At 70.1% G+C, this 56,856-nt stretch carries 47 protein-coding genes and 1 riboswitch (2 of these 48 running past the window's edge); of the genes, 27 read left to right on the forward strand and 20 right to left on the reverse strand.

Annotated features, from left to right (window positions below; translation table 11 throughout):
- A protein-coding gene (locus tag DEIMA_RS01565) for a family 1 glycosylhydrolase (protein WP_013555476.1) crosses the window boundary here: on the reverse strand, positions 1–877 show its start. 1,289 nt of this gene lie to the left of the window's left edge; only the first 877 of its 2,166 coding nucleotides appear in the window; its start codon is at positions 875–877; its stop codon lies off the left edge, out of view.
- Between the two features lie 333 nt (positions 878–1,210).
- Between DEIMA_RS01565 and DEIMA_RS01570 the strand changes: the two genes are divergently transcribed.
- The 8 genes from DEIMA_RS01570 to DEIMA_RS01605 all read left to right on the forward strand — a co-directional run bounded on the left by DEIMA_RS01570 (position 1,211) and on the right by DEIMA_RS01605 (position 6,786).
- Entirely contained in the window at positions 1,211–1,774 is a 564-nt protein-coding gene (locus tag DEIMA_RS01570) for a DUF305 domain-containing protein (RefSeq protein ID WP_013555477.1), read from the forward strand.
- 36 nt (positions 1,775–1,810) lie between these two features.
- The gene (locus DEIMA_RS01575; RefSeq protein WP_013555478.1) at positions 1,811–2,479 is read left to right on the forward strand and encodes a winged helix-turn-helix domain-containing protein; all 669 of its coding nucleotides are present in this window, start codon (positions 1,811–1,813) and stop codon (positions 2,477–2,479) included.
- Positions 2,476–3,570: a sensor histidine kinase gene (locus DEIMA_RS01580; protein WP_013555479.1), complete on the forward strand. Its 1,095-nt coding sequence runs from the start codon at positions 2,476–2,478 to the stop codon at positions 3,568–3,570. Before DEIMA_RS01575 ends, DEIMA_RS01580 begins: the two co-directional genes overlap by 4 nt.
- A gap of 51 nt (positions 3,571–3,621) precedes the next feature.
- The gene (locus DEIMA_RS01585) at positions 3,622–4,218 is read left to right on the forward strand and encodes a hypothetical protein (RefSeq protein ID WP_013555480.1); all 597 of its coding nucleotides are present in this window, start codon (positions 3,622–3,624) and stop codon (positions 4,216–4,218) included.
- 359 nt (positions 4,219–4,577) lie between these two features.
- A complete protein-coding gene (locus DEIMA_RS01590) occupies positions 4,578–5,231 on the forward strand; it encodes a hypothetical protein (RefSeq protein ID WP_013555481.1) in 654 nt (217 codons plus the stop codon).
- Positions 5,228–5,752 (forward strand): GTP-binding protein, encoded by a 525-nt coding sequence (locus DEIMA_RS01595; protein ID WP_013555482.1) that lies wholly within the window; start codon positions 5,228–5,230, stop codon positions 5,750–5,752. Before DEIMA_RS01590 ends, DEIMA_RS01595 begins: the two co-directional genes overlap by 4 nt.
- A 67-nt stretch (positions 5,753–5,819) precedes the next feature.
- Positions 5,820–6,200: a roadblock/LC7 domain-containing protein gene (locus DEIMA_RS01600; protein WP_013555483.1), complete on the forward strand. Its 381-nt coding sequence runs from the start codon at positions 5,820–5,822 to the stop codon at positions 6,198–6,200.
- Positions 6,201–6,309: 109 nt separating this feature from the next.
- Complete coding sequence (locus tag DEIMA_RS01605; RefSeq protein ID WP_043816969.1) at positions 6,310–6,786, forward strand: hypothetical protein; 477 nt, start codon at positions 6,310–6,312, stop codon at positions 6,784–6,786.
- A 75-nt stretch (positions 6,787–6,861) separates the two neighbouring features.
- Here the strand turns inward: DEIMA_RS01605 and DEIMA_RS16630 are convergent, their stop codons facing one another.
- Positions 6,862–8,259, reverse strand: a complete 1,398-nt coding sequence (locus tag DEIMA_RS16630) for a GAF domain-containing protein (protein ID WP_013555485.1) — start codon at positions 8,257–8,259, stop codon at positions 6,862–6,864.
- Positions 8,260–8,352: 93 nt separating this feature from the next.
- Positions 8,353–9,582, reverse strand: coding sequence for an alpha/beta fold hydrolase (locus tag DEIMA_RS01615; protein WP_013555486.1), 1,230 nt, complete (start codon positions 9,580–9,582; stop codon positions 8,353–8,355).
- Positions 9,583–9,799: 217 nt separating this feature from the next.
- Here DEIMA_RS01615 and DEIMA_RS01620 point away from each other — a divergent pair, with 217 nt between their 5' ends.
- From DEIMA_RS01620 to DEIMA_RS01630, 3 genes are all read left to right on the forward strand, one after another.
- Complete coding sequence (locus DEIMA_RS01620; protein WP_013555487.1) at positions 9,800–10,243, forward strand: MarR family winged helix-turn-helix transcriptional regulator; 444 nt, start codon at positions 9,800–9,802, stop codon at positions 10,241–10,243.
- Positions 10,244–10,304: 61 nt separating this feature from the next.
- The gene (locus DEIMA_RS01625; RefSeq protein WP_013555488.1) at positions 10,305–10,742 is read left to right on the forward strand and encodes a DoxX family protein; all 438 of its coding nucleotides are present in this window, start codon (positions 10,305–10,307) and stop codon (positions 10,740–10,742) included.
- Positions 10,743–10,763: 21 nt separating this feature from the next.
- The gene (locus DEIMA_RS01630) at positions 10,764–11,624 is read left to right on the forward strand and encodes a VOC family protein (RefSeq protein ID WP_013555489.1); all 861 of its coding nucleotides are present in this window, start codon (positions 10,764–10,766) and stop codon (positions 11,622–11,624) included.
- A 46-nt stretch (positions 11,625–11,670) separates the two neighbouring features.
- On the opposite strand, the gene DEIMA_RS01635 is transcribed toward DEIMA_RS01630, so the two are convergent.
- The 4 genes from DEIMA_RS01635 to DEIMA_RS01650 all read right to left on the reverse strand — a co-directional run bounded on the left by DEIMA_RS01635 (position 11,671) and on the right by DEIMA_RS01650 (position 16,347).
- Positions 11,671–12,642, reverse strand: a complete 972-nt coding sequence (locus DEIMA_RS01635) for a quinone oxidoreductase family protein (protein ID WP_013555490.1) — start codon at positions 12,640–12,642, stop codon at positions 11,671–11,673.
- Positions 12,643–12,751: 109 nt separating this feature from the next.
- Complete coding sequence (locus DEIMA_RS01640) at positions 12,752–13,687, reverse strand: NAD(P)-dependent oxidoreductase (protein ID WP_148234866.1); 936 nt, start codon at positions 13,685–13,687, stop codon at positions 12,752–12,754.
- A 203-nt stretch (positions 13,688–13,890) separates the two neighbouring features.
- Complete coding sequence (locus DEIMA_RS01645) at positions 13,891–14,781, reverse strand: cation diffusion facilitator family transporter (protein WP_013555492.1); 891 nt, start codon at positions 14,779–14,781, stop codon at positions 13,891–13,893.
- A 606-nt stretch (positions 14,782–15,387) separates the two neighbouring features.
- On the reverse strand, positions 15,388–16,347 hold the full coding sequence (locus DEIMA_RS01650) for an alpha/beta fold hydrolase (RefSeq protein WP_013555493.1): 960 nt from the start codon (positions 16,345–16,347) through the stop codon (positions 15,388–15,390).
- Between the two features lie 98 nt (positions 16,348–16,445).
- Here DEIMA_RS01650 and DEIMA_RS01655 point away from each other — a divergent pair, with 98 nt between their 5' ends.
- Complete coding sequence (locus DEIMA_RS01655) at positions 16,446–17,003, forward strand: PadR family transcriptional regulator (RefSeq protein WP_043816362.1); 558 nt, start codon at positions 16,446–16,448, stop codon at positions 17,001–17,003.
- 87 nt (positions 17,004–17,090) lie between these two features.
- Here the strand turns inward: DEIMA_RS01655 and DEIMA_RS01660 are convergent, their stop codons facing one another.
- Positions 17,091–17,546: a MarR family winged helix-turn-helix transcriptional regulator gene (locus tag DEIMA_RS01660; protein WP_013555495.1), complete on the reverse strand. Its 456-nt coding sequence runs from the start codon at positions 17,544–17,546 to the stop codon at positions 17,091–17,093.
- Between the two features lie 98 nt (positions 17,547–17,644).
- Between DEIMA_RS01660 and DEIMA_RS16635 the strand changes: the two genes are divergently transcribed.
- On the forward strand, positions 17,645–20,995 hold the full coding sequence (locus DEIMA_RS16635) for a DHA2 family efflux MFS transporter permease subunit (RefSeq protein WP_013555496.1): 3,351 nt from the start codon (positions 17,645–17,647) through the stop codon (positions 20,993–20,995).
- 52 nt (positions 20,996–21,047) lie between these two features.
- Here the strand turns inward: DEIMA_RS16635 and DEIMA_RS01670 are convergent, their stop codons facing one another.
- Positions 21,048–21,998 carry an ABC transporter substrate-binding protein gene (locus tag DEIMA_RS01670; protein WP_013555497.1) on the reverse strand — a complete coding sequence of 317 codons (951 nt, stop codon included), beginning with the start codon at positions 21,996–21,998 and terminating at the stop codon, positions 21,048–21,050.
- A gap of 171 nt (positions 21,999–22,169) precedes the next feature.
- Here DEIMA_RS01670 and DEIMA_RS01675 point away from each other — a divergent pair, with 171 nt between their 5' ends.
- From DEIMA_RS01675 to DEIMA_RS01690, 4 genes are all read left to right on the forward strand, one after another.
- On the forward strand, positions 22,170–23,573 hold the full coding sequence (locus DEIMA_RS01675) for a selenium-binding family protein (protein ID WP_013555498.1): 1,404 nt from the start codon (positions 22,170–22,172) through the stop codon (positions 23,571–23,573).
- Positions 23,570–24,226, forward strand: coding sequence for a hypothetical protein (locus tag DEIMA_RS01680; RefSeq protein ID WP_013555499.1), 657 nt, complete (start codon positions 23,570–23,572; stop codon positions 24,224–24,226). Before DEIMA_RS01675 ends, DEIMA_RS01680 begins: the two co-directional genes overlap by 4 nt.
- 425 nt (positions 24,227–24,651) lie before the next feature.
- Entirely contained in the window at positions 24,652–26,580 is a 1,929-nt protein-coding gene (locus DEIMA_RS18130; RefSeq protein WP_013555500.1) for an RCC1 domain-containing protein, read from the forward strand.
- A 171-nt stretch (positions 26,581–26,751) separates the two neighbouring features.
- Positions 26,752–27,606 carry a pyruvate, water dikinase regulatory protein gene (locus DEIMA_RS01690; RefSeq protein WP_013555501.1) on the forward strand — a complete coding sequence of 285 codons (855 nt, stop codon included), beginning with the start codon at positions 26,752–26,754 and terminating at the stop codon, positions 27,604–27,606.
- 30 nt (positions 27,607–27,636) lie between these two features.
- On the opposite strand, the gene ppdK is transcribed toward DEIMA_RS01690, so the two are convergent.
- The 3 genes from ppdK to DEIMA_RS01705 form a co-directional block, all read right to left on the reverse strand.
- Positions 27,637–30,282: a pyruvate, phosphate dikinase gene (gene ppdK / locus DEIMA_RS01695; protein ID WP_013555502.1), complete on the reverse strand. Its 2,646-nt coding sequence runs from the start codon at positions 30,280–30,282 to the stop codon at positions 27,637–27,639.
- 1,022 nt (positions 30,283–31,304) lie between these two features.
- A complete protein-coding gene (locus DEIMA_RS01700; RefSeq protein WP_013555503.1) occupies positions 31,305–32,507 on the reverse strand; it encodes a Gfo/Idh/MocA family protein in 1,203 nt (400 codons plus the stop codon).
- 152 nt (positions 32,508–32,659) lie between these two features.
- On the reverse strand, positions 32,660–34,546 hold the full coding sequence (locus DEIMA_RS01705; RefSeq protein ID WP_013555504.1) for a PAS domain S-box protein: 1,887 nt from the start codon (positions 34,544–34,546) through the stop codon (positions 32,660–32,662).
- 110 nt (positions 34,547–34,656) lie between these two features.
- Here DEIMA_RS01705 and DEIMA_RS01710 point away from each other — a divergent pair, with 110 nt between their 5' ends.
- Positions 34,657–36,171, forward strand: coding sequence for a sensor domain-containing diguanylate cyclase (locus tag DEIMA_RS01710; protein WP_013555505.1), 1,515 nt, complete (start codon positions 34,657–34,659; stop codon positions 36,169–36,171).
- A 169-nt stretch (positions 36,172–36,340) separates the two neighbouring features.
- On the opposite strand, the gene DEIMA_RS01715 is transcribed toward DEIMA_RS01710, so the two are convergent.
- Positions 36,341–37,522, reverse strand: a complete 1,182-nt coding sequence (locus DEIMA_RS01715) for an MFS transporter (protein WP_013555506.1) — start codon at positions 37,520–37,522, stop codon at positions 36,341–36,343.
- Between the two features lie 152 nt (positions 37,523–37,674).
- On the opposite strand from DEIMA_RS01715, the gene DEIMA_RS01720 reads away from it, so the two are divergent.
- The 7 genes from DEIMA_RS01720 to DEIMA_RS01750 all read left to right on the forward strand — a co-directional run bounded on the left by DEIMA_RS01720 (position 37,675) and on the right by DEIMA_RS01750 (position 44,483).
- Positions 37,675–38,076, forward strand: coding sequence for a MarR family winged helix-turn-helix transcriptional regulator (locus DEIMA_RS01720; RefSeq protein ID WP_013555507.1), 402 nt, complete (start codon positions 37,675–37,677; stop codon positions 38,074–38,076).
- 217 nt (positions 38,077–38,293) lie between these two features.
- Complete coding sequence (locus DEIMA_RS01725) at positions 38,294–39,199, forward strand: cation diffusion facilitator family transporter (protein WP_013555508.1); 906 nt, start codon at positions 38,294–38,296, stop codon at positions 39,197–39,199.
- Positions 39,200–39,309: 110 nt separating this feature from the next.
- Complete coding sequence (locus DEIMA_RS01730) at positions 39,310–39,921, forward strand: hypothetical protein (protein ID WP_013555509.1); 612 nt, start codon at positions 39,310–39,312, stop codon at positions 39,919–39,921.
- A gap of 305 nt (positions 39,922–40,226) precedes the next feature.
- The gene (locus tag DEIMA_RS01735) at positions 40,227–41,009 is read left to right on the forward strand and encodes an APH(3') family aminoglycoside O-phosphotransferase (RefSeq protein ID WP_043816370.1); all 783 of its coding nucleotides are present in this window, start codon (positions 40,227–40,229) and stop codon (positions 41,007–41,009) included.
- 435 nt (positions 41,010–41,444) lie between these two features.
- Positions 41,445–42,068 (forward strand): TetR/AcrR family transcriptional regulator, encoded by a 624-nt coding sequence (locus DEIMA_RS16645; protein WP_013555511.1) that lies wholly within the window; start codon positions 41,445–41,447, stop codon positions 42,066–42,068.
- Positions 42,065–43,585 (forward strand): FAD-dependent monooxygenase, encoded by a 1,521-nt coding sequence (locus tag DEIMA_RS01745; RefSeq protein ID WP_013555512.1) that lies wholly within the window; start codon positions 42,065–42,067, stop codon positions 43,583–43,585. The genes DEIMA_RS16645 and DEIMA_RS01745 overlap by 4 nt, the downstream gene beginning before the upstream one ends.
- Positions 43,586–43,658: 73 nt before the next feature.
- Positions 43,659–44,483: a hypothetical protein gene (locus DEIMA_RS01750; protein WP_013555513.1), complete on the forward strand. Its 825-nt coding sequence runs from the start codon at positions 43,659–43,661 to the stop codon at positions 44,481–44,483.
- A gap of 69 nt (positions 44,484–44,552) precedes the next feature.
- Here DEIMA_RS01750 and DEIMA_RS01755 read toward each other — a convergent pair whose 3' ends face one another.
- A complete protein-coding gene (locus DEIMA_RS01755) occupies positions 44,553–47,789 on the reverse strand; it encodes a YhgE/Pip domain-containing protein (protein ID WP_013555514.1) in 3,237 nt (1,078 codons plus the stop codon).
- Positions 47,790–47,896: 107 nt separating this feature from the next.
- Here DEIMA_RS01755 and DEIMA_RS01760 point away from each other — a divergent pair, with 107 nt between their 5' ends.
- Together DEIMA_RS01760 and DEIMA_RS01765 are read left to right on the forward strand one after the other, a co-directional pair.
- Entirely contained in the window at positions 47,897–48,475 is a 579-nt protein-coding gene (locus DEIMA_RS01760; protein ID WP_013555515.1) for a TetR/AcrR family transcriptional regulator, read from the forward strand.
- Between the two features lie 22 nt (positions 48,476–48,497).
- On the forward strand, positions 48,498–49,508 hold the full coding sequence (locus DEIMA_RS01765; RefSeq protein WP_013555516.1) for a serine hydrolase domain-containing protein: 1,011 nt from the start codon (positions 48,498–48,500) through the stop codon (positions 49,506–49,508).
- Positions 49,509–49,537: 29 nt separating this feature from the next.
- Here the strand turns inward: DEIMA_RS01765 and DEIMA_RS01770 are convergent, their stop codons facing one another.
- The 6 genes from DEIMA_RS01770 to DEIMA_RS01795 all read right to left on the reverse strand — a co-directional run bounded on the left by DEIMA_RS01770 (position 49,538) and on the right by DEIMA_RS01795 (position 56,782).
- Entirely contained in the window at positions 49,538–50,167 is a 630-nt protein-coding gene (locus DEIMA_RS01770) for an RNA ligase family protein (RefSeq protein WP_013555517.1), read from the reverse strand.
- A 148-nt stretch (positions 50,168–50,315) separates the two neighbouring features.
- Complete coding sequence (locus DEIMA_RS01775; RefSeq protein ID WP_013555518.1) at positions 50,316–52,220, reverse strand: PAS domain S-box protein; 1,905 nt, start codon at positions 52,218–52,220, stop codon at positions 50,316–50,318.
- Entirely contained in the window at positions 52,217–53,608 is a 1,392-nt protein-coding gene (locus DEIMA_RS16650) for a GGDEF domain-containing response regulator (RefSeq protein WP_013555519.1), read from the reverse strand. The genes DEIMA_RS01775 and DEIMA_RS16650 overlap by 4 nt, the downstream gene beginning before the upstream one ends.
- 203 nt (positions 53,609–53,811) lie before the next feature.
- Positions 53,812–54,708: a glycoside hydrolase family 26 protein gene (locus DEIMA_RS01785; RefSeq protein WP_013555520.1), complete on the reverse strand. Its 897-nt coding sequence runs from the start codon at positions 54,706–54,708 to the stop codon at positions 53,812–53,814.
- Positions 54,705–55,892 (reverse strand): glycosyltransferase family 2 protein, encoded by a 1,188-nt coding sequence (locus DEIMA_RS01790; RefSeq protein WP_013555521.1) that lies wholly within the window; start codon positions 55,890–55,892, stop codon positions 54,705–54,707. The genes DEIMA_RS01785 and DEIMA_RS01790 overlap by 4 nt, the downstream gene beginning before the upstream one ends.
- Positions 55,893–56,032: 140 nt before the next feature.
- Positions 56,033–56,782 carry a glycoside hydrolase family 16 protein gene (locus DEIMA_RS01795; RefSeq protein ID WP_013555522.1) on the reverse strand — a complete coding sequence of 250 codons (750 nt, stop codon included), beginning with the start codon at positions 56,780–56,782 and terminating at the stop codon, positions 56,033–56,035.
- Between the two features lie 13 nt (positions 56,783–56,795).
- A riboswitch (cyclic di-GMP riboswitch) is annotated at positions 56,796–56,856 on the reverse strand (it continues 15 nt past the right edge of the window).

The following is a 56,856-nucleotide window of genomic DNA, read 5'->3' on the forward strand; positions in this document are numbered from 1 at the left end:
CTTCCACGTCCGCGTGGGTCGGGCCGACCTGATGGTACCCGCGGTAGCGGTCGGTGCGCTCGTCCAGAAAGCGTTCGCTCGTCACGTAGTAGTCCACGCCGACGATGTCCGGCGGGCACGGGTTCGCCCGGAACCACTGCAGTTCCTGCGGCGTCGCGCCAGAGTTCAGGAGGTACGGCCACAGAGGGTGCGTCTGGTCCACGCGGCCACACAGCAGGTCGTACGCGAGCCAGCGCCGCTCGTTCTGGAAGTCCGCTTCGTGCTGCATGGCGGGCGTGGCGTGCGCCTTGCCGAGGTCGTCGGTCTGGACGAGTTCCGCGTTCGGCTGGACCTCGCGGATGGCGCGCATGGCGAGGACGGTGCCGCGGCATTCGTTGAGCAGCATGCGAATGAAGCTCTCGTCGCTGGTGTGGTGCGGGTACCACACGCCGTACAGGCCGCTGAAGCGCGCGGTGGTGAGCGGCTCGTTCACGGGCGTGTACGCGGTCAGCCACGGGTAGCGCTCGGCGACCTTGCGGGCGTACGCGGCGAGTTTCTCCGGGAATGCCGGGTCGAGCATGTCGGTGTACTGGGGGCCGCTGCCGTGGTGCAGCAGCGTGGCGATCGGCTCAAGCTGGCGTGCGCGGAGCGTGGCGAGGCGCTGGTCGGTCCAGTCCCAGTGGAGGTCGTCGGGGTGGTCCGGGGCGACCTGCTCCCACAGGACGGGGTAGCGGATGCGGCGCGCGCCGAGCTGCGCGAGCAGGTCGAGGTCGTCATGGCGTTCGTCGTGACCGCAGACGGTCAGCTGGTTGAGGTAGCGGTCGTGGACGCGGTTGAAGGTGCATTCCACGCCGATCCACAGTTCGAGCGGTCGGTCGCTCGGCGGGGTGCGGCTCATCGGCGCACCCTGGAGGCCGCGCTCCGTCGCGTTCGCATCAGGTTGTTCATGGTCGGCATTGTGCTGTGGGGGACACGTCCGGAGGTATCAGCGGCGTGAAGTGACCCGCCCGGCAGTTAAGAGCCGGCCCTTCAAACACATGAAGACGACCGGGGTGTACGTTCACGTGCCGGCGTGCGCCTGAACCCCGAGCGCCCCAATGAAAAAGGCGGCCCGCAGGCCGCTGATAACCTAAGGATACCGCGATATTCAGGGCTGGTCAAGAACATGCAGGCGGCACCGCGCCCCGCTGGCCTTTACAGAAGCTGAACACCGCGCCATTACCTTCAGCGCATGAACGTCCGCCTTTTCCTGGTCGGCCTCACGGCCCTGGCCCTCGTCGGCGCGCCCGCGCGCGCACAGATGGACCACAGCATGCACACCGCCACGCCGGACACCGCGCCGCTCTCCCGCTTGAGTGGCAAGGCCTTCGACCGCGCGTACCTCTCCATGATGGTCGCCCACCACCAGGGCGCCCTCGCCATGACGCGCGCGGTTCAGGCCCGCCTGACGGACCCGCAGGTCAAGAGCTGGGCGGCCGCCATCCTGCGCGAGCAGACGCGCGAGATCGACAGCATGAACGCCTGGCTCCGGACGCTGGGCGGCGCGGACACGAACGCGCAGCGCCTCATGGCGGGCAGCATGCAGGGCATGACGGCCCGCCTGAGCGCCGCCGGGAACGCCGACCAGGCGTTCGTGACGCAGATGCTGCCGCACCACGCGTCCGCGGTGGACATGGCGAACCTCGCCCTGCAGAAGAGCAGCGACGCGCGCGTCCTGAAGCTCTCGCGCAGCATCATCCGGGCGCAGGCGGACGAAATGTACGCCTTCAGGCTGTGGCGGGCGCCGCGCCGCTGACCCGCGCGCCGCACCACATTACCCTGAAGGTCACGCATGGCGCGCATTCTGATCGTTGACGACGACCCGGCCATTCTGGAGATCCTCGGCGCCTACCTCCGCGCCGACGGGCACGCCGTCCTGGAAGCGCAGGACGGGCACGCCGGGCAGGCGCGTCTGCCCGAAGCGGACCTCGCGCTGCTCGACTGGATGCTGCCGGGCGTGAGTGGCCTGGAGCTCGCGCGGGCGCAGCGGCGTCTCCACCCGGACTTTCCGCTGCTGCTGCTGACGGCGCGCGGCGAGGAGGAGGACCGCCTGCTGGGTCTGGAGGTCGGCGCGGACGATTACGTCACGAAGCCGTTCTCGCCGCGCGAGGTGGTGGCGCGCGTGCGGGCACTCCTGCGCCGCGCCCGCATTCATGACCGCGTGTCGTCCGGAGGGCTGGAACTCGATGAGCGGCAGCGCACGGCGCACCTCGACGGTCAGGCGCTCGCATTGTCGAAACTGGAGTTCGACCTGCTGCTGACGCTCGCGCGCCACCCCGGGTTCGTCTGGTCGCGTGATCGCCTGCTGGAACGCGTGTGGGGCGGGGACTTCCCCGGCGTGGAGCGCGTCGTGGACGTGCACATGGCGGGCCTGCGCCGCAAACTCGGGGAGGCGCCGGAGCAGCCGCGCTTCATCCGGACGGTCCGCGGCGTTGGCTACTGCTTTCAGGAGGACGCGTGAAGCTGTTCCCGCGGCTGTTCCTCGGGCACCTGCTGGTGATCCTCGTCGCGCTCGCCGCGCTGTTCGGGCTGGCGGAACTGACGGCGCCCGGCTTCTACCGGCACCACGTGGAGCAGATGGTGCAGCTGCTCGGCCCCGAAGGTCGCGCGCTGCGCCCCGACCTGGAACGCGGGATGCGCCGCACCCTGACCGGCGCGCTCGTGGCCGCCGTGCCGTTCGCGGTGCTGATCGCCGCCGTGACGGCCTCCGTGACCTCGCGGCGCATCGTGCGTTCCGTTCAGCTGCTCTCGGACGGCAGTCAGGCGCTCGCCGCCGGGCAGTACGGGCGGCGCCTGCCCGACGCGGGCCGTGACGAGCTGGGCGTGCTGGCGCGCAACTTCAACGTCCTGGCGCGCTCGCTGGAGCGCGTGGAGCAGGACCGGGTGGCGCTGCTCGGCAACGTCGGGCATGAGCTGCGCACGCCGCTCGCGGCGCTGCGCGGCTACACCGAGGGCCTCGCGGACGGGGTGATGACCGCGCCGCAGGTGGCGCCCGCCATCCTGCGGGAGGTCCGCGCCATCGAACGCCTGGCCAGTGACCTGAGCCTCGTGTCCAGGGTGGAGGCGGGGCAGGTGGCGCTGCACGCCAGCACCTTCAGCGCCCACGACCTGCTCCTGGCGGCCGCGGACCGTTTCGAGGACGCCTACCGGGAGCGCGGCGTGGCGCTGCACCGACCGGCGCACGCCACCCCGCTGCCGGTCCACGCGGACTTCGACCGGGCCCTTCAGGTCCTCTCGAACCTGCTGGCGAACGCCCTGCGGCACACGCCGAGCGGTGGGCGCGTCACGCTGAACGCGGACGCCACTGCCGGGCAGGTGACCTTCGCGGTGCAGGACACGGGTAGCGGCATCCCCCCCGAGCACCTGACGCGCATCTTCGAGCGGTTCTACCGCGTGGATGCCGCCCGGACGCGCAGCGACGGCAGCGGCGTGGGCCTCACGATCGCGCGCAGCCTCGTGCTTCAGATGGGCGGGCAGCTGAGCGTCACGTCCAGCCCGGCGGGCAGCACGTTCACCTTCACGCTGCCGCGCCCGTCCCCCGCTCACCCCTGACCCGCGCCAGGTGCCGGAACCGTCCGAGAGGGTGACGCGTATGCAAAGGGCATGAAACGTGTGATGCTCGCGGCGCTCCTGACCGGCTCGGCCCTCGCTCAGTCCTCGCAGACGGTCTTTATCAACGGGGTGGGGTTGCCTGCCACGACGGTGCAGAAGAACGGCCAGACGTACTACCAGCTCAGCGCCGCGGACCTGAAACGCGTGGGCGCCCTCACCGCCGGCGGGGTTGCGCCGAAAATCGACGCGTTGCGCGGCTGCGTCGGCGACACGCTGTTCAACGGCGTGTACACCGTGCAACTCGTGCGCCGCGCCGATGAGGACGGCCAGCACGGCGTGGTCCTGAAAGTCTCGAACGCCAGCAAGCAGAAGCTCTACAACTTCATGCTGTTCAACCCCTCCGACGTGAGCCTGGCCACGACGAACGCGCAGGCCGTCGAAACGTCCAATTACGACAACGGCTGGTTCACCGAGCTGCTGCCCGGCACGAACGTGACGGTGCAGCCGTACGCCAACACCACCGTGAGTAACTGGACGCGCCTGTTAATCCGCCCGGACGCGCAGAGCCTCAAGGAGTTGCAGGAGGCCAAGCTGCCCCTCGCGAAGGTCTACAACATGGAGTTCGACCTCACCTGCACCAAAAAGTAACCCAGGCGGCGCGCTGTGGTGGCGCGCCCTCTTGAGGAAGCGCCCCCAGGACTGGGGGCGCTTCCTCAGCCTTCGGGCTGGCCCTGACGCGGCCCCGCACCGGGCATCCCTACGCCCTGAGGCCATGAATTGCGCATGGTCTGAGGGCTTCGTGGTGCCCGCGCTGCCGGTGCTCGGTCAGCCGTTCTTGCGGCGGGTCAGCCCGTCCTGGGCTCGCGGCGCTGAATGTAAAGATTTTTCGTGACGGCCATGTAAGGCGCCGGTTCTTACAGTGGCGTTCGTTCGGGCCGCCCTGAGGGGTGGCCTTCCCAACCCACCCCCCGTTCATCCATGCCCCCTCGGGGAGATTGGAGTGTCCGTTGTCCATTTTCGGAGAACTCGAGCATCACGCCTTCACGGACCTGATGCGGGTCCTGCACGCGCAGAGCGGCACGCTGTACCTGCAACGCAGCTACCATGGCCGCAGCGTCGACCTTGACCTGGAGCGCGGCGTGCTGCTGCACCTGCACATCGACGGCGTGCCGGTCCCGGACGCCGCGTCCGCAGGGGACGTCATCCATCACCTCATTCACTCCGGGCGCGGACCGTTCGAGTTTCAGGCGCGCCCCTTCACGCCCGGCGCCACCGCGCTCGCGCTGCCGCTGGAACCGCTGGTGCAGGACATCCTCGAAGGGGTCCATACGCCCGAACGGCACCTGCCGCACATGGAGACGCGGTTCACGTGCGTCAGTGCCGCGCAGGCCACGCCGCCCGCGCACCTGACGACCGTGTGGGCGCTGGTGCAGCCGCACTTCGTGCAGGGCTGCAGCGCCGCGACGCTCGCGCAGGTGCTGGGCATCGGCGCGCTGGAAGCCCGGAACCTCACGTACCGGCTGCGGAGCGCGCAACTCATCGTTCCGTTGCGCGCCGCGGACGTGCCGGTCACGGCAGGCGACCCGGAGCGGGCGCCGCTCACGCCGGTCCGGCGGTTCCTGAACGCGCTGCGGCGCCTGACGGGAGCGGTGAACGCATGACGCCCCTGAAGCTCGTGGTGAGCGGCCCGGTGGGCGCCGGGAAGACCACGTTCGTGCAGACCCTCAGCGAAACGGCTGTCGTCGCCACGGAGGCGGAGGCCAGCGAGGACATCGGGAAGGTCCACACGACCGTGGCGATGGATTTCGGCACGCTCACGCTGGAAGGGCAGACGCTGCACCTGTACGGCACGCCCGGCCAGGACCGCTTTGACTTCATGTGGGACGTGCTGTGCGAGGGCGCGCTCGGCCTCGCACTGCTGCTGGCCGGTGACCGACCGCAGGACTTCGCGCCGGCGCGGCACATCCTCGATCACATCACCAGCCGGTACGCGCTGCCGTTCGTGGTGGGCGTCACCCGTCAGGACCAGCCGCGTGTCTGGCTACCGGAGGGTGTCGCGTTGTACTTCGGGGTGCCGTCCGCGCAGGTGCTCGGCATCAACGCCACCGATCCGGACAGCGCGCGCACGCTGCTGATCGCCCTGCTGGAACGCACCCTCGCGGCACCAACCGCCAGACCCTGATGGCCCTTCCGGGAATTCCGCGACCTGTCGCGCTCCAATCCCCCCTTCCCTCTTTTTAGGAGTTCTTATGACCACCGCCGTACTCAGCAAACAGGATCAACTTCGCACCGCCCTGCATCAGCTTCGTAGCGCCCTGCCGGAACTGCGCGGCACGCTGATCGCCACGGCCGACGGGCTGCCCATCGCGCAGATGATGGGCGAAGGCACCGACGCCACGCGCGTCGCGGCGATGGCGGCCACGGCGGTTGGCCTGGGCAAACGCATCAACGACACGCTCGGTTCCGGCGACCTCACAGAAATGAGCGTCAGCGGCACGGACGGTCAGGTGTACATCTACGCGGCGGGCCGCAAGGGCGTGCTCGCGGTCGTCGCGCCGACCGGCATGAACCTCGGCCTGCTGCACATGGAAGCGCGCGACGCGGCGCAGGCCGTCGCCAGCATCCTCTGACGCGCGCGCCGGCGCCGCCACACCCATGTCCTCCCTGCACGCCCTGCTGCAAGCGCTGTACCCGCAGGCCGACCCGCCCAGCCCCGCCCCTCACAGGAGTACGCCCGACATGACCCCTTCTGAATTCACCATTCGCCCGCGCCTGGGCGACTTCAACTCCGTCGTCTGCTTCAAAGCCGTGATTACCGGCGTCGAGGACACCCTCGGCCCGGACGGCGCCGCCGTGGTCTTCACCCGCGCCGGGAAGGTCCGCGGGCACGCGCTCGTCGCTGAGCTCGGCCTCACGGGCGCCAACGTGCCCGTCGAGCAGATCGCTGCGGCGCTCGACGCCGCGATCGGCGAGGCCGGGACGCGCCTGTGCGCCGTCACGAACTCCTATCAGGACGGCGACACCATCGTGATCGAAACGCAGGACACCGTGTGCAGCGCGGGCGAACCGCAGGGCAGCGACCGCCGCTGCACGTTCACGCTTGGCGCCGTGTGGGGCGCCCTGGAGGCGGTCACCGGGCGGACGTACCTCGGTGAGCACACCGAGAGCGTGCTGCGCGGCGCGCAGAGCGACAAGTTCGTCTTCAGCCCCCTGTAACCCTGCCGGGCGCGGGCGGGCAGGAGGGCTGACCCTCCTGCCCGCCCGTCTGGCCGTGCTTTCCGCCCGGGCTGGTCAGGCGGGCGGCGCCATCGTCGCTTCGAGGTGCAGCACGAACCCGACCCCGCGCACCGTCAGGATGGACACGTCTGGTGTGAGTTCCTCGAGTTTCCGGCGGAGGCTGGCGAGGTGCACGTTCAGGGTGTTGCGGCTGTCCGGGCGCGCGTCCGGCCACGCGAGGCGCTCCAGTTCCGCGCGCGTGAACAGCCGCTCCGGCGCGCGCGCGAACACCAGCAGGACCTGCAACTCCAGCGGCGTGAGCTTCACGCCGCGCGCCCCCAGCGACAGGCGCCGCTGCTGGAGGTGCACCCTGAGCGGGCCGACCCGCACCTCCACCTGGAGTGCCGCCGCGTCGGAGGGCGGCTGCGCGGGGCGCGTGGGGGCGCGCCGCAGGCGTTCCGCGACGCTGCGTCCGTACATGCTGAGCAGCGCGCGGTCCGCGGGCGTCCAGCCCTGGTGCGCGCGGCGGACCGCGCACACGCTGTACGTGACGTCCGCGAAGCTGCCCAGCGGCAGGAGCGCGGAGCCGCGCACGCCGTGCGCCTGGAGGGCGGCGTGCATGGCGGGTAGGGCGGCCGCGTCGTCGGCGTAGGCGGCGCGGGCGCGGGCGTGCAGGACGCTCAGGTCCTGCAGCGTCACCCGGGGTGGCAGCGCGAGGTGCGCGGCGAGTTCGGGCGTGAGGTCCGCGGCGGCGTAGAGGGGCAGCACGGTCATGAGGGTGTCGTCGTGCATGACGAGGCCGACCCAGTCGAGTCGGCCTTCGCGGGCGACGAGGGCGGCGCTCTGCACGGCGAGTTCGCGGGGCGTCAGGTCGAGGTCGGTCAGTTCGCTGAGCGCCACGAGGGCGTCCGCGTGCCTGGCGGTGCGGCGCACGTGCGCGAGCAGCGTGGCGTTCGCGTGCGTTTCGCGTTCGAGCGCGAGCGTTTTGCGGCGGAGTTCCAGTTCGTCGACGGCCATGGCCGCGAGGCTCGCGAGCAGGGCCTGTTCTTCGGCGCTGAGGGGCGCGCGCGGGACGGTGTCGATGAGGCAGACCGTGCCGAGCTTGAAGCCGTCCGGGGTGGTCATGGGCGCGCCCGCGTAGAAGCGGATGCCGGGGTAGCCGGTCACGAGGGCGTTGTCGGCGAAGCGGGCGTCGAGCGTGGCGTCGGGCACGCACATCACCTCGTCGGCCTCGATGGCGTACGCGCAGAACGACAGGGAGCGGTCGGTCTGGCGCATGTCGAGGCCCAGGCAGGCCTTGAAGAACTGGCTGTCTTCGCTTACGAAGGAGATCAGCGCGATGGGCACCTCGAAGATGTGCGAGGCGAGGTTCGCGAGCCGGTCGAAGGCTTCTTCGGGGAGGGTGTCGAGAATGGCGTAGCGCGCAAGCGCTTTCAGTCGCTCCAGTTCTCGGTCCCGTCCGCTTTCCGTCACCTGCCGACGCTAGCGTGCGCGGCGCTCCGGGTAGGTATCCGGAGCCACAGGTTCCGGATCCCTACCCGCCGCCGAAGCCGGGGACTGGACGCGTCAGAGGCGCCCGCGCACCAGGTCGATCAGGCGGCCGATCACGCGGTCCCCGGACGCGCGCAGGCCGTCATGCTCGTACTCGTTGGTCAGCCAGACCTGCGCGCCCCGGATCATGCCCGCGGTCGCTTCGGAGAACGCGCGCTCCACGTACATGTCGTCCGCGTAGATGGCCGCCGCGACGGGCACGGTGTTCGCCTGCAGTCGCGCGGGGTCGTACAGGGGGCCCCAGGGTTGCGCGGCGAGTTGTTCGGCGGCGGCCTGCAGGGGCTGGAGGGCCGCGTACTCGTCGAACATCCACGGGAACACCATCTCCCCCGTGAACAGTTCGAGGGTGTCGAACGCTTCGGGCTGTACGCGAGCGGCGGACCAGCCGGTGACGCTGCTGTCCGCCCAGCACGCCTCGTGCAGGACGGCGTACAGGGGGTTGCGTCCGAAGGTGAGCGTCGCGGCGGCGTCGTGCAGGAAGGCGGGCGAGTCGACGGGCAGGTCGAGGAGGTAGTGGAGTCGTTCCGCGCCGCTGCTCATGCCGAGCACCTGCCCGAGTTGCAGGAAGCGCCGCGCGGTGAGGCGGTCGCCATTCGGCAGGCGGAGGTCCTCGCGTTGGAGGCGGGCGGTGATGGCGCGCACGCGGTCCAGGTCCTGCGGGTACCGGTCGTAGAAGCGGCGGTTGCGGTCGAGCACGCGGGCGTACGTGGCGCGGTACACGTCGTCAGGGTGGTGGCCCGGGGCGGGGAGGCCGCCGGTGATGAACGCTTCCGTGAGGGCGTCCGGGGCGAGCGACAGGTACGTGGTGACGCAGAAGCCGCCGAAACTCTGTCCGAGGACACTCCAGGCGTCCACGCCGAGGTGCTGGCGGAGGCATTCGGCGTCGCGGACGATGGAGTCCGCGCGGAAGCACCGGAGGTACGCGGCCTGCGCGTCGGGCGTCCGGTCCGGCAGGTGGCCGACGGGGGTGGAGCGGCCGGTGCCGCGCTGATCGAGGAGCAGGACGCGGTAGTCCTGCAGGGCGCGGTGCAGCCAGCCGGGCTGGCCGGCGGTGACGGGGCGGGGCGCTTCGGAACCGGGGCCGCCCTGGAAGAAGACGAGGTACGGGCGGTTCTGCCCTTCGGGCAAGGCGACTTCGCGCGCGAAGACTGTGATGGTCGGGCCGTGTGGGTTCGTGTGGTCGAGGGGCACCGGCAGTTCGTGGTCGGTGATGACGAGGCCGGGGGTGCGGTAGGTGAACGGCATGACCCAGTAGACCTTATGGCGTGGCTCGCCTGCCGACATGTTGCGCGGCTGGAGTCCTGAGGCGCCGCGTGGGCTGGAGCTGAGCTTGAGCGGTCAGCGGGTGGGGCTGTACGGCCTTGGCGTGGGGTGTGGCGGCAGCCCACAGGCGCCCCTTCGAGTCGTTTGACAGTAGTCGTTATAACGACTATTTTGGAGGGGACCTACAGGTCATGCCCTTATGCCAGAGAACGCCGCCCTCGAACACGCGACCTACCTCGCCCTGCAGACGCTTGCGGTGCGTCTCCACGACGACACCGAGGAGCTGTTCAAGCGGGAGGGGCTGAGCGCCACGCAGTTCAACGTCCTGCGGATCCTGCGCGGAGCCGGGGAACACCCCCTGACCTGCGGCGAGATCGCCGCGCGGCTGATCAACCGCGATCCGGACGTGACCCGCCTGCTCGACCGCCTGGAAAAGCAGGGGCTGGTGGAGCGCGCGCGCAGCACGCAGGACCGGCGCGTGCTGCTCACACGCCTGTCCCCGCAGGGGCGCGCACTCGTGGACCGTTTCGACGCGCCCCTGGCGGACCTGCATCACCGTCAGTTCCAGCACCTCTCGACCGAACGCCTGCACCTGCTGCTCACGTTGCTGCGAGCAGCGAGCGCCCAGGGTCAACACCCCTGAAGTCTTTTTTCGCCTCTGTACTTGTTATCACGCCTATCGTCAGAACGACCAGGAGCCTGCCATGACCACGACCCGCACCACCCCCACGCCCACCACCCTCGCCCGCACTGACCTCGCCCTCGCGGTCCTCCGCATCCTGATCGGCCTGATCTTCGTCGCCCACGGCGCCCAGAAGATCTTCAGCTACACCCTCAGCGGCACCGTCGGCGCCTTCACCGAGATGGGCGTCCCCCTCCCACCCCTCACTGCCCCCTCCATCGCCTTCATCGAACTGATCGGCGGCGCCGCCCTCGTCAGCGGCTTCTTCACGCGCGCCGCCGCCGTCCTCCTCGCCCTCGACATGCTCGGCGCGATCATCTTCGTGCACCTCAAGGCTGGCTTCTTCAACCCTGCCGGCATCGAATTCCCCCTCGCGCTCCTCGCCGCCAACGCCGCCCTCGCCCTCACCGGCGCCGGCCGCTACGCCTTCGACGCCCTGCGCACCCGCACCGCCGCCTGACCCCCACCACCCGAGGTGCACATGACCCAGCCCACCACCCCCACCCTGACCGACCTGACGCTCGGCCCCGTCGAACTGAGCGTCGCGGACCTCGGACGCAGCGTCGCCTTCTACGCGCACGTGCTCGGCATGGCCGTCCTCGACCGCGCGCCCACCACCGCCACGCTCGGCCACCCGGCCCAACCCCTGCTGCTCCTCACCGAACAGCCAGGCGCGCAGCCCGCGCGGCCCACCGCCCCGGGCCTCTACCACTTCGCGGTGCTGCTCCCCACCCGCGCCGACCTCGCCCGCTGGGTGCAGCACGCCGCCAGCACCGGCCTCCGCATCGGCCAGAGCGACCACCTCGTCAGCGAAGCCTTCTACCTCCAGGACCCCGACGGGCACGGCATCGAAGTGTACCGGGACCGCCCGCGCGACACCTGGCGCTGGCAGGACGGCCACGTGCAGATGGCCGGCGACCCCATCGACCTGCAGGGCCTGCTCGCCGAACCCGGCGCGGACGCCCCGTTCACCGGCCTGCCCGCAGGCACCGTCATGGGGCACGTCCACCTGCGCGTCAGCGACCTCAACGCCACCGAAACCTTCTACCGGGACGTGCTGGGCTTCGACGTCGTCGCGCGCTGGCCGGGCGCGCTGTTCATCTCCGTCCACGGCTACCACCACCACTTCGGCCTGAACACCTGGGGGGGCGCGCGGCGCGCCCCGGCCGGCGAGACCGCCAGCGCGCTCATGCGCGTAAACGTGAACCTGCCGCACGCCACGGACCTCGACGCCCTGGGCGCCCGCCTGCACCGCGCCGACGTGCCCTTCCACCGCGAACGCGACACCCTTGACGTCCACGACCCGGCGGGCAACCCCCTGCGCTTCCGGCACGGCCCCTGAACAGCGCCCACGGCGAGCGGAGGGTGGACGCTCCCCGCCGCCCACATCAGGGCACCTGCAACAGCACCTTCCCCTTCGTCCCCCGCGCCTCGATGTACCGGTGCGCTTCGGCCGCCTGCGCCAGCGGGAACGTCCGATCAATCCGCAGGTGCAGCGTCCCGTCCGCGAGCCACGCGAACAGATCCGCGGCCCGCTCGCGCAGCTCCTCCGGGGTCGCCACGTAATGCCCGAGGGTCGGCCGGGTCAGGAACAGGCTGCCCTTCTGGTTGAGCACCTGCGGATCCAGCGGCTCCACGGGCCCGCTCGCCGCGCCGTACAGCACCATCGTGCCGCGTGGCCGCAGTACGTTCAGGCCCTTCGCGAAGGTGTCCCGCCCGACGGCGTCGTACACGACGTCCACCCCCGCGCCGGCCGTCAGGCGCTGCACCTCCGTTTCGAAGTCCACGTCGCGGTACAGCATCACCTCGTCCGCGCCCGCATTCCGGGCGAGCGCGGCCTTCTCGGCGCTCCCGACCGTGGCGAGCACGCGCGCACCCTGCCGCCGCGCAATCTGCGTCAGCAGCAACCCCACCCCGCCGGACGCCGCGTGGACGAGGCAGGTGTTACCGGACTTCAGGGGAACAGTGCTGAGCGCCAGGGCGTGCGCGGTCAGACCCTGGAGCAGCAGCGCGGCCGCCTGCGCGTCACTCACGCCGTCCGGAACGGGCAGCAACTTCCAGGTGGGCACGACGGCGTACTCGGCGTACGTGCCGCGGTGCAGCGCGAACGCCACCCGCTCACCCACGCGAACGTCCGTCACGCCCGCCCCCACCGCGTCGACGGTGCCGGCCCCCTCGCTGCCCAGAATGGCCGGCAGCGGCAACGGGTACAGGCCCGTGCGGTGGTACACGTCAATGAAGTTCAGGCCGGCGTACGTCAGCTTCACGCGCGCCTCCCCGGGGCCGGGCACGGGCATCGGCAGATCATCAAGGACGAGGGCGCTGGCTTCTCCGGGCTGATGCACTCGAACGGCACGCATGCGTGGAGCGTACCCGCCCCGAAGCCCCCGCAAGCGTGACGGCGAGCGCAAACGGGCCACGCCCCTACCGCGCTGCCCTCACCGCGCCTTCGGGGTGGGGGCCGTCCCTCTACCCGGACCTGTCCTCAGCCAGTTGCTGGAGCGGCGCCCCTTCACCCCCGGCGGTGGTGCGCGCCTCAAGGGCGCGCACCACCGCGATCATGTCCTCGCGCGGCGCGCCCAGCGCCACCGTCTCCGCCAGCAGGGCGCGCGTCAGGTCGATCAGCGGCGCCGCCGTCCCCGACGCGCGCGCAGTCTCACTGATCATGCGCGCACTGTTGAGCGCGTCACTGACCGCCGCCTGCACCGAAAAGTCCCGCTCAACCAGCTTCGCGACCTTCAGGCGCGAAACGCCACTCGCCATGGGCCCCGCGTCCAGCACCGCCTGGAACTGTCGCAGGTCCAGCCCCTGCTGCCCCGCAAAGTGCGCCGCTTCCGCGAGACCCGCGACCATGACGTTCAGGAACAGGTTCACGGCGAACTTCATCAGCAGGGCGTGCCCCACCGGCCCGCAGTACACCACCGCGCGGCACACAGGCTGCAAGATCGGCCGCAGCGCCTCCACCACGGCCTCGTCCCCCGCGAGCATGCCGACCAGCGCGCCCTGTTCAGCGGGAATGCGCGACCCGGACACGGGCGCTTCCACGTACGTGCCGCCGTGCGCGCCCACCTCGGCTGCGAGGGCGCGCGAGTACTCCGGCGTGATGGAACTGGTCACGACGAGCGTCCGCCCCGCCACGAACGCCGGGAACTCGGCCGTGCCCCGTCGGAGAACAGCGTCAATGGCCGCTTCGTCCACGAGCATCACGATCACGGTGCGGGCACGCGCGAACACCTCGGCGGGCGTCTCCGCGACGTCCGCGCCGAGGTCACGCAGCGGCGCACACCGCGCGGCCGTCCGGTTCCACACCACGAGGGGTGTGCCCGTACGAGCAAGATTCAGGGCCATGGGCTGGCCCATCACGCCCAGCCCGAGAAAACCAACAGGAGAAACGGAACCGTTCATGGTCATGGGCGTCCTCAGCGCAGGTGGTGCCGCAGTGTACCCGAAGTCAGCGCGCAACCCCACAACCAGCCGCGACCCCGAAGCCACGGTTGGGTACAGCAGCGGACCCTGCCACGCGCGCAGCCCCACCTTCACTTCAGAGGCCGAACCGGAGGCGCCGGGCTGCTGCGCCCGGCGCCTTCACACCCCAAGGGGCGCTGGTCTCAGAGGACGAGCACGCCCGTGTGCTTCGCCTGCCCTTCAGGCTCAACGTGAATGGTCACCACCGCCCCCTCGATCTGCGCCTGCAGGGTCTCCTCGAGGCGGTCACAGATGCCGTGCGCTTCCGCCACGCGCATGTCGCCCGGCACCACCAGGTGGAACTCGATGAACGTCGCGTGGCCCGCGTGCCGCGCCCGCACGTCATGCGCCTCCAGCGCCCCCACAGCGGTTCGGGCGATGATGTCGCGGATCTGCGCGACCACTTCCGGCGCGGGCGCCGCGTCCATCAGGCCGCCCACGGACTCCCGCACGAGCTGCCACCCGGACCACAGGACGTTCACGGCCACGACCGCCGCCAGCAGGGGGTCGAGGACGCGCCAGCCGGTGAGGGCCGCCAGACCGACGCCCACCAGCACCCCCACGGACGTCACGACGTCCGTGATCAGGTGGCGCCCGTCGGCCGTGAGGGCGGCCGAACGCCAGCGCTGCCCGAACCGCAGCAGCAGGGTCGCCCACACGCCGTTCAGGACGGACGCGCCGCCGCTGATGAGCAGGCCGGTGCTGTTCGCGTCGAACGCTCGTGGGTGCATGAAGCCCAGTACCGCTTCGCGCAGGATCGCGAACGCGGCCAGCAGAATCAGTGTGCCCTCCAGCACAGCGGAGAAGTACTCCGCCTTGGTGTGCCCGTACGGGTGGTTCGCGTCCGCGGGGCGCGCGCTGATGCGCAGAGCGATCAGCGCCGCGATCGACGCCACCACATTGATGATGCTTTCCAGAGCGTCGGAATACAGCGCGACGCTCCCGGTCAGCTGGTACGCGACGAACTTGAGGGCGAGGACGAGCAGGCCGATCAGGACACTGCCAAGGGCAAGTCGGGTGGGGGTGAGCAACATGAACCTCGTGGGGCCTGGCGCGCAGGCGTGAACCGCCTCAGCCTACTGGACGCGGTTTCAGCCTCCTGCCAGGCGGGATGCCGTGCTGAACGCGAAATTCCGGGAAAGTTTAGGGAGCATGAAGGGTACTCTTTGGGCGCACACGCTTCGTCACTGACCGAGTGACGGGCGCACTGAACGGCAACCGGGCACGCACCGCTGATCGAGATGGCTCGGAGGAGCCGAAGTACGCCGGTCCTTGTGCTTCGGCTCTTGCCTATCTTGAACGACCACATGCCGCGGAACCCTGCTGTTGCTCAGGTTCGCGTGGCTCACGCTCGGCCAGGCGGATTCAGGCTGGTCTGCCACACGTTGAGGACCTACAGCCGACGACCGGTGCGCGGCGCTGCTGTGCACCGCTCTGGCTGGACCGCTCAACGGACCTCACAGGTGGGATGGGGGCTGCGTGGCCTGGCCGCTGTCCGCAGTTCCCTGCTGTTGGACGCCATGAACCCCGTCGTGGTGACGAGCTGGTCGGCGTGTTTTGCACCTGCGCGTAGCCGCCTGAGCAGGCGAAGACGAGGGGGCTTCCCGGTGAGTGGGAAGCCCCCTCGTTTAGAGGTGGTGTCAGTGTGCGGCCCAGAAGTCGTCGAGCGCGCGGCGCACTTCGAGGGGTTTCTCGAAGTGCGGGAGGCCGTCGGTGTCGGGGATGCGCACGGCGCGGCGGTCCGGGCCGTCCAGGAAGTCCGGGAGGCGGTCGAAGTTCACGAAGGCGTCCTGGTCGAACAGGACGAGCGTGGGGGTGCGGAGCGGGCGGTAGAGCTGTTCGAGGGCGTTGGTGGTGAAGAGGCGGCCGCTGATGAAGTACAGGGGGGCGTACTTGCCGCCGGGCTGGGCGCTGCTCTGCAGGGCGTAGTTGATCAGGTCGGTGTTGACGGGGCCGCGGAACGAACGGCTGAGGAAGTACTGGATGCTGGGGCGGGTGCGGAGCGCCCAGAAGAGCGGGTCACCGACGGCGTTCAGGCGGGCGTACAGTTGCGCGCCGCCGTCGGTGGACGCGGCGGTTTGCGTGCCGTTGCGTTCGCGGCCCAGGCCGGTGGGGCTGATCAGGGCGAGGGTGTGAATGCGGGGTTCGCGCAGGGCGGCGCGGGCGGCGAATTCACTGCCGAGGCTGAGGGCGATGACGTCCACGTCGGTGCCGAGCGTGTCGATGAGGGCGTTGAGGGCGGCGGTCATGAGGTCGGGGGTGTAGGGGGTGTCGGGGCGGTCGCTGCTGCCGAAGCCGGGCCATTCGAGGGCGTAGACGGGGCGGGTGCCGGCGTAGGCGTCCCAGAGGGGTTTCATTTCGTAGGCGCTGGCGGCGGCGTTGACGGCGTGGGTGAGGATGAGGGGGCGGCCGGGGCCGCGCGGGTCGGCGTAGTAGGCGACGTTCCCGAAGCCGGGGAGGTTGAGGGTGCGGCGTTCGCCGTTGAGGGCGGGCTGCAGGGTGGGTGTGGTGGTGCGGGCCTGCGCGGTGGCGGTGATGGCGGTGCCAGCGAGCGCGAGCGTGGCGAGCAGGAGCAGGGCGCGGCGGGTGTGGGTGTGCATGGTGGGTCCTCTCGGGGGTGTGGGGCGAAGTGGAGCTTCAGCATGCCGGAGGGGTGACCTGAATTTGGTCATAAATGACTAAATTAGACTGAAGCTCCATGCCGAGAACCTCTGCTGTGCCGCACGATGACCGCACCCTGCTCCTGCTGGGCCTGCTCGTCGCGCAGGACCGTCACGGGTACGAACTGCACGACTTCATTCAGCACAACCTGCAGCATGTCCTGCCGCTGAAGAAGGCCACGGCGTACCAGCTGCTGGACCGGCTGGAGCAGCTGGGGCTGGTGGGGAGCCGCCCTGAGCTGTACGGCGAGCGCACGCCCCGCAAGGTCTATTCGCTCACGGGTGCGGGCCGCGCGCACTTCGAGACGTTGCTGCTGCAGCTGCTGGGAGACGAGGAGCCGCTGTTCCCGCCGGGCAACGTGCCGGTGATGTTCAGTGACCACCTTCCGGACGCGGCCCTCGTGCCGGCGTTGCGCGCGCGACTGGCGAAGTTGGACGCGCGGCTGGCGTTGTATGCGGGGTTCACGTTTCCCTTTCCGAAGGGGGTGCGCCGGGCCATTGAGCGGCTTCAGGTGCTCACGCAGGCGGACCGGAGCTGGGTGGCGCGGACCCTGGAGCAGCTGGAGCAGCCTGACGACGCGCAGAGCGACCCTTGAGGCCGAGGCGCGCGGATGGTGGGGTGGGCCGCGCGGCGTGCCGGTCGGAGGGGTGATCGTCCTGGCGGATCAGCGGGGCCTGTTCGTTCAGGGGTGCGGGGTGTCGAGGCGGGCGAAGGCTTCGAGGCTCCTGAGCAGCTGTTCGGTCTGCTGCGGGCCGAGGTCGTGGAGGAACTGGCCGAGGAGGGCGGCGACGTGCGCTTCGATGGCCTGCGTGACGGCGCGGCCTTCGGGGGTGAGGTGCAGGCGGTAGCGGCGGGCGTCGGTGTCGTCGACTTGGCGTTGCACGAGGCCGCGTTTGATGAAGGGGTCGAGGAGGCGGCTGGTGGCGTAGCTGGGGACGTGGAGGAGTTCGGCGAGGCTGCCGGGGGTGAGGTGCTGCTGCTGAATCCAGCGGAGGATGAGGTAGTCGCGGACATCGAGGTCGTACTGCGCGCGGAGGGTGGGGCCGATGGCGCGGCCGAAAGCTTCGCGGGCGCGGTAGAACGCGTCGAGGTAGCGCGCGGCGAGGGCGGTGGGGTCGGGGGCGGGGGTGTCCGGCATGGCGTTGATGGTACTGCCTGCCCAGCACACGTAGTTGCAAATTTGCAAATATTGGTCCGGGTGTAGGAAAATCTGATGCTTATGCCTCAGGAGCGCCCATGACCACCCCCAACGAACTCACCCCGCGACAACGCACCATCTCGTTCGTCGCCATCCTGCTCGCCGTGCTGCTCGCCAGCATCAACCAGACCATCGTCAGCACCGCCGGCCCGGCCATCCAGAAGGCCCTCAACATCGAAAACAGCCTGTACTCGTGGATCACCACCGCGTACCTGCTGGCCAGCACCACCCTCGTGCCCATCTACGGCAAACTCAGCGACATCCTCGGGCGCAAGATCATCCTGATCTTCGGGACGCTCGTGTTCGTCGCCGGGTCCATGGTGTGCGGCCTCGCCAGCGGCGTCAGCATGCTCATCATGGGCCGCGCCGTCCAGGGCCTCGGCGGCGCCGCCCTGATCGGCCTGATGTACGCCGTCATCGCGGACCTGTACCCGCCCGAGCAGCGCAGCCGCTACACCGCCCTGATCGGCGCGGTGTTCAGCCTCGCGTCGGTGCTTGGCAGCATCGTCGGCGGGTACGTCACCGACCACTTCGGCTGGCACAACGTCTTCTTCATCAGTGTGCCGCTGGGCGTCCTCGCGCTCGCCGCCATGCTGTTCATGCCGGCCCTGCGGCAGCAGCGGGAACGCGCGCCGCTCGACCTGCCCGGCGCGGCGCTGCTGGTGGTGTTCAGCGTCACGCTGCTGCTCGCACTGTCGCTCGGCAAGACCAGCGTCGCGCCCGGCGAGAGCGGGTACCTGTGGGGCTCCTGGCCGATCCTCACGCTGCTCGGTGTGGCCGCGGCGTCCCTGAGCTCGTTCATCGCCGTGGAGCTGCGCGCCGCCGACCCGATTATCGACGTGCGCCTGTTCCGCAACCAGACGTTCGCCGTCGCGAACGTCGCCACGTTCTTTCTCGGCATCGTGTTCTTCGCCGCGACGGTGTTCCTGCCGCTGTACATGGTGAACGTCATCGGCCTGAGCGCCACCAGCGCGGGCCTCACGACGTTCCCGCTCACCATCGGGCTGGTGTTCGGCAGCGTCGTTGCCGGTCAGGTGTTCGCGCGCGTCGGCAAGCTCAAGCCCATCATCATCGTGGGCGGCCTGCTGCTGATGCTCGGCTTCATCCTGATGGGCTACACCCTGCGCGTAAACAGCACCCAGCTGGAACTGACTTGGAAGATGATCATCGTCGGCCTGGGCCTCGGGCCGGTCCTGCCGATGCTCACGCTCGCCATTCAGGGTGCCGTCAGCCCGCGCGACATCGGCGCGGCGACCGGCACGAACAACTTCCTGCGCTCGCTGGGCAGCACCATCGGCGTGGCGTTCCTCGGGACGTTGTTCGCGTCCACCCTCAAGAGCGAAATTCAGGACACCGTGACCGCCGCCAGGCAGGGCCTGCCCACCGAGATGCGCGCGCAATTCGACCTGAACGGCACGTCCGGCACGAAAACCGCCAGCAGCAACCAGAGCTTCGATGCGCCCAGCATCAAACGCCAGGCCGTGCAGAAACTCGACGAGACCCGCGCCCGCTACGTCGCCGCGCTCCGCGACCATGACCCCAGGGCCGTCCGCGCGCTCCTCGACGACCCCAAGACCCCGGGTGCCCTGCGGGACGTCCTGCGCAAGGGCGGCTTCGAGGGCGCCATCCGCGCCGGGTTCGCGGAGCAGCGCACGCTGCTCACCCGCGCCGTCCTCAACCGCGACCCGGCGGCCATCCGGGAAGTCACCAGCAACCCGCAACTCCCGCAGGACCTCAAGGACGTCGTGCGCGGCGGCGTCGCCACGCAGGTGAAGGCGAGCATCGCGCAGCAGCGTGACCTGCTGACGCGCGCCCTGCTATGGAACGACCCGGCGGCCGTGCGTGAACTGCTCGCCAGCCCGCAGACGCCCGCGGAACTGCGCGCGGTCCTGTCCGGCGGCGGCGTGGACGCGCAGGTGCAGCGGGGCCTCGACGAGCAGCGCACGCTGCTGCGCCGCGCGGTCCTGAACGCCGACCCGGCCGCCATCCAGAAGGTCCTCGGCAACCCGCAGACGCCCGCCGCGTTCCGCGCCGCCCTGCAGGGCGGCGGCATTCAGGGGCACATCCGCGCGGAGTTCGCGCAGCAACGCGCGCTCCTCACGGCGGCGCTCCGCGACGGCGACCCGGCCGCCACCCGGAAGATCCTCGGGAACCCGCAGACGCCCGCCGAGCTCCGCGCCCTCTTCGAGCGGGGCGGCGTGCGTGCCCGCGTGCAGGCCGCGTTCGACGAGCAGCGTGCGCTCCTCACGGCGGCGCTCCGCGACAGCGACCCGGTCGCCACCCGGAAGATTCTCGGGAACCCGCAGACGCCCGCCGAGCTCCGCGCCCTCTTCGAGCGGGGCGGGCTGGACGCGAAGGTCCGCGCGGGGCTGGCGCAGCAGCGGGACCTGCTGACGCGCGCCCTGCGGGACAACGACGCCCAGGCCGTACAGGCGCTCCTGAAAGCCCCCAGCACGCCCGCCGCGCTGCGGCAGACCCTGACGGCCGGTGGGGTTCGCGCCGCTGTGCAGCGCGGCCAGGCCGCGCAGAAGGCGGCGGTGGCGGCGGCCGTGACCGCTGGCGACGTCCGCCCGCTGACGCAGAACCCCCAGCTGCCCCAGGCGCTGCGTGATGCGCTCGCGGCCCTGCCCGCCGAGGCGCTCGCCACCCCGGACGCGCGCGCCGCGACGGTGCAGGCGCTGAGCGCGCAACTCGACGCCGCCGAACCCGCGGCGGAAACTGCGGCTGTGCAGGCCGCGCTGACGAGCGCGCAGGCGCAGCTGGACGCGGCCCTGCCGGGCGCACTGAAGGCCGCGCGTCAGGCGGCCCTGACCCAGGTGCTCGCGGGCCTGCGCGTGAAGGAGCAGCAGGCGCTGGCGAGCGCGCCGCAGCAGGCCTTGGCTCAGGTGCTCGCGGGCCTGAACGCGAAGGAGGCCGCGTTGCTGCGCAGCGCGCCGCAGCAGGCGTTCACGCAGGCGGTCGCGCAGCTGGACGCGCAGGCGCCAGCCCTGCTGGCGAGCGCGCCGCAGCAGGCGCTGCACGCCGCCCTCGTGAAGCTGGACGCCGCGGAGCAGCAGGCCCTGCGGACCGCGCCGCGCGCGGCGCTCGCGAAGATCCTGTCGGGTCTCGACGCAAAGGAGCGCGAGACGCTCGCCACGCAGCCCAAGACGGCGCTCAATCAGTTGCTCTCGCGTCTGGACGACGCGAAGGTGAAGGTGCTGCCGGTGATCGACCGGATCGGCGCGGGCGTGAAGCAGGCGTTCACGGACGCGGTGTCGCTGCTGTACCGCGTGGGCCTGGGCGTGACGGTGCTGGCGCTCCTGATCAGTCTGTTCCTGCCGGAAGCGCGCCCCCGCGCGGTGACGCGTGAGCAGGTCACGGAGGATGGACTGCGGTCTATCGAGGTGTAACCACCAATAAGGAAGGCCAGGGCGTGCGCCCTGGCCTTCCTTGTTGGTGGGGTTACTTGAGGTGCTGGAGGATCAGGTTGGTGACTTCGCTACTGTTGCGGATGGACACCAGCGGGCCGGACCAGGGGCTGTTGGCTTCGGGGGTGTACACGACGGTCTGCGCTTTGAGGCGCTGGCCGACGGGGCTGTTCAGGAAGGCGGCGGCGCCGTTGTACTGACCGCCGGGGGGGAACAGGACGACGAGGGTGCGTTTGTCGAGGCTGAGGAGCGCCTCGTCGCTGATGACGGCGCCGACGCCGAGCGTGGCAGTGTTGACGCTGAGGCCGTCCTTGAAGCCGAGGGCGCGCATGTCCTCGATCAGGCGGGTTTTGGTGTAGATGTAGTTGCTGCCGCCCTGGAACGGGGAGATGACGACGACCTTGGGGTATTTGGTGAATGCGCCGGCGCTGAGGAGTTTGCGCGCGTTGGTGCGGTGCGTTTCGGCGACCTGGCGGATGATGTTTTCGGCCTGTTCCTGACGGTTGAAGACGCGGGCGAGGTCGCGCAGGCCGGTCTTCCAGAAGCCGGTGGCGTCCTCGCGGTAGCCGACGGTGGGGGCGATGCGGCTGAGTTTGTCGTAGTTCTGGTTGCCGGCCCAGGTGAGGCGGACGATCATGTCGGGTTTGAGGGCGAGGATGGTTTCGAGGTTGGGTGCGGTCCAGCTGCCGACGAAGCGGGCGTTGTTGATGTTGCCGCGTGCGAGGAAGGTGCCCTTGATGCGTTCGGGTTTGATTTTGCCGCTGGCGGTGAGGTCGGTGGGGCTGAGCATGGAGCTGCCGAGGCCGACGACGCGGTCGCCGAGGCCGAGGGCGTAGATCCAGCCGAGGGCTTCTTCGTCGAGGACGACGAGGCGTTTGGGGTCCTTTTTGACGGTGGTGGTGCCTTCGTCGTGTTTGATGGTCAGCGTTTGGGCGCTGGCGGCGCTGAGGAGCGCGGTGGTGGCGAGCAGCAGGGGGAGTCGCATACGCCTAACAACCTAGGTAATCCGATGAACTTAGTCAAGTTTTTCGTCCTGTGCACCTCCGGGTCCAGCCGACTTCGCAAGATGTGAAACCTCCCGCAGCGCAATGCACAATTAATAGATGACAAAGATTGTCAACATAGCCTCACTTCACAATCCCACAGGAGTGCCGCCATGACCACCTCCAGAACCTTCCGACCCGACCCCACCTTCTACCCCTCCCCCAGCCTCGCCCAGAGCGCCCCCCGCGAAACCCTCGCGTACGTCGCCGTCATCGACCCCACCGGCCACACCCCCGACGCCCTCGTCGTCCTCGACCTCGACCACGACTCCCCCACCTACACCCAGGAAGTCGGGCGACTCGACCTGCCCCACACCGGCGACGAACTTCACCACTTCGGCTGGAACGCCTGCAGCGCCGCCCTCTGCCCCACCATGCCGCACCCGCACGTCGAACGCCGCTACCTCCTCGTGCCCGGCCTGCGCTCCTCCCGCATCTACGTCATCGACACCAAACCCGACCCGCGCCAGCCCACCATCCACAAAACCATCGAACCCGAAGAACTCCACGCCAAAAGCGGGTACAGCCGCCCCCACACCGTCCACTGCGGTCCCGACGCCGTCTACATGAACGCCCTCGGCGCCCCCGACGGCAACGGCCCCGGCGGCGTCTTCCTGCTCGACCACAACACCTTCGACATCAAAGGCCCCTGGGAGAAGCACCGAGGCCCCCAGCACCTCGCCTACGACTTCTGGTGGCACCTCGGCCACGACACCATGCTCACCTCCGAATGGGGCACCCCGAACATGGTCGAGGACGGCCTCAACCCCGAAATCCTCCTCGCCGGCGGGTACGGCCACGCCCTGCACGTCTGGAACCTCCGCACGCGCGAACACCTCAGCACTATCGACCTCGGCGCCGAGCACCAGATGGTCCTCGAACTCCGCCCCGCCCACGACCCCCGCAAAACCTACGGGTTCGTCGGCGTCGTCACCAGCCTCAAGGACCTCTCCGCGTCCGTCTGGGTGTGGTACCTCGACGGTCACGACTGGAAGGCCCAAAAAGTCATCGAGGTGCCCGCCGAACCCGCCGACCCGTCCCTGCTCCCCCCGCTCCTGCAGGGCTTCGGCGCCGTCCCGCCCCTCATCACCGACATCAACCTCTCCCTCGACGACCGCTTCCTGTACGTCTCCTGCTGGGGCACCGGCGAACTCCGACAGTACGACGTGACTGACCCGTTCAACCCGAAACTCGTCGGGTCCGTGCACCTCGGCGGCATCGTCCGCCAGGCCCCCCACCCGCGCGACGGTACCCCCCTCACCGGCGGCCCCCAGATGGTCGAAATCAGCCGCGACGGCCAGCGCGTGTACGTCACCAACTCCCTGTACGCCGCCTGGGACGCGCAGTTCTACCCCGCCGGCATCCGCGGATGGGCCGCGAAACTCGACGTTGACCCGCAGGGCGGCCTCACCGTCGACCCCGACTTCTACGTGGACTTCGGCGAACGCCGCGCCCACCAGGTGCGCCTCCAGGGCGGCGACGCCTCCTCCGACTCCTTCTGCTACCCCAACCCATGAACGACCCCGTCGCCTGGTCCGCACTGGCCCTGCTCGGCGCGCTGCACGGCCTGAACCCCGCCATGGGCTGGCTGTTCGCCGTCGCGCTCGGCCTGCAGGACCGCTCCCGCGCCGCCGTCCTCCGCGCCCTCGGCCCCATCGCGCTCGGGCACGCCGCGTCCATCGCGCTGGTCGTCGCGGTCGTCCTCGCGGCGGGCAGCGTCCTCGATGAGCGCCTGCTGCGCTGGCTCGGCGCGGGCGCCCTCCTCGCGTTCGGCGCGTACAAGCTCGCGCGCCCCAACACGCACCCGCGCTGGGTGGGCATGCGCGTCGGCTTCCGCGACCTGACCCTTTGGTCGTTCCTGATGTCCACCGCGCACGGCGCCGGCCTGATGCTCGTGCCGCTCGCCCTGCGCTTCTCTGCGGGCGCGCCGCCCACGCACGCCCTGCACGGCGCGCACACCGCGCACGTGCACGGGAGCCCGTCCACCCTGGCAGGTCTCGCCGCGGTCGGCGTGCACAGCCTCAGCATGCTGGCGTGCATGACCGCGGTGGCCCTGATCGTGTATCAGGTGGTGGGCCTCGCGGTGCTGCGCCGCGCGTGGGTGAACCTCGATCAGGTGTGGGCGCTCACGCTCATCGCCGCGGGCGCCGTCGCCCTCGTCTGGCGCTGACCGGCGACGCGGGGCAGACCGCCTGGCCTCAAGGCACCAGCACGCCGGGCTCTTCCCCATCTACAGCTCAGAGCGTCCCTGCACATCGCAGGACCGCTCTGAGCTGTAGATGGGTTCCATGAGCGACGACCCAACGCCCTGGGACATCAGGGCACACTGACACTCAGCCGCTCGGGCATGACACCTGAAAAAGATGAGTGTAAGATCAATGTAAGATTCACAGGATCAAGCTCTGAATCACAGGCTCCCCCACCCCGCCTGAACCAGCGACGCGACGACTCCCGTTCTCCATCCGGGCACCTGGAACGGGCCGAGCCAGTGGTGCGCCCACCGCTTCGCCTCCCACTCCCGCCGGCGCTGCCCTCCCCCCATGGTTCCCAGGGCGCCCACCCCCCACACCAGCTCCCGTCTGGTCAGGAGTCCCCATGCGTCGCCTTCCCCCCCTGCTCTTCACCACCCTCGCGCTGACCCTCGCGGCCTGCAGCCAGCCCACCACCGCCCCCGCCCCGAGCGGCACCACCGCCCTGACCCTCACGGCCCCCTTCGCCACCCTCGGCAAACAGGCCCTCCCCACCGACCCCAGCGGCGCCAGCACCGTCACCGCCATCATCGTCAAGGTCCGGGACGCCCACGGTCAGCTCGTCCACTTCAACGGCCAGAACGTCTACCAGCCGGACGGCGCCCAGGACACCCTCACCCTCACCACCGCCACCCCCACCGCCCAGGTCCTGCTGCCGCGCGGCACGTACACCTTCGAGAACGTCGGCAGAACCAACGTGGAAGGCACCTTCCTCGCGTACGGCACCAACGCCAGCGTGGACATCACCACCACCCCCACCCTCAAACTCGACATCCACGCGCTCGCTGACGCCGCCCAGACGACCTTCGTCGACAAGCTCGGCTGGACCAGCGTCGTCACCCAGGACGTCCTCGACCTCCGCCTCAAGGTCATGAACGCCGAAGGCACCCTGGTGCCCACCACCGACTTCGACGCGCCCACCTACGAAATCGTCGACGCCGACGGCCAACCGCTCAGCGGCGTCGCCAACGTCCTGCCCGGCAGCAGCAAACTCGGCGCGCGCGTGCAGGCCATCGGCACCACCAGCACCAGCGAACTGTTCGTGAAAGCCAGCGTGCAGGCCTGGCAGGCCAACGGCCCGGACACCGCCACGAAATTCACGCTCAGCAAAACCTTCCGCATTCCGTTCGCCAAACTCGGCCTGAGCGCCGACATGCACGCCCCCAAAGTGACGTCCAACAACCTGGGCGACGTCACCGCGAACCAGACGTACACCCTCACCGGCACCGCCACGGACGACAGCGGCAACGTGGCGAGCGTCCGCGTGTACGACGGCGTGGCCCTGATCGGCAGCACCGACAGCACCGAATTCGGCCAGAACGGCGTCGGCGAAATCACCTTCACGGACGGCACCTGGACGCTCCCCTGGACGGCCACGTACACCGGCACGCCCGACATCACCGTCATCGCCGCCGACAAGGCCGGCAACGAAGGCCGCCAGCAGGCGCTGCAGTTCGTCAAGAGCTTCCCCGCCACGAGCTTCTGGCATAACGTGGCCCTGAAAGCGGACGGCACCGTCGCCGCTTGGGGTCACAACGGTTACGGTCAGACAAACGTTCCTGAAGGCCTGACCGATGTCGTGATGACCGCGGCCGGCTGGTACCACAGCCTCGCGCTCAAGCGTGATGGCACAGTCGTTCAGTGGGGGTCCGAAGGCACTCAAAGCGTGCCGGCAAACCTGACGGACGTGGTGTCCATTGCGGGTGGCTATAACTTCAGCCTGGCGCTGAAAGCGGACGGAACCGTTGTCCAGTGGGGCTCCAACCAATACGGCACCCCTCCCGAGGGGCTCACGGACGTCGTGGCGATCGCCGCAGGGGGATACCACGCTCTGGCGCTGAAGAAGGACGGCACGGTCGTTGGCTGGGGGGCCGACTGGAACGGTCAGGTAAGCCCTTCTGCAGGCCTCACGGACGTCGTGGCGATCGCTGCAGGTTATGAGCATAGCGTAGCGATCAAGAAGGACGGCACGGTCGTCGCCTGGGGTAACAACTCTTACGGTCTGGTCGATGGTGCGGCAGGCCTTACAGACGTTGTGGGAATCTCGGCAGGGATCTGGCACACCCTGGCCCTCAAGAAGGACGGCACGGTCGTCGCCTGGGGTAACAACTCTTACGGTCTGGTCGATGGTGCGGCAGGCCTCACGGACGTCGTGGCGATCTCCGCAGGCTACTGGCACAACCTGGCCCTCAAGAAGGACGGCACGATCGTCGCCTGGGGCGATAATCGTTACAGGCAGACCAACGTGCCTGCTGGCCCCTACCTCATTCCCTGAATGGCCCCGAGGAAGCTCGGGCAGACCAGCCTGAAGTAAACCTGCGCCTTCCATACGGAAGGCGCACTTCTCTTGGTGTAGTCACGCGGTTGGCGCCCCGCACGGTTCCAGAGGCCAGCGGAGCAGCAGCCGGTACCGCCAGCCCACCTGATGCGCCCCGTACACTGCGGCATGACGGAGCGTTTTCACGTGTATATCGTGTCGGATGCGACGGGCGTCAGCGCGGAAATGGCGGCGCGGGCGGCGCTGGCGCAGTTCAACCTGGAGCCGAGGCAGGTGAAGTTGCACCGGTACGTGGGCGTCACGGACGCGCAGCACCTGCCGGGCATCGTGCGGGACGCGCAGGCGCGCCGCAGCGTGCTGGTGTACACGCTCGCCACTGCGGACTGGGCCGCGCAGTTCGAGCGGCTCGCGGCGCAGGCAGACGTGCCGGCACTGGACCTGCTGGGCCTCACGACGCGCGCGATCTCGAGGGCGTTCGGGCTCGCGCCGCGCGCGACGCCGGCGGTGCATCACCGGCTGGACGCGGCGTATTTCGCGCGGGTGGAGGCGATGGAGTGGACGGTGCGGCATGATGATGGGCGCGCGCAGGACCACCTGGCGGAGGCGGATATCGTGCTGCTGGGCGTGTCGCGGGTCAGCAAGACGCCGCTGAGCATCTACCTCGCGAACCGGGGGTGCAAGACCGCGAACGTGCCGCTGATTCTGGGCGTGCCAGTGAACGAGGCGGTGTTTCAGATGCCGCGCGGGCGGGTGTTCGGGCTGACGATTGATGCGGGCACCCTGATTGAGATTCGCCGGAACCGCGTGCGGCAGCTGGGAACGACTGACGGAGGGGAGTACGCGGACCCGGAGACGGTGCAGGCGGAGTTGGCGTTCGCGGATGAGGTGTTCCGGCGCGGGCGGTTCCCGGTGATTGACGTGACGGGCCGCGCGGTGGAGGAAACGGCGGCGGAGATCGAGCGGATCATGGAGCGCCGCGCGGCGCGGCGGGAGGCGGCGCAGCAGGGGCGCGCCGACCCCTGAAGTGGGGTCGGCGCGCCTGATGAGCGTGGGTTAGCGGGTGGTGTGTTGCACGGCGTCGACGTTGGCCTGCGCGGCGGCGAGGCGCGCGATGGGCACGCGGAACGGGCTGCACGAGACGTAGTCGAGGCCGACATCGTGGAAGAAGCGGACGCTGGCGGGGTCGCCGCCGTGTTCGCCGCAGATGCCGAGCTTGAGGTTCGGGTTGGTGCGGCGTCCGGCCTGCACGGCCATGCGGACGAGCGCGCCGACGCCTTCGGTGTCGAGCGTGGCGAACGGGTCGTGCTTGAGGATGCCGGCCTGCAGGTACTGCGGGATGAATTTGCCTTGCGCGTCGTCGCGGGAGTACCCGAAGGTCAGCTGGGTGAGGTCGTTGGTGCCGAAGCTGAAGAAGTCGGCGTACTGCGCGATTTCGCCGGCGGTGACGCACGCGCGGGGAATTTCGATCATGGTGCCGATGGGGATGTCGAGCGTGGCGTGTTGTTCGGCGCGGACTTCCTCGAGGACGACTTCGACCTGCGCGCGCGCCTGGGCGAGTTCGTCGGCGGTGCCGACGAGGGGAATCATGATTTCGGGTTTGGGTGCGCGGCCTTCGCGTTCGAGGGTGGCGGTCGCTTCGGCGATGGCGCGGACCTGCATGCGGGTGATGGCGGGGCGGGTGAGGCCGAGGCGGATGCCGCGCAGGCCCATCATGGGGTTCGTTTCGTGCATGGCGCGGACGCGGCTGAGCAGCGCGCGGTCCGCGTGGGCGGCGTCGGTGTGTTCGCCGCGCGCTTCGGCGACGGCGACGCGCACGGCGAGTTCTTCCAGGCTGGGGAGGAATTCGTGCAGGGGCGGGTCGAGGAGGCGGATGGTGACGGGCAGGCCGTCCATGGCGTCGAGGATGCCGCGGAAGTCCTCGCGTTGGGCGTGCAGGAGGTGCGTGAGGGCTTCCTGCTCTTCGTGTTCGTCGTGCGCGAGGATCATCTGGCGCACCCAGCGGATGCGGTCCTCGCCGAAGAACATGTGTTCGGTGCGGCACAGGCCGATGCCGACCGCGCCGAATTCGCGGGCGCGGCGGGCGTCTTCGGGCGTGTCGGCGTTGGCGCGCACGCCGGCGCGGGCGGTTTCGGCAGCCCACGCGAGTAGGTCTTCGAGCTGGCCGCTGACTTCCGGCTGTTCGGTGGGGATGGCGCCGGCGTAGATTTCGCCGAGGGCGCCGTCGAGCGTGAGGGTGTCGCCGCGGCGGACGATGGTGTCGCCGATGGCCATGGTGCCGGCCTTGCGGTCGATGCGGAGGGCTTCGGCGCCGACGACGGCGGGTTTGCCCATGCCGCGGGCGACGACGGCGGCGTGGCTGGTCATGCCGCCGCGGGCGGTGAGGATGCCGCGCGCGGCGGCGAGGCCGTGAATGTCTTCCGGGCTGGTTTCGGGTGTGACGAGGATGACGTCCTGCGTTTCGCCGAGTTCGGCGGCTTCGTCGGCGGTGAAGACGACGATGCCGGTGGCGGCGCCGGGGCTGGCGGGCAGGCCCTTGGTGAGGGGGGCGGTGCCGTGGCCGGGTTTCAGGCGCGGGTGCAGGAGCTGGTTGAGGGCTTCGGGGTCGACGCGCGTGACGGCTTCCTGGCGGGTGATGAGGCCTTCGTTGGCGAGGTCCACCGCCACTTTCACGGCGGCCTGTGCGGTGCGTTTGCCGTTGCGCGTCTGCAGCATGTAGAGCTTGCCGCGTTCGACGGTGAACTCGAAGTCCTGCAGGTCACGGAGGTGCCGCTCGAGGCCCTGGGTGGTGTCGATCAGCTGGCGGTGCGCTTCCGGGAGGAGGCGTTCGAGGGCGCTGAGCGGCTGGGGGGTGCGGATGCCGGCGACGACGTCCTCGCCCTGGGCGTTGATCAGGAACTCCCCGAAGGGTTCTTTGTCGCCGGTGGAGGGGTTGCGGGTGAAGCCGACGCCGGTGCCGGAGTCGTCGCCGAGGTTGCCGAACACCATGGCCTGGACGTTCACGGCCGTGCCGAGGCTGTCGGGGATGTTGTTGAGGCGGCGGTACGTGACGGCGCGGCGGTTGCCCCACGACTGGAAGACGGCGAGGACGGCGCCCTGGAGTTGCGCCCAGGGGTCCTGCGGGAAGTCGTGGCCGGTGCCGTCGCGGTAGAGGCCTTTGAAGGTGTCGACGAGTTCACGCAGGTCGGCGGCGGTGAGGTCCACGTCGTTCTGGACGCCGCGGGCGTCCTTGAGGTCGTCGAGGGCTTCCTCGAATTCGTGTTTGGGGACGTTCTGGACGACGTCGCCGTACATCTGGATGAGTCGGCGGTAGGCGTCGTACGCGAAGCGGGGGTTGCCGCTCTGCTGCGCGAGGCCTTCGACGGCGTGGTCATTCAGGCCGAGGTTGAGGATGGTGTCCATCATGCCGGGCATGCTGAATTTCGCGCCGGAGCGGACGCTGACGAGCAGGGGGTCGTGGGCGTCACCGAGGCGCTTGGCGGTTTCGCGTTCCAGGCGTTGAAGTTGCGTGCGCACTTCGTCCCAGAGGGTGTCGGGGACGGTGTTGTTGGTGTGGTAGGCGCGGCAGGCGTCGGTGGTGATGGTGAAGCCTGGAGGGACGGGAAGTCCCAGGCGGGTCATTTCGCAGAGGTTGGCGCCTTTGCCGCCGAGCAGGTCTTTCCAGTCTGCCTGGCCCTCGTCGAAGAAGTACACGTGGTTCATGGGTGGCCATCCTTTCGTGGGTACTGCCGAAGTTGCGTCATCAGTTTACGGGGCATGCGGACGCAAAGCATGGTTTGTATAGCCCATAACCTTCTGAATTCTTCATCTGGAACGATAAATTATCGGTGTATTTTGAACACTAAACAGGTGTAGTGAATACACAAATGCATACAGTCTGCGGGGATTCATGCGAGGCCTACCCTTGCAGCCCCGACCGGCACAGCGCTCGCGCAAGCGCACGCCCGGCCCCCGCGCCAACCACCAATGACCTGAACGGCAGCGAATCACCCCCGTTGCGGATGAGCTCCTGCGCTGCACCCACACCACGGCATCCGCGCTACCGCCACCGTCAACCACGGGGCAAGCCACCCGTCATCCACACGACCGTGACGCCTCCAACTACGCCAGCCGGCGCGATCCCCTGCTCAATCCACTCGGCCCCGGCAGGAACCACCGCGACCGCACAAAGGCTCAATGGTGGGCACGACGCCCAACACCACCGAACGCCTGCAGGGCCTGTTCGCCGAGGCGACCGGCAACCCTGACGACGCCCACGAGAGGTACACGCCCACGACCTCTGCGAACACACGAGCGCGTCCATACCTTCGCCAGGAGTGCCACCGGGCGCGAGTCTTGCGCTGGGCCGCTCATCCACCTCCCCATGCTGATGACCGGCCCGCACCACGTGGCGCGCCTGCGACCGACCGTCGCGCGTGCTGACGGGTGTTCACACGGCCCGCGAACGGGCCACCGTTCGAGAACGTCTTCGCCGTACGCGGCTGCGTATTAGGCGCGCTGCCGTGTGAATCGGGAACGAACAGCGGTGGTTACGGTAGAAACCGTGACCACCGCCCCTCTGGGGGTGATGGCGCTGTTCACGCTGATCAGCCTGAAGTCCTGCACCCCGAGCCTCCTTCAGCGCGCGGCGAGTCACCCCGGCGTTGGGGCGTGCGGAGGCATGCCGCCTCCGCACGCCCCATGCGTTCAAGGCCTGTCACCTCCCCAGCGGCAGCCTGTGGGTGTCAGCTCAGGGTGATCCGGCGGCCTTCCTCGGCGCTGCGGTAGATGGCGCGCATCAGCACGTGGTCGCGCAGGCCCTCTTCGCCGGGTGTCTTGACGGGCTTGTTCTCCAAGATCGCCTGGCTGAGGTGGTCGATTTCGAGCACGAACTGGCTCTTGTCCTCCACCTGTCGTTCCTCAATGCCTTCCTGCTGGCCGACGCGGCGCCCCACGGTCAGGCGGTTGCGTTCGTATGCGAAGGCCGGGTCAAGGCTCGCCCAGCCGCGTTCGCTCATGATCCGGAACCGGCTGGAGCGGTGCGCGCTGTACCCGCTCAGGCAGTGCGCGATGACGCCGCTCGGGAAGTGCAGCGTGAACGCCACGCGGTCCTCCACCTCCCGGAACCGCGGGTCGTTCGGCGGGGAACTGATGTGCGCCATGACGGCGCTCGGTTCCTCGCCGAGCACGAACCGGGAGAAGTTCAGCGGGTACAGGCCGATGTCCGGGAGGCTCCCGCCGCCCGCGAGGTTCCGGTCGAGGCGCCACTGCGCGGGGTCGCCCTGGTTCTGCACGAATTCGGCGGTGATGGCGCGCGGGTTGCCGAACGCGCGGGTGCGCGTGAGGCGCGCGACTTCCACGTGGCGCGGTTCGAACTGCGCGCGGTACGCGACCATCAGCTTCCGGTTGGCGGCGCGCGCCGCCTGAATCATCTGTTCGCATTCTTCCGGGCTGGTCGCCATGGGCTTTTCGGTCATGACGTGCTTGCCCGCCCGGGACGCGCGGACGCTGTACTCGGCGTGCAGGCCGTTCGGGAGGACGATGTACACGACGTCGATGTCGGGGTTGTCGCGGATGCTGTCGAAGTTGTCGTACGAGTAGATGTTTTTCGGGTCGACGCCGTGCTGGTCGGCGACGCGGCGGGCCTTCGCGGGGTCGCCGCTGACGAGCGCGGTCAGGCGGGAGTATTTCGCTTCGCGCAGGGCGGGCAGCACCTGCCCGAGCGCGAACTCGCCGAGGCCCACGACCGCCCAGCCGAGGCGCTTTCCGGGCGGTTCGGGCTGCCGCTGTTCCGGCGGCGTGCTGGGCTTCTCGGTCGGGGCGAGCTGCGCGGCGACGGCGTGCCCGGCGGCGCTCAGCATGAGCGCGCCGCCGGCGAGGCGCAGCAGCTGGCGGCGGTCTTCGTTGAATGCGGTGTCCTGGGGGTGCAGCGGCTGATGGTCCGTCATGCGGGCTCCTTCCCGGCGGGCGCGTGCAGCGCCGACCAGCAGGCCCACTGCACCACCCGGCGCGGGCGGGCACGTGAGGGCGGCGCTGCGCGCGTTCATGCAAGGTGAAGCTGCCGCGCGAAGCGTACGCGGCGCTACCGTTCAGGGCCGCTTCAGTCGGCGGCGGTGCGGGAGGTGAGGCGTTCCAGCGCGGCGACGACCTGCGGGTCGAAGTGCTGGCCGGCCTGCGCGCGGATTTCCGCGAGGGCCGCTTCGAACGACCACGCGCGCTTGTACGGGCGTTCACTTGTGAGGGCGTCCAGGACGTCCGCGACGGCCACGATGCGGCCCTCGATGGGGATCGCCTCGCCCGCCAGGCCGTGCGGGTACCCGCTGCCGTCCCAGCGTTCGTGGTGCGTGCGGGCGATCACTTCCGCCATGCGCACCGCCGGGCTGTGCCCGCCCGCGAGGATGTTGGCGCCGATGGTAGCGTGCGATTTGACGATCTCGAATTCCTCGGGCGTGAGTCGGCCGGGTTTCAGGAGGATGCCGTCGGACACGCCGATCTTGCCGACGTCGTGCAGGGGCGCGGTCTGCTCAATCAGGCGCACGGCGGCTTCACTCAGGCCGAGTTCGCGGGCGAGGCCGGCGGCGGTCAGAGCGACGCGGCCCATGTGCTCGCCGGTGTCGTCGTCGCGGTACTCCGCGGCGCGCGCGAGGCGGTGCAGGATCTCCAGTTGCGCCGCTTCGACGCGTTCGGTGAGTTGCGCGTTGTGCGCGCGGATGATCGCTTCGGCCGCCTGCCGTTCGGTGATGTCGATGGCCACGCCCACCAGCCCCGTGATGCCGCCCGCGGCGTCGCGCGTCGGCACTTTCGTGAACCAGTGCGTCCGCTGCGCGCCGTTCCCGAGCTGGTCGGTGAGTTCGTAGGTGAGGACCGCGCCGCTGCGCAGCACGTGATCATCGCGCGTGCGGGCCGCGGTGGCCGCGTCGCGCGGGAACAGGTCCTCATTCGTGCGGCCCAGAATGGCGTCCATGGGCTGGCCGATCTGCGCGGCGCCCGCGGCGTTGATCATGACGTACCGCCGTTCGAGGTCTTTCACGTAGATGGACTCCGGCACGCTGTCCACCACGGTCCGCAGCAGGGTGTGGCTGGCGCTGAGCGCCTCGCGCGCCGCCACGGCGGCGGTCAGGTCGCGCAGCAGCACCGTGAAGCGCAGCACGCCGTCCACCTCGAACGGCGTCAGCGTGAATTCGCACGGGAAGCCCTGACCGCCGCGCCGCAGCGCCGGCAGTTCCGCGCGGCGCGTGCGGTACTCGCGGTGCGTGACGACGTGCTGCAGGCCGTCCAGGTGTGCGCGGTGATACTCGGGCGGGATGAACAGGGCGGTGAGGTCCTGCCCGAGCGCCTCGGCGCGCGTGTACCCGAGCAGCGTCTCGGCGGCCGGGTTCCAGGCGATGACGCGCCCTTCATCATTGAGCAGGATCATGCCGTCGTGCGCGGCGTCGATGACGGCGGCGTGCACCTGCCGTTCCTGCGCCTGTTCCGCGAGGGTGCGCCGCAACTCCAGTTCGCTGACGACGCCTTCCGCGAGGTCACGCAGGGCGGCGCGGTCCTCGTCCGTGAAGGCCGCGTGCGGCTCCACGTCGTACAGGCACAGCGTCCCGAGGGTATGCCCGTCGGGGGTGGTCAGGGGCGCACCCGCGTAGAAGCGCACGTGCGGCGCGTTCACCACGACCGGCAGGTCCCGGAAGCGCACGTCGGCCTGCGTGTCGAGCACCACCAGCACGTCCGGGCGGGGGGCGTGCAGCACCCGCTCGCAGAAGGACGTGGCGCGCGGCATGGTCTGCAGGTCCACGCCGACGCACGCCTTGAACCACTGCTGGTCCTCGTCAAGGAACGTGACGGCGGCGACGGGCACGCGGAACAGCCGGGCGGCGAGGCGGGCCGTGCGGTCGAACGCCGGTTCGGGCGCGGTGCCCATCACGGCGTACCGCCGCAGGGCCGCCAGGCGGGCCGTTTCCGTGTGCGCGTCCGGGAGCGCAGAAGCCTCAATCATGCGTTCAGCGTAGCGGCAGGACCCTCTCAGAACTCTGACCGGCGGCGCGGCGGGCGCGCGGTCTGCACCGCGTCAGTGCCGCGTCAGAGTTCATGCGCTAGGTTGAGGCCATGACGGCCGCGCCGCTGCCCCCTGACGAATCCGCGCGCCTCCTGGACCTCGCACGGTACGGCATCCTCGACACGGACCGCGAGGAGACGTTCGAGCGCATCACGCGCCTCGCGGCGCGGCTGCTGCGCGTGCCAGTCGTCGCGCTGAACTTCGTGGACGCCGACCGGCAGTGGGCGAAAGCCGGGGTGGGCCTGGACGGTCCGGAGGTGCCGCGCGCGCACTCGTTCTGCGCGTGGGCGATCCTGCAGGACGCCCCCATGGTCATCCCGGACGCCACCATCGACCCGAACTTCCAGCACAACCCGCTCGTCACGGGCGCGCCGCACATCCATACGTACGCGGGCGCGCCGCTCATCACGAGCAGCGGGCAGCGCATCGGGACGCTGTGCATCGCGGACGACGCTCCGCACCCCCTCACGGACGACGACCTGACGGTCCTGCAGGACCTCGCGGCGCTCGCCATGACGGAACTGGAGTTGCGGGCCCGCAACGCGGAACTCGCCCGCACCCTGAACGCGCACGCGGAGCGCGCCGAGGACCTGCAGCAGCAGCTCGCGCACGCCCACACCCTCGACGCCGTGAACGCCCTCGCGGACCTGACGCTCGCGCCCGACGAGGTGGCGCTGCGCGCGTCCGCGCTGCTCGGCTCCGCCATCGACGCGGAATGGACCGGCCTGCTGACCTTCCAGGGGGACACCGTGCGGGCGCACACGGCGTACCTCCGTCCGGGCGTCCCCGCGGAACTGCTCGCCCTCACGGAGCACCTCGGTCGGCCGGGCGGGATGACGCTGCCGCTGCGGCACCTGTCCACGCCGGCATACATGGACGAGTACGGCACGCACCCGCAGGCGTGCGCGGAAGTGATCGCGGCGGGCGTGCAGGCGCTCGCGTGGCTGCCGCTCGGGATGTTTGGCGGCGTGACCTTCCTGCTGGTGGCGGTCCGCGCGCGCGAGACGCGGCGCGTGCCGTGGCGCACCAGCGATCGCGCCCTCCTGGAAGCGGCCGCGCGCAGTGTCCGCGCGGCCCTGCAGCGCCGTGAGGTCCTCGCGGCGGTCGCCCTGGATGCCCGGCAGGACAGCCTGACCGGCATCCTGAACCGCCGCGCGTTCGACGAGGACCTCGCGGGCGTCGCCGCGCCGTTCACGCTGGCGATGGTGGACCTCGACGGTTTCAAGGCCCTGAACGACGCCGAAGGGCACGCTGCCGGGGACCGCGCGCTGCGGGTGTTCGCCACGGCGCTGCAGGCGGAACTGCCGGACGAGCGCGTGTACCGCCTGGGCGGCGACGAATTCGTGGTGCGTCTGATGGGCTCCTGGACAGAGGATGAGGTGCTGGAGCACGTGGACGTGGCCGTGCTCGCGGCAGGTTCCGTGACGCGTTCGCGGCTGGGCGCGTCGGTGGGCGTAGCGACGGGCGGGCACGCCGACGCGCCCGCCGCGGTCCTCCAGATTGCCGATGAGCGGATGTACGCCACGAAACGCCGCCGTCGGGCCCTGCAGACCGTCGGCCGCTGAAAGGCCCGTCCGGCCGGGGCCGGGCGCATTCGACCCTGTGGGTCCTTTGGCTCCCTTCCTCGCGGGGCCTCCCGGCGGGGCGGTGGAGCGCAGGCCGACGTGAGCTCTTGGGAGGCATGAACGGCCGCCCGAGGCCCCTATGCAGGGGCCTCGGGCGGCGCTGTGCTGTTCAGTCGGTGGCGGCTGGGGCGGCGCGGTGGCGGTCCAGCCGGCCGCTCAGCAGGGTGAGCAGCAGGCCGCCCGTGACGAACACGGCGCCAACCCAGGGCGTCGCCCCCAGGCCGAGGGGACTCTGCACGATCAGCCCACCCACGAACGCGCCGAGGGCAATGCCGAGGTTGAACGCGGCGATGTTGAGGGCGCTGGCGACGTCCACGCCGCCGGGCGTGAACCGCGTGGCGAGCTGCACGACGTACACCTGCAGGCCGGGGACGTTCGCGAACGCGAGGGCGCCCATGAGGAAGAGGGTGATGACGGCGGGAACGGCGTGCGGCGCGGTGAAGGTGAAGGCCAGAAGGACGGCGGCCTGCGCAAGGAACAGCGCGGTGAGGGCCCGGACGGGGTGGCGGTCGGCGACGCGTCCGCCGAGGACGTTGCCAAGGGCAATGGCCACGCCGTACACGAGCAGGAGGACGCTGACCATGTCGGCGCTGAATCCGGTGAGGTGCTCCAGCACGCTGCCGAGGTAGGTGAAGGTGACGAAGGTGCCGCCGTACCCGAGGGCGGTCATGGCGAAGACGAGCAGCAGGCGGGGGTGGATGAGGACGTTCGCCTGGTCGGTGAGGCGCGCGGGGGCGCTGCGGGGGAGGTCGCAGGGGAGCAGGGTACTGGTGGCGGCGACGGCGAGGGCGCCGAGGGCGGCGATGACCCAGAAGGTGGCGCGCCACCCGAGTTGCTGGCCGATCCAGGTGCCGGCCGGGACGCCGAGGGCGGTGGCGAGGGTGAGGCCGGCGAACATCGTGGCGATGGCGCTGGCGCGCTTTTCGGGCGTGACGAGGCCGGCGGCGATGGTGCTGCCGATGGCGAAGAAGACGCCGTGCGCGACGGCGCTGAGGAGGCGGGCGGCGAGGAGGAGCGTGAAGTGGTCGGCGAATGCGGCGAGGACGTTCGCGGCGGTGAAGAGGGCCATGAGACTCATGAGGAGGCTTTTGCGGGGGAGGCGTCCGGTGAGGGCGGTGAGGATGGGGGCGCCGACGGCGACGCCGAGGGCGTAACCGCTGACGAGGAGGCCGGTGGTGGGGATGGTGGTGTGGAGGTCGGCGACGATGGTGTTGAGCAGGCCGACAATGACGAATTCGGTGGTCCCGATGGCGAAGGCGCTGATGGCGAGGGCGAGGAGTGCGGGGGGCATGGTGGGGCTCCTGAGGGTGGGCTGCGCGTTGGGTGGCGCAGGGGACTTAAGTCGATTATTGTTTGCGCAAGCAATTCTTGCACGTGCAATAAATTAGGTTGTGTTTCCCCCACTGTCAACTCCATGCCGCACACTGGACACTCAGGAGACCTATGACCGCCCCCACAGACCTCGAACAACGCTGGCAGACCCTCGACCAGGAGTGGCAGACCGTCAACCGCGCTCTTGAACACGCGCTCCAGCAGCACCACAATCTCAGCGTCAGCGAATACAAGGTCCTGGCGGCCCTCGAAGCCAAACCCGACCATCACCACCGCATGCAGGTCCTCGCAGATCTCGCCGGTCTCTCCCAGAGCGCCACCACCCGGCTTGTCGCCCGCCTCGAAGCCCAGGACTGCGGCCTGCTCGCCCGGTACCTCTGCGACACCGACCGCCGCGGCGTCTACACCGAAATCACGCCCGCCGGCCTGACCAAACTCGCCCGCGCGCGCGCGACGCTCCAGCACACTCTGGAAGCCCTCTGGACCCCCAGCACCGCCACACCACACGACTAACCACCAGAGCGGCCGGGGAGGAACAGCGCGGTGCGTTCACCGCGCTGTTCCTCCCCGGCCACCTGCCGGCGCCGAGGCTCGCGGCCACAGCAGCTTCCCAGGACCGGTTCTCGAACCGGTAGTTTTACTCACATCTGAACAGATGTTCATATATTCTGGGTATAGTCCCACGCGGCGACCACCCGCCACACCCCACCCACGACGAAAGGACGCCGACATGGCCCACGACCACCACGGACACAGCCACGCCCCCACCCACTACGGCCGAGCCTTCGCCATCGGCATCACCCTGAACGTCGGCTTCGTCCTGCTGGAACTCACGTACGGCCTCCTCTCCCACTCCCTCGCCCTCATCGCCGACGCCGGCCACAACGCCAGTGACGTCCTCGGCCTCATCATCGCCTGGACCGCGCACACCCTCAGCCGACGCCGCCCCACCACGCACTACACCTACGGCCTGCGGCGCACCAGCATCCTCGCGTCCCTCACGAACGCCGTCCTGCTGCTCATCGCCGTGGGCGCCATCCTCGTCGAGGCCGCCCGGCGCTTCACGGCCCCCGCCCCCGTCGAGGGCGGCACCGTCATCTGGGTCGCCGCTGTAGGCATCCTGATCAACGCCGCCACCGCCGCGCTGTTCGCTTCCGGCCGCAAAGGCGACCTGAACCTCCGCGGCGCCTACCAGCACATGCTCGCCGACGCGGCCGTCTCACTCGCCGTGGTGGTGGCCGGCGCACTCATCGCCTGGACGCACTGGGCGTGGCTGGACCCCGTCATCAGCGTGATCGTCGCCCTCGTCATCCTGGCGGGCACCTGGGGACTGCTGCGCGACAGTGTAAACCTCGCCCTGGACGCCGTCCCGGAAGGCATTGACCTGAACGCCGTGCGACAACACCTCCTCACCCTTCCGGGCGTGACAGCCGTGCACGACCTGCACGTGTGGGGCATGAGCACCACCGAAACCGCCCTCACCGCGCACCTGATCATGCCGGGCGGCGCCCCTGACGACGCGTTCTACGCCGCCGCGCAACACGACCTGCACGAGCGTTTCGGCATCGAACACCCGACGCTGCAGGTGGAACGCGGCACCGCCACGTGCCGGTTCACGCCGGACGAAGTGGTCTGAGGGCCGCCCAAACAGCCCAGCACCGCCCCACGTGGTCGCCGCACGCGCCAGGCCTCACTGAAGTGCGGCACACTGTGGACAGGCCGTCGTTCCCGCCCCCGGAGTCCCCCATGACCATCCCGTCCGCCGAGCACCCCGCCCCCGCCGTTTCACTGGTGACCCTGACCGGCACGTCCTCCGACGCGCTGTACCGCGTGGCGCAGCACATGTGCGTCCTGGCGCCGCACACGCACCTGGACCTGTACGTGGTCCGCAGCGCCCCCCTGAACGCCATCGGCGTGAACGCCGACCGCGTGTGGCGGTGCGGCGCCGTGCTCGCGCTGACCAGCGACCTGCCGCAACTGCGGCATATCGAGCACCTGCAGCGCCAGCCGCTCGTCGCGGACCCCGACCCGTTCGATGACCTGCTGCAGGCCACGCCGGCGTACCACGTGGAACGCTCCGAGGCGCTCACGGACCTGATTGCCGCGACGTTCGCGCTCGCCCGCGCCCTCGACCAGCGCGCGCCCCAGTCGACGGACCGGCTGGGTGGTCTGCTCACGCGCCTGCGCGGCACACCGCGCGCCGCACCCCGGGACCCGGCCGCGCTGATGAGCGACCTGAACCGCGCCGCGCAGGCCGTACAGGTGCGGGAGCATGCGGTGCGCGCCGCACCTGCAACGACGGAAACGGCCGAATGGGATGACGTCACCGCAGACTGGGACGACGTCGATCCAGAGTAAAGCGGCGCAGGGCTGCGGCTGACGACCCTGCGCCGCTTCACTCCGGCGGATGAGGCGCCGGATCCCTGTCACCCCTGCGAGCGGTGTCTCCACCATTCCACCTTCAGGGCAGGAGGCGCCCGGCAAGCCACCATCCCCGCCCCCTTCACGCGTCAGCGAAGGAGGCCCTCTGGATGCCGCTGGTGAAGGGCACTCAGCAGGCTCGGTTCGGAGGGTGGGGCAGAACTGAGGTCCTTTGTGCCGTACAGCATCAAACCCTTCAAACTCGCAAAATCGCCTGCGGGTCTGACCGGTATGCTCGCGCTGTGAGCGACCCCAACGTAACGAACTTGACGTTGCCTGCCTCCCTGCGCGCGATGCTGTCCGGCGAGCGTTGGGAACCCGTGACGGTGGGCGAAAGTGACGCCGACGTGTACCGCTCGTCGCGCTTCGTGCTGAAACGGCAACGTTCGGGCGACTTCGACACCTTGCGCGGCGAACGCGAGCGCCTGGGGTATTTCGCCGGTCGTGTGCGCGTGCCGGACGTCGTGGCGTACCACGTCGAGGACGACGTGGAGTACCTGGTGGTGGAGCGCCTGCCCGGCACGGACATGAGTCACCCAGCCCTGCAACGGGACCCTCGACGCGCGGCGGAATTGCTCGCGCGGGCGCTGCGCGAGGTGCACGCCTTGCCGGTGCATGACTGCCCGTTCGACCGGCGGTTGCGTGTCCGGCTCGCGGACGCGCGCGAGCGCGTGCGCCGTGGCCTCGTGGATGAGGACGACTTCGACGATGAGCGCCGTGGGCGCCGCGCCACCGACCTGCTGAACGACGTTGAACAGAGTTGCCCTGCCGACGAGGACCTCGTGGTCACCCACGGGGACGCGTACGTGCACAACGTCATGGTGGCGGATGGGGAGCTGGCGGGCTTGATTGACGTGGGGCGCGCGGGAGTTGCGGACCGTCACATGGATCTCGCGCTCGCGGCGGGCAGCCTGGCGTCCGATTACGGTGAGGGGGTCGATCAGGTGTTTCTGGAAGCGTATGGGCGCGAGCACGTGGACGAGGAGAAACTGCGGTTCTATCGTCTCCTCGATGAATTCTTCTGATCAGCGAGGCCGCCCAAGACGTGCCGGAGGATCATGAAGGGTCTGGGCTCATGGTGCCGGGGGGCGTGCCTGCTCCTTTCGTGCGGTTCGGTCAATCCTGTGACCCTTTCCGCTTCTGCGCAGGCAGGCGGCGCTATTTTACGGGGCCCCAGCTGACCTGGGGATAGTCTGTTTCCGAGCATTTGAGAGCATTCTTCGCCGTTCATATGAATGAAGAGGGCCTTCGTTGCCTCGCCCTCCGCACTTTCTTGTCAGACGCTCGGTTCACGAAGATTCGTGCCTGGGTTTGCGGAGGGAGCGTCCTGCTCTTCGTGGGACTTCGCCAAGCTTGTGCGGACCTGCACTGTTGTGGCGGCGCAGGTGCCCGCGCACCTTGACAACCGGAAGGCCGAAGCGCACGATCAAACCGTACCGTTCAGTTTGAATCGAGGTGAGATGACCCCGGATTCCCCGCGCACCCTCGCCAAACGCCAGCAGATCCTCCGCGCCGCCCGCACCCTCTTCTTGCAGCACGGCTACGCCCGCACCAGCACGGACGCCATCACCGAAGCGGCCGGCATCAGCAAGCAGACGCTGTACGCGTACTACCGCAGCAAACCCGAACTGCTCGCTGCCACCATCACGCATGAACTCGGGCAGCTGGCCCTCGACGCTCAGCCGCCCGCCCCCGCAACCCTTCAGGACCTCCGCGCGCAGCTGCTCGCCCTGGCCACGCGCGTCACGGCGCACCTGCTGCAGGCGGACGCCATTGCGCTGCTGCGCCTGCTGATCGGCGAGGCCGTTCACCTGCCGGAACTGCGCGCCACGCTGCGGCAGGCCCTGCCCGCCCGGCTCATCGACCTGACAGAGCGGTACCTCGTGGACGCGCACGAGCGCGGCCTGATTCACGCGCCGGACGCGCACCTCAGCGCGCGCCTGCTGGTCGGCCCCCTCATGAGCTACGTCGCGCTCGACGGCCTGTTCGGCGACGCGCCCCCCACCCCCCCATCCCCGGCGACCCTCGCGGCCCTGATTGACCTGTACCTCCGCAGCGTCGCTCTTCCAGGAGCGCCCCCATGACCCCCCCCGTTCTGGACGTCCTGATTGCCGGTGCCGGTCCGACCGGTCTGTTCCTCGCGGTGTGGCTCACGCGCCTGGGCGTGCGGGTCCGCATCGTCGACCCGAAGTCCGGGCCGGTGCAGGAGACGCGCGCCATTGCCGTTCAGGCGCGCACGCTGGAGTTCTATGATCAGCTCGGGTTCGGCGATGCCGCCCGGGCGCGTGGGCGGCACTTCGACCGCCTGAACGTCTTCGTGCGGGGGCGCGAGCGGGCAGCGGTACGCCTGAACGGCCTCGCGGCGGACGTCACGCCGCACCCGTACCTGTACATCCTCACGCAGGACCAGAACGAACACCTGCTGGTCGATCAACTGCGGGCGCTCGGCGTGCGCGTGGAGTGGGGTACGGCGGTGACAGGCGTGGCGCAGGACGATGCGGGCGTCACCGTCACGCTCACGCGCGGGGCGCGCACCGAGGAGGTCCGCGCGACCGCCGTCGCCGGGTGCGACGGCGGTCGCAGTGCCGTGCGGCACGCGCTGCGCGTGCCGCTGTCCGGCGGGACGTACGATCAGCGTTTCTACGTCGCGGACATCACCGCGCGCGGGCGTCTGCGCGCCGACGACGTGAACCTCAGCCTCAGCGACGATGACTTCCTCGCGTGCTTTCCCCTGCCGGGCCGGGACCGGCACCGCGTGGCCGGGCGGCTCCCGCCGGGCGCGCCCGACCACGCGGGGTTCAGTGAGGTGCGTGGGGCGCTGGAAGCGCAGGGGCTCGCGCGCGTGGAGGCCGTGCACTGGTTCAGCACGTACCGCGTGCATCACCGCGTCGCCGACGCGTTCCAAGTGGGCCGCGCATTCCTGTTGGGCGACGCGGCGCACGTGCATACGCCCGTCGGCGGGCAGGGCATGAACACCGGCCTGGGTGACGCGGCGAACCTCGCGTGGAAACTCGCGCACGTGCGGCGCGGCGCGCCCGCAGCGCTGCTCGGCACGTACGGCGCGGAACGCCGACCGTTCGCCGTGTCGCTGGTGCGCACGACGGACCGCGTTTTCACGGCGCTCGTGCAGCGTGGCCCGGTCGCGCGGGCCGTGCGCGTGCGGATACTGCCGGCGCTTCTGCGGGGGGTGACGCGCCCGCGGGCGGTCCGGCGCGCGCTGTTCCTGACGGTGTCGCAGACGCGCCTGCACTACCCGCGCAGCCCCCTGAGTGTGGGGCGGGCGGGCCGGGTGCGCGGCGGGGACCGCCTGCCGTGGGTGCCGCACGCGGGCGGCAGCAACCACGACGCGCTCCGCTCGCTCGCGTGGCAGGTGCACGTGTACGGCGCGCCGCACCCGGAACTTCTGGCGTGGTGCGCGCGGCGGGAGGTGCCGCTGCGCGTGTTCCCCTGCGGCACGCAGGCTCGGCGGGCGGGCCTGCTTGAGGGCGCGGCGTACCTCGTGCGTCCCGACGGGTACGTGGGCCTCGCGGTCGCGGGTGCGACCGTGCCGGCGTTGGACGCGTACGCGGCGCGCTGGTTCCCGCCGGAACCAGCGCGTTAATGCCGCGCGTCCGGACCTCTCCTCAGCGCCACTGTGGTCGAACGCACGGATGGCCCGCTGGCTACACTGAGGCATGGCCTTCAAGAACCTATGGGCGCGCTGCCGGACGCTGGGCGCGCTGGCCTTCAGCCTGAGCGTCGCCCAGGCGGGCGCCGCCGTGCAGTACCGCGTGACGGACGAGCATCACCTGAGCGTCACGCTGAATGGCAGGCCCGTGGTCACCGTGGACTTCCAGAAGGGGACGCCCGCGGCTCTGTTCCGCGCGGCGCCCGGCGAGACGTTCCCGCGGCTGAACGTCGGGGACAGCGTCATGCTGGAGGCCGTGGCGGACCTCGACCGGAACGGCACACCGGACGCGTTGATCGCCACAGTGGACCCCACCGCGAATGGTGGCCTCCCGATGTACACGGTCGTGACGTACGCGGGGGGGCGCGTGCAGGTCGCTGCGGGCGTGCCCGGCTGGGAGACGGCGGTCCTCGAGACGCTGGCGGGCCGTCCGGTGATCCGCATTCGGCACGAAGCGGAGGGCGCGCAGGTGCTGTACGCGTACCAGGGTGGGAAGCTGAGCGTGGCGGCGAAGCAGACCATCCCGGAGCTGTTCGCGCAGCCGTCCGTGCGGGGCGCGGACTTTCGGCAGGATGACCGTGACCGCGTGTTTCGCGTGAACCTGGGTGGGAGCAGCGCCGCCGAGACGATGACGTGCGCGTACTGGTCGCGGTGGGCCATGGTGCGGTGCGGCGTGCAGGACGCGCAGGGGCGGACGCTGCTGCCGGACGACGTGGGCTGCTCGAGGTTCGGGGTGTTGAGCACCCGCACGCATGGGTACCTGGACCTCGTGTGCGACGCGGACAAGGTGGTGCGCTGGAACGGCGCGCGGTACGTCCTGCCCGACCGTTGACGCGCGCCTGACCCACACGTGCGCGAGCGGCGCGCCTGAAGGCGCGCCGCTCGCTGGTTGCCGGGGGCGTCAGCCCTGGTCGGTGATGATGGGCGAGCGGAACTTGTCGTCGGGGGTGTACTTCCAGAAGGCCCGGCCAAGCAGGGCCACCAAGAAGCTGACAGCGCCGACGATGAGCATACGGGTGATGAAGGTCGTGTACTGCCCTTCGTACGAGCCGAACAGTGCGTACCGTAGGGCGTTGATGACGTCCGTGACGGGCACGATGGAGTGAATCGCCTGGAAGAAGGGCGAGGCGAGTTCGACGGGGTAGCTGCCGCCGGACGCAGCGAGCTGCACGACCAGCAGCACGAGCGCGAGGAGGCGGCCGGCGCCGCCGAGCAGCAGGTTCAGGGCGAGGACCATCATCATGAAGGTCAGGCTGCCGAGCACGGCGGTCAGGACGACGAGGCCGGGGTGCAGGAACGGCACGCCGAGCAGGTGCACGCCGAACGTGACGATCAGGGCCTGCAGCACGACGTACCCGGCGGGCACAGTGTACTTGCGCAGGACGCGCGCGAGCTGGGACGTGCCGCGTCCGCTTTCGGGAAGCAGCAGGTACGGGAAGATGAAGGTCGTGAGCGTGCACCCGACCCACAGGGCCAGCGCGATGAAGTAGGGCGCGAAGGCGGCGCCGTTGTTCTTGACGTTCGCAGTGTTCTGCTCGACGACCTGTACGCTCGCGGCGAGGCCTTCGGGGTCGCCGCCAAGCTGCTCAATGCGGCTGGGGACCTTGCGGTACAGTTCCGCGAGGCCGTCGTGGAGTTTCGTAGCGCCGTCCTGCAGGTCGCCCGTGCCGGTGGCGAGGCGGGTGGCGCCGTCCTGCAGCTGCCCGAGGCCCTGCGTGAGGTCGCTGCTGCGGTCCGCGAGGGTGCGGGCGCCGCTGCTGAGCTTGTTGAGGTCCTGCTGCGCGGGGAGCTTACCGGTGATGGTGCCGAGCGCGTCCTTGATGCTCACGTTGCCCTGCACGAGGGTGTTCACGCCCTGCTGGAGGGTTTGCGCGCCGGTGGCGAGCTGCGCGGCGCCCTGGGCGGCGTCGCCGGTCTTGTCGGCGAGGGTGGCCGCGCCCGCCTGCAGTTTGCTGGCGCCCGCCTGGAGTTGCGCGGTGCCACTCGCGAGTTGCCCCGCGCCCGTGACGGCCTGGGTGCTGCCCTGCGCGGCCTCGTTCAGTTTCCCGGCGAGGGTGGCCGCGCCCGTCTGCAACTGCCCCGCGCCGGTCGCCAGCTGCCCGGCGCCAGCGGCGAGCTGCCCCGCACCCGTGACCGCTTGGGTGCTGCCCTGCGCGGCCTCGTTCAGTTTCCCGGCGAGGGTGGCTGCGCCCGCGTGCAGTTTGGTGGCGCCTGCCGCCAGTTGCCCGGCGCCGGCGGCGAGTTGCGTGGCGCCGCTGGCGAGCTGACCCGCGGCCTGGGCGGCGTCGCCGGTCTTGTCGGCGAGGGTGGCCGTGCTGGCGTGCAGTTTGGTGCTGCCCGCCTGGAGTTGCGTGGCGCCGGCGGCGAGCTGTTCCGCGCCCGTGGCGGCGTCCTGCGCGCCGCGCGACGCCTGTTGCGTGCCGGCCTGGAGCTGCGTGGTGCCCTGCGCGAGCTGTTCGGCGCCGGCGGCGAGGTCGGCGGTGCCCTGCTTGAGGGCGCCCGGCAGGAGGACCTGCCCTTTGACGCTGTTGGCCAGCTGACGGTTGCCCTGCGCGAGTTTGCTGGCGCCCGCGTTGAGTTGTTCTGCGCCGGTGTTTAGGGTGGTCAGGCCGTTCTGGAGTTGCGGGAGGCGCTGGGCGAGCTGCGCGGCACCGACGTTGAGTTGCGTGGCGCCCTGCTGCAGGTCGCCCGCGCCAGCGTTGAGGTCCTGCGCGCCCTTGTGGAGCTGCGTGAGGCCACCGGCGAGTTGCGTGGCGCCCGTTGAGAGTTGCGTGGCGCCCCCCTGGGCCTGCGTGGCGCCCTTGTTCAGGTCGCCGGCCCCGCTGCTGAGCTGCCCGGCGCCGCCCGCCAGTTGCTTCAGGCCGTTCTGCAGCGTCGGGAGTTGCGCTGCGAGCTGCGTGGCGCCGTCGCGGAGTTGCGTGGCGCCCTTGTTCAGGTCGCCGGCCCCGCTGCTGAGCTGCCCGGCCCCGCCCGCCAGTTGCTTCAGGCCGTTCTGCAGCGTCGGGAGTTGCGTCGCGAGCTGCGTGGCGCCGTCGCGGAGTTGCGTGGCGCCCTTGTTCAGGTCGCCGGCCCCGCTGCTGAGCTGCCCGGCCCCGCCCGCCAGTTGCTTCAGGCCGTTCTGCAGCGTCGGGAGTTGCGCCGCGAGCTGTTGCGTGCCGGTGTTCACGCGGGTGGTGCCGCTGGCGAGGTCGCTGGCGCCGGTGCGGAGCTGTCCGGCACCGGCCTGCAGTTGCTGGAGGCCGCCGGCGAGTTGCGTGGTGCCGTTTGCGAGCTGCGCGGCGCCAGTCTGGAGGGGTTGGAGCTGCCGCTGGCCGGGCGCGGCCGCTTCGAGTTTGCGCAGGCCGCTGCTGAGCTGCGTGGTGCCGTCTGTGAGCTGGCGGACGCTGCCCGCAAGGGTGCGCGCGCCGCTGGTGAGCTGCTGGCTGCCGCTCTGCGCTGTAGTGAGGCCGTCCGCGAGGGTGGTGGCGCCGTCGGCGAGGGTGCCGGTGCCGGTCTGGAGGGTGCCGGCGCCGTCGCGGAGCTGGCGGGTGGCGTCCCGGATGTCCGCGAAGCCTTTCTGGACGTCTTTGAGGGACGCCTGCACGACGTCCCAGCGGTTGCTGCCGAGTTTGTTGTTGAGGCTGGTGGCGATTTCCTTGGCGACGCTGCTGCCGACGCGGCTGGCGAAGTAGCTGCTGCCGGGAGCGCTGTAGAGGCGCAGCTGGCCGTGCTGGCTGCTGTTGCCTGCGATGGCGTCCTGGCTGAAGTCGCGGGGTACGGTGAGGGCGAAGTACACGTCGCCGCGGCGGACGGCGTCCTGCGCGGCGGCTTCGGTGCGGTACGTGATGAGTTTGACGGGGGGGTCGTCGCGGAGGTTCTGGACGAGGTCGTCGCCGAGGTGGTAGGTCTTGCCGCGGTAGGTGGTACCGGCGTCGACATTCACGAGGGCGACAGGGAGGTCGTCGAGGTTGTTGTAGGGGTCCCAGACGCTGGCGAGGTAGATGCCGACGTACAGGACGGGAATGAACAGGATCAGGAAGGCGGCGCCCCACATGATGGGGGCGCGCCAGATGCGGCGTTCGGCGGGGCTGAGGAGGCGGTAGTCGGTAAGGAGACCGCGTGAGCGCGGCGTGGTGGGTTCAGGGGTGGGGTCTGTCATGGGCGCTCCGGGGTGGATGGGTGAGGACGGGTCAACGATGCTCATTCTGCGCTTTTCATGACACTCTGTCAAATGACAGAGTGTAAAAAATCCGCTACGATACAGGCATGCCCTCCACCGTCCACCGCAAACGCCTCCCCTCTGCCGACCGGCGCCAGCAGATCCTGCAGGCCAGCGCTGACCTGTTCGTCGAACGCGGCTTCGAGGCCGTCACCATGGGCGACATCGCCACCGCCCTCGGAATCTCCCGCCCCGCCATCTACAGCTACTTCACCTCCACCGAAGCCATCCTCGACGTCCTCCTCGACGAACGCCTCCACACGCTCCTCGACACCATCGAGCCCCTGCTGCAGGACCTCCTCCCCCAGCGCCCGCAACCGACCATTGCGGAAACCATCTTCCGGCACCTCATCGCCGAACGCGACACCCTCACCCTGCTGCACAGCGGCGGCGGCCCCACCTTTCAGGCGCGCCGCAATGCCTTCCTGAACGACCTCGGGCACCGCGTCAGCCTCGACCCGGCCCTGCTCATCAAACGCCACCCGCACGCCCTGCTCATCCTCACCTCCCTGCTCGACAGCCTCGCGTTCCGCGCCATCACCGACCCCACCATCGATCCGGACGCCCTCGCCGTCACGCTCAGCCACTTCGTGCGCGGCGGCCTCGGCGACCTCTCCGCCACCTGAGCGCGCAACGCGAGGCTACCCCATGTTCCGCCCCGACCCGCACCTGACGGCGCTCACGCAGCTCTCAGACCTGCTGAGCCGCGACGTCCGCACGCTCCGCCCCCTGCTGCGGCAGGCCTTCGCGCGCGGCGGTGTGCTCGGCGTGTCCCACCACGGCACGCCCCTGCTCCTCCCCTTCCGGGGCGTGCCTGCCCGCGGCATCTTCGAACTGGCGAGCGTCACCAAACCGTTCACGGCGGCCCTCGCAGCGGCACTCGTGGACGCCGGGCACCTCTCCTGGGACGCGCCGCTGCGCACGCGCGGCGGGCCGTTCCGGGCCCTGCCCGCCACCATCACGCCGCGCACGCTCGCCACGCACACGTCAGGGCTGCCCGCGCACCCGGCACGCGCCGCCCTGACGGTCCTCACGCACTACCACGACCCGTACGGCGGCCTGCGCGCCCCGGACGTGCTCGCGAGCGCTGCCCGCTGGGCGCCGCGCCGCGCACCGCACCGCTTCGGCTACAGCAACCTCGGCGCCGGCGTGCTCGCCCTCGCCCTCGCGGACACCGCCGGCGAGGCCCTCAGCGCCGACGGATTCGCTCGGGCGCTGCGCACGTGGGTCACGGACCCGCTCACGCTGCCCAACGTGAGCCTCACGCCGGGTGCACCGCTGGTCCTTCCAGCCGGCCCGCTCGGCAGCGCGCGCACCACCGGGTTCGGCGGACTCGTCGGCGCCGGCGGCCTGTTCGGCAACGCCGACGACCTGCTGCGTTTCGGCGAGGCGCACCTCGACGGCCGCGCCGGAACCCACTGGACGGCGCAGGAACGTCCGGCCGCGCTGCCCGCGCCCATGAGCGCCGTCACGCCCGGGTGGTTCGTGACCGGCGCGGCGCACTGGCATGACGGCGTCGCGCGGGGCACCCGCACCGCCGTGGGGTTCGCCGCGCCGTCCGGCACGGTGGTGGCCCTGCTCGCCCGCGGCGGCGAAACGCCCGCCGGGCCACGGGACGTCCTGCCGCGCCTCCTGCGCGCCCTCCTCAGCACCGCCTGAAGCCCTGCGGCCCCCGCCGCGCGGTCCCGTCAGGGCGTCCGGCGCAGCCCGTTGGGCGTCACGGCCCGGTGCATCCAGTGCTCATCGGTCGTCACGTGCCCCGCCCGCACCCATTTCGCCACGCACCGCGCGAACGCCGCGTACGCGAACGCCTCCGCAACCCGCACCACGTACCCTTCCATCACGGCCTCGTCCACGCGGAGCGCCCGCACGCGCGCCTCGTCCCACACGCCCCGGTACAGGACGCGCGGCGTCGGCACGCCCAGGACCCCGGCCCAGCGGACCGTCTCGTCCCAGCTGAGCGCCGTGTTGCCCTCATCCCAGACGCTGAACAGGTAGAAGTAGCTCTCCAGCTGCTCGTACGCCAGCGAGTGCCGCGCGTACACGTTCTCGCCGCACACGCGCCACCCCTGCGGGATGCTGTGCCCCACACGGCCCTGCAGGGCCTTCACCCAGTGCCGGGACGGGTGCGGGCGCGGGTCGAGGGAGCGCGCGTGCAGTCCGTCACGGTACAGGGTGGTGTTCTCGCCGTCCAGCTTCTCGGTGACCACCACCTCGCGGCCCTCGAAGTCCCGCAGGTCCACAAGGAAGGTGTCATCGGCGGTGGCGCCCGGCGACCAGGGCAGGTGGGGCGTGCGGGGGTACTTGAGGCGCGTCATGCAGGTTTACCCCTCCAGGGCACTTCCGTCCACGCCGCTGTTGAGCGGCGCGCCGGGTCTGCCCGCAGCTTAGCAACGCCGCCGCGAGCCACCCACGGGCATTTGGCGGGGGCGGCGCAGGCCAGGCGGCGGATGCGGCGCGCGCCCCTCAGGGGAACTGCACGATGAACGTCGTGCCGGCATCCACGCGGGTGTCCACGTCGATCTCACCGTGGAAATGCCCGGTGATGATGTCCCGGATGATGGACAGCCCCAATCCTGTGCCCTTCCCGACGTCCTTCGTGGTGAACATCGGCTCGAAGATGCGCGGCAGCACACTGGCGGGGATGCCGCTGCCGTCGTCCGTGACGCGCAGTTCCGTCCGGCCCTGTACGCGGTCGAGCGTCACGGTGACGCGGGAGCCGCGCCCGCCTTCGCAGGCGTGAATGGCGTTCACGACGAGGTTCGTGACGACCTGCGTGAACCGCCCCGGCTCGCCGCGCACCACCAGGGGTGTGCGGGTGACGTCCAGGATCAGGGCGATGTTCGCGGCGCGCGCCTGGTGCGCGAGCATGGCGAGCGTCTCGCTCGCGAGGCGCCCCGGGTCGAAGTCGACGGCGCCGCTGTTCACGTCCCGGGTATGGCCGCGCATACGGCGAATGAACTCCCCGATGCGCCCGGCCGTCTGTTCCGCCTCGCCGAGTGCCTGCCGGAGCTCCCGCGCGATCTCGCGGTGGTCGTCGTCGTTCACGCCGGGCGCGCCGATGGAGTCGAGGTACTCCTGCGCGAGCCGCGCCGCTTCGTGCAGGTAGTTCATGGTCGCGGCGAGCGGCGTGTTGATCTCATGCGCGAGGCCCGCCGTGAGCCGCCCGAGGCTCGCGAGTTTCTCGCTGGCGAGCAGGCGCGCCTGACTTTCCTGCAGCGCCGCCTGCGCGGCCTGCGCTTCGGTCACGTCGCGGGAGTTCATGACGATCCCGTGAATGTTCGGGTCGTCAAGGCGGTTCGTGGCGACCCATTCCAGCGCGCGCCACCCCTCGCCGTCCCGCGTGCTGAATCGGCTGACCAGACGGACCGCCGCGCCCGTGCCGCCGCGCACGACGACCCTGAACGCCTCCAGAATCTCCGGGTGCTCGTCGGGGTGCATGTACCGCAGGCAGATCTCACCGAGGATGTCCGGCAGTTCGTACCCCAGGATGGACGTCATGGAGGGGCTGGCGTACTGGATGGCGCCCTGCCGGTCCAGCACCGTGATGATGTCCGTGCTGTTCTGCACGAGCGCCCGGAAGCGCGCCTCGCTGGCTTCGAGGGCCGCCTCGACGCGTTTGCGTTCGCTGATGTCCTGCGTGAGGATCAGCAGGATCGGCTGCCCGCCGGCGTCCTGCAGGTCCAACAGCTCGCACGACAGCAGCACGTCGCGGACCGCGCCGGACCGGTGATGCAGCTGCGACTCGAACTGGTGCACGCGGCCGTTCGCCTCGACGGTACGGGCGATGTGCGCGCGGTCCGCGGGGCTCACCCAGACGTTCAGGGTGCGGTTGTCACTGCCGATGACCGTCGCCCGGTCGTACCCGATGACGTCGAGGAACGCGTCGTTGGTGTCGATGACGTGCCCATCATGCAGGCCGGTGAGGGTGATGCCCACGGGCGCGGCCGCGAACACCTGCTCGAAGCGGCTCTGCAGGGCGCGCATGCGTTGTTCCGCAGCTTTCTGCCGGGTCACGTCGATCATGACGCCGCCGAGTTTCACGAGGCGGCCATCCTGCACGATGGGCGTGACGCGGTCGCGCATCCAGACGACGCGGCCGTCGCCGGTGAACATGCGGTACTCCTGCTGGAACGGCTCGCCGCGCGCGACGCCCAGTTCGGTGTCGCGCAGGACGCGCTCGCGGTCGTCCGGGTGGACGTGGTCGTCCCAGAAGTTCGGTGTCTGCCACTGCGCGGCGGTGTACCCGAGGAGCGTCTCGACCTTGTCGCTCACGAAGGTGTTCTGACGCGTGGCCGGGTCCGCTTCCCAGACGACGCCGTCCACGAGTTGCAGCAGGGCCCGGAGGTGCTCCGCGTCACTGAGGATCATGGGGCGTCCGGGGCCTCCTGCGCGACCGGCGCGGTGGCGGGCGCGACGACGGTGCGGTTCCGGCCACCCCGTTTGGCCTCGTACAGCGCGAGGTCCGCGCGGCCCAGCAGGTCGCTGGCCGCGTCGCCGTGCGGCGGCCCGCCGGGCATGGGGATCAGGGTGGCGAGGCCGATGCTGGCGGTCACGCGGATCGCTTCGCCCTGCCACGTCAGGTGGGTGTTGTGCACGGCCGCGCGCAGGCGTTCCGCCATGACGAGCGCGCCGGCGCTGTCGGTGTGCGGCAGGAGCGCCACGAGTTCCTCGCCGCCGTACCGCCCGATCAGGTCGCTGGCGCGCGCCTGCGCGCGCAGCTCCTGCCCGAGGGCGCGCAGCAGTTCATCGCCGGCGAGGTGCCCGTACGTGTCGTTCACGCGCTTGAAATGGTCGATGTCGACAATCAGGACGCTGGTGGGGTGCCCGTAGCGGCGGGCGAGCGCGAGCGCGTCGTCAAGGCGCGTGAGCCACGAGCGTTTGTTCGCGAGGCCGGTCAGGTCGTCGATGGTGGCGAGTTCGTACAGGCGGACGTTCTCGATGGCGACGGCGGCCTGCGTGGCGAAGATCTCCAGCAGGTGCAGGTCCGGGCTGGGGTCGGGGGTGAGGTCCAGCAGCACCACACCGATCATGCGTTCGCCTACGCGGAGCGGCAGCGCCGTGAACGGCGCGAGGGTCGGCTGTCCGCTCGCGGCGGCGTCGAGGACGGCGCTGCGTTCATCGTCGGTGAGGGCGTGCCAGTGGCTGCGCTCGAAACGGCCCGTGGCAATGCGGATACGGAAGTCCTTCTGGTCCGGGGTGGCCACGAAGCCGCTGCCCTTCCCGACCGGCTCGTGCTCGGGAATGGTGGCGAGCCACGCGCTCGTGAAGCCCAGGATGCCCTGCAGCTGCAGCAGGATGCCGCGCAGCAGGTCCTCCAAGGGTTGCAGGCGGTGCAGTTCGGGCGTGACCTTCAGGATGTAGCTCAGGCCGTCGCGGGACGCGTGCAGCGCGTTCACGTGGCGGTAGGTCTTGAGGGCCGCGTCGACCCACACGAGCAGCTTGTCGGGGCCCTCGCTCTTGTCGTGGTACCCCTGAATGTCGAGTTCGCGCAGCATGTCGCGCGGGGGCCGCTCCGACGCGTACCCGGTCTGCAGGACGATCTGCAGCTTCTGGTTGAAGGTGCGGACCTCCCGGACGACGTCCTGGCCGGTCATGCCGGGCATGAAGTAGTCGAGCAGCATCAGGTGCACGTCGTGCTGACGGCAGAGGTCCACAGCGGTCTGGCCATTCTCGGCGCTGAGGACCGTGTGCCCGTTGCCTTCCAGAAGGCGCACGATGGTCTGCCGCAGCACATCGTCGTCGTCGACGACCAGCACGGTATGCCCGGACGGCGGAACGCTCTGGCGAAGCCTAGCCAAGGCCGTGCGTGCGCGTGCCCGGCGCGTGGGGGAAGGCGTGGGCGGGGGGACAGGGTCTCACGGTCCCCTGATGATAGAGGGGGTACTTTACAGAGTAAATCGGATTTTTAATACTCGGTTCCCATCCTTCTCACCGCACGCGGCGCCCGGTCCTCGCGTGCTCACCGCCGAACGCAGGATTTGAAGGCGTCCAGCGCCGCCTGACTCGTTGAGAGGCGCCAATCGACGTTCTGGTCCCGGATGTGAAACCAGAACAGCCGCTTCACCTGCGGGTACTTCGGCAGGGTGCGGCACAGGTCCCGAATCCACCCGGCCTTGCTGCCGCCCCGCTCGGCGCTCGACACCTCCCCCAGCTGAATGGGTTTGCGCGTGAGGGCCGCCACCGCGCGAATGGACGGCGCGAACGTCTGCTCGAAGGTCAGCCAGCGGTTCCACGGGTTGGTCGTGCCCCAGTTGTAACCGTCCAGGCCGACCTCGTCGACGTACGCGTCACCGGGGTACAGCGCCCGGTACGACGCGCGCGCCGTGGGGTAAAGGATGTTCGGCGTCCACACCCACCGGACGTTCGCGCGCTCCTGCCGGAACACGTCGTGCAGGTGACGCCACGCGCGCACGAAGTCCTGCGGGGTGTTCTTCTGGCCCAGCTGGTACGCGCCCCAGTCGCCGTTCATTTCCGGCGCGAACGTGATGCTGACGGGCCGACCGAGCGTGCGGACGGCGCGGGCGAACGCGCGCACGTACGCGTCGTGCTCGCCGGCGGCGATGCTGCGGTACGGCACGCCCACGTACGCGCCGCCCCTGAGGATGCGCGGTTGCCACGACACCTCGAGCGCGCGGCGTTCGCGCGTGAGCGCGCGCGCGTACGGCAGGTCGAACGGCTCGCGCCAGTCCTGGAACCAGCGCACGGCCGTGAAGGTGCAGCCGAGTTTACGTTCGAGCGCGCCGAGCGTTCGGCCGTCGCGGGGGATGGTGACGCCGAACACCCCACACGGCGCGGCGCCAGCTGTGGTGAAGCTGACGCCGGCGAGCAGCAGGGCCGCGAGGGGGGTCCGCCTCAAGCGCGGCTCCCCTCGAGCTGCACCCCGTGGCGCTTGAGTTTGTCCCAGTGGACGACGGAGCCGCGCAGGTAACGGTACAGGGTCACAGCGATCACCATCGCACCAAACGCGCGGATGAACAAGCGTTGTGGCCACACCAGCGCGAGGTTCTGCCAGCGGTCCCGTCCGAGCAGCACCGCGAGGGACGTCGCGGCGAGTTCCGCGCCGAGCGTGGTGAGCAGCGGCTCGAGCCAGCTGAGGGCGGCGCCCGCGCTGAGAATGAACGCGACGAGCGTGAAGTCGAGCAGTGGGGCGAGCAGGCCGCCGCCGATGCCGAACAGCAGGACGTACGGCAGGCCGAGCAGGCCGAGCGTGCCGGCGCGGCGGCGGAACATCAGGTGGCGGTGCTTGCCGAGCACCTGCCACGTGCCGAACATCCAGCGCAGGCGCTGACGCCACAGGTCGTGCAGGTCGGCGGGCGGCTCGGTGTAGCTGCACGCGCGCGGCTCGAAGTGCACGCGGTAGCCGCGCGCGGCGATCTGAATGGTCAGGTCCATGTCCTCGGTGACCGTGTCGGTGCTGTAGCCGCCCACGTCGCGCAGCAGGGCCGTGCGGAACGCGCCGGCCGCGCCGGGCACGACCGTGATGGCGCCCAGCAGCTGCTGGGCACGCTTGTCGAGGTGCTGCCCGACCAGGTACTCCAGCGCCTGGAAGGTGGTGAGCCAGCTGCGGCGTCCGGCGACGCGGACGTCGCCGGACACGGCGCCCACGCGGGGGTCCTTGAAGTGCGCGGCGAGCGCGGCCAGCGCGCCGGGCGCGAGGACGGAATCGGCATCGACGGACACCGCGACGGGGTACTGGATGTGCGGCATGGCGGTGTTGAGGGCGGCAGCCTTGCCGGCGTTGCTCTGCTGGATGAGTTTGACGCGGCGGTCCCGGTGGGCGATGCGGGCCACGATGGCGGCGGTGTTGTCGCTGCTGCCGTCGTCGACGACGATGACCTGCAGACGTTTGATGCGTTGCGCGAGGACGGATTCGATGGTGCGCTCGATGCCGACTTCCTCGTTATACGCGGCGATCAGGACGCTGACGGCGCCGTTGCGGGGGAGGGCGCGTGGGGCAGTGCGGGCATGGCAGCAGGCGAGGGCGGCGGTTAGCAGCATGCGCACGAGGAAAAGCACGGCAATGAGGGCGATCCAGACCATGCGTTTTAGGAGAGCGCGTGGGCGGGCGCGGCTCATGCGCGCCACATTCACTCACGTTACTAATTTGCGGATTTTTCCTCAATTTTTCACATACATGTGAAAAATCCTACATCCCATGAGCAGGGTCTCAAGTGCCGCCCTCAAAGCGCAGGCGTGAACTTCACGTAATCGACGAGCATGTACAGCCGCCCGCTCTGCACCGCCCCGCCCCATCCGGGATCGTTCGTCGGCCAGACATTCAGGATCAGGTGCGCAGCGTCCTGCGGAACCGTCTTCCGCGTCAGGAACTGCTCCCGGCCATCCACGAAAAACCGCAGCGACCCAGGCGTCCACTCCCACGCGTACGTATGGAACTGCGCCGCGAGCGAACCACCGGCCGCGCCTTTCGCCAGCTTCCAGTCCTTGTCCTGCCGTCCACGCCACGCCGTGAAGTTCGCGTCCGCGATGCGGTGCCCCTCGATCTCCACGTCGATCTCCGTGCGGCTGTCGTCGTAGTAACTGAACGCCGCGCTGATGTTCCCCGCGTGCGCCTGCCCCGCCCGCTTCGCGGACGCGCTGTCACTGGCGGCCCGCATGCGCACCTCGTACCGGCCGTACCCGTAGCGCTCCTTCGTGCTGAGCTCGGCAGCGCGCGCGCACCAGCCGCTCCCACAACGGTCCACGTTCATCTCGAGCACGAGGTTGCCGGCGCCGTCCGCGTACGCGAGCGCCGGATCAAAACGACCAGCGAGCCCACGGCCCTGCCAGAAGCCGTTCCAGTCCGACGCGGCCCACCGGGCGCGGTCCAGCTGCTCAAACTGATCTGTCCAGCCCGCCGCCTGCGTGGGGTTGGCGCGTGAGGTACCGGCGAGCGGCAGCAGGGCCAGGACAGCGAGGATGATTCGGCGCACGGAGCGTCTCCCTTTCGGTAGCCCGGCCGACCGCGTGGGTCCCGTTGGCTTTGCGTCACCGCCTTGCGACGGGG

The organism is Deinococcus maricopensis DSM 21211 (genome assembly GCF_000186385.1).
Taxonomy (GTDB): domain Bacteria; phylum Deinococcota; class Deinococci; order Deinococcales; family Deinococcaceae; genus Deinococcus_B; species Deinococcus_B maricopensis.

What these genes read in the sequence shown, in the direction of transcription:
- DEIMA_RS01570 (WP_013555477.1), top strand. Translation starts at nt 1,211, where the DNA reads ATGAACGTCCGCCTTTTCCTGGTCGGCCTCACGGCCCTGGCCCTCGTC.
- DEIMA_RS01575 (WP_013555478.1), top strand. Translation starts at nt 1,811, where the DNA reads ATGGCGCGCATTCTGATCGTTGACGACGACCCGGCCATTCTGGAGATC.
- DEIMA_RS01585 (WP_013555480.1), top strand. Translation starts at nt 3,622, where the DNA reads ATGAAACGTGTGATGCTCGCGGCGCTCCTGACCGGCTCGGCCCTCGCT.
- DEIMA_RS01595 (WP_013555482.1), top strand. Translation starts at nt 5,228, where the DNA reads ATGACGCCCCTGAAGCTCGTGGTGAGCGGCCCGGTGGGCGCCGGGAAG.
- DEIMA_RS01600 (WP_013555483.1), top strand. Translation starts at nt 5,820, where the DNA reads ATGACCACCGCCGTACTCAGCAAACAGGATCAACTTCGCACCGCCCTG.
- DEIMA_RS01605 (WP_043816969.1), top strand. Translation starts at nt 6,310, where the DNA reads ATGACCCCTTCTGAATTCACCATTCGCCCGCGCCTGGGCGACTTCAAC.
- DEIMA_RS01615 (WP_013555486.1), bottom strand. Translation starts at nt 9,582, where the DNA reads ATGCCGTTCACCTACCGCACCCCCGGCCTCGTCATCACCGACCACGAA.
- DEIMA_RS01620 (WP_013555487.1), top strand. Translation starts at nt 9,800, where the DNA reads ATGCCAGAGAACGCCGCCCTCGAACACGCGACCTACCTCGCCCTGCAG.
- DEIMA_RS01625 (WP_013555488.1), top strand. Translation starts at nt 10,305, where the DNA reads ATGACCACGACCCGCACCACCCCCACGCCCACCACCCTCGCCCGCACT.
- DEIMA_RS01630 (WP_013555489.1), top strand. Translation starts at nt 10,764, where the DNA reads ATGACCCAGCCCACCACCCCCACCCTGACCGACCTGACGCTCGGCCCC.
- DEIMA_RS01635 (WP_013555490.1), bottom strand. Translation starts at nt 12,642, where the DNA reads ATGCGTGCCGTTCGAGTGCATCAGCCCGGAGAAGCCAGCGCCCTCGTC.
- DEIMA_RS01640 (WP_148234866.1), bottom strand. Translation starts at nt 13,687, where the DNA reads ATGAACGGTTCCGTTTCTCCTGTTGGTTTTCTCGGGCTGGGCGTGATG.
- DEIMA_RS01645 (WP_013555492.1), bottom strand. Translation starts at nt 14,781, where the DNA reads ATGTTGCTCACCCCCACCCGACTTGCCCTTGGCAGTGTCCTGATCGGC.
- DEIMA_RS01650 (WP_013555493.1), bottom strand. Translation starts at nt 16,347, where the DNA reads ATGCACACCCACACCCGCCGCGCCCTGCTCCTGCTCGCCACGCTCGCG.
- DEIMA_RS01655 (WP_043816362.1), top strand. Translation starts at nt 16,446, where the DNA reads ATGCCGAGAACCTCTGCTGTGCCGCACGATGACCGCACCCTGCTCCTG.
- DEIMA_RS01660 (WP_013555495.1), bottom strand. Translation starts at nt 17,546, where the DNA reads ATGCCGGACACCCCCGCCCCCGACCCCACCGCCCTCGCCGCGCGCTAC.
- DEIMA_RS16635 (WP_013555496.1), top strand. Translation starts at nt 17,645, where the DNA reads ATGACCACCCCCAACGAACTCACCCCGCGACAACGCACCATCTCGTTC.
- DEIMA_RS01670 (WP_013555497.1), bottom strand. Translation starts at nt 21,998, where the DNA reads ATGCGACTCCCCCTGCTGCTCGCCACCACCGCGCTCCTCAGCGCCGCC.
- DEIMA_RS01675 (WP_013555498.1), top strand. Translation starts at nt 22,170, where the DNA reads ATGACCACCTCCAGAACCTTCCGACCCGACCCCACCTTCTACCCCTCC.
- DEIMA_RS01680 (WP_013555499.1), top strand. Translation starts at nt 23,570, where the DNA reads ATGAACGACCCCGTCGCCTGGTCCGCACTGGCCCTGCTCGGCGCGCTG.
- DEIMA_RS18130 (WP_013555500.1), top strand. Translation starts at nt 24,652, where the DNA reads ATGCGTCGCCTTCCCCCCCTGCTCTTCACCACCCTCGCGCTGACCCTC.
- DEIMA_RS01690 (WP_013555501.1), top strand. Translation starts at nt 26,752, where the DNA reads ATGACGGAGCGTTTTCACGTGTATATCGTGTCGGATGCGACGGGCGTC.
- ppdK (WP_013555502.1), bottom strand. Translation starts at nt 30,282, where the DNA reads ATGAACCACGTGTACTTCTTCGACGAGGGCCAGGCAGACTGGAAAGAC.
- DEIMA_RS01700 (WP_013555503.1), bottom strand. Translation starts at nt 32,507, where the DNA reads ATGACGGACCATCAGCCGCTGCACCCCCAGGACACCGCATTCAACGAA.
- DEIMA_RS01705 (WP_013555504.1), bottom strand. Translation starts at nt 34,546, where the DNA reads ATGATTGAGGCTTCTGCGCTCCCGGACGCGCACACGGAAACGGCCCGC.
- DEIMA_RS01710 (WP_013555505.1), top strand. Translation starts at nt 34,657, where the DNA reads ATGACGGCCGCGCCGCTGCCCCCTGACGAATCCGCGCGCCTCCTGGAC.
- DEIMA_RS01715 (WP_013555506.1), bottom strand. Translation starts at nt 37,522, where the DNA reads ATGCCCCCCGCACTCCTCGCCCTCGCCATCAGCGCCTTCGCCATCGGG.
- DEIMA_RS01720 (WP_013555507.1), top strand. Translation starts at nt 37,675, where the DNA reads ATGACCGCCCCCACAGACCTCGAACAACGCTGGCAGACCCTCGACCAG.
- DEIMA_RS01725 (WP_013555508.1), top strand. Translation starts at nt 38,294, where the DNA reads ATGGCCCACGACCACCACGGACACAGCCACGCCCCCACCCACTACGGC.
- DEIMA_RS01730 (WP_013555509.1), top strand. Translation starts at nt 39,310, where the DNA reads ATGACCATCCCGTCCGCCGAGCACCCCGCCCCCGCCGTTTCACTGGTG.
- DEIMA_RS16645 (WP_013555511.1), top strand. Translation starts at nt 41,445, where the DNA reads ATGACCCCGGATTCCCCGCGCACCCTCGCCAAACGCCAGCAGATCCTC.
- DEIMA_RS01745 (WP_013555512.1), top strand. Translation starts at nt 42,065, where the DNA reads ATGACCCCCCCCGTTCTGGACGTCCTGATTGCCGGTGCCGGTCCGACC.
- DEIMA_RS01750 (WP_013555513.1), top strand. Translation starts at nt 43,659, where the DNA reads ATGGCCTTCAAGAACCTATGGGCGCGCTGCCGGACGCTGGGCGCGCTG.
- DEIMA_RS01755 (WP_013555514.1), bottom strand. Translation starts at nt 47,789, where the DNA reads ATGACAGACCCCACCCCTGAACCCACCACGCCGCGCTCACGCGGTCTC.
- DEIMA_RS01760 (WP_013555515.1), top strand. Translation starts at nt 47,897, where the DNA reads ATGCCCTCCACCGTCCACCGCAAACGCCTCCCCTCTGCCGACCGGCGC.
- DEIMA_RS01765 (WP_013555516.1), top strand. Translation starts at nt 48,498, where the DNA reads ATGTTCCGCCCCGACCCGCACCTGACGGCGCTCACGCAGCTCTCAGAC.
- DEIMA_RS01770 (WP_013555517.1), bottom strand. Translation starts at nt 50,167, where the DNA reads ATGACGCGCCTCAAGTACCCCCGCACGCCCCACCTGCCCTGGTCGCCG.
- DEIMA_RS01775 (WP_013555518.1), bottom strand. Translation starts at nt 52,220, where the DNA reads ATGATCCTCAGTGACGCGGAGCACCTCCGGGCCCTGCTGCAACTCGTG.
- DEIMA_RS01790 (WP_013555521.1), bottom strand. Translation starts at nt 55,892, where the DNA reads ATGGTCTGGATCGCCCTCATTGCCGTGCTTTTCCTCGTGCGCATGCTG.